Raw genomic sequence first — 56,122 nt, 5'->3', positions numbered from 1 at the left:
AGCCGAGCCAGGGTTTCGCGATCCGCGCGTAGGTGCCGTCGTTGAGCGCGAGATGCAGCCACTGGTCGGCCCACTCCTTGAACACGATGTCGCGCGGCATCAGGTACGCCTTCTCCGAAAAGGTGAACGGCTCGTCGGGATGCACCGCGCACAGCCGCGGGTTCTGCTTTGCCTGCCAACGGGTTTCGGTCGCGTCGGTGATCATCAGATCGGCCCGGCCCGCCAGGATCTCGGCGAAGATCGTGTTGTTGTCCGGATGCCGCACGATGGTCGCGCGCTTGAGATTGGCGTCGGCGAACTGTTCGTTGGTACCACCCGGATTCACGATCGCCCGGACGCCCGGCTGGTCGATCTGCTCCAGCGTCTGGAACCGTTTTTCGTTCTCGCACAAGGTGATCGGTGTCTTGCCGTCACGAAGATAGGGAACGGTGTAGAACCCCTTCTTCGCGCGGTCCAGCGTCACCGACACCCCGCCCATCGCCAGATCGCATTTCCGCCCGACATCGTCGGCGATCGCCTTCCAGGTGGTCTGGACCAGCTGGAGCCGGACGCCGAGCCGCTTCGCGAGGTCGCCCGCGAGGTCGATGTCGATCCCGCTCCACGCGCCCGCCGCGTCGCGATGGGTGAACGGGCGATAGTCGCCCGTCGAACACACGCGGATCTCGCCGCGAGCCTGGACGAGGTCGAGCCTGTTCTGCGCGCCATGACCTTCGGGCGCGGCGCCGGCCGTGCCGATTCCCAGCACGGTCAGCACCGCGACCCCGAACGTGAGCACTTTCGCTTTGATCGTCATCAAGGCATTTTCCACGCCCGGAGGTAGGCCTGCACGAGCCAAGCGTCGACCCAGGCGGTGTCGGGCTCCTCCGGCAGCGGCGACGCCCCGCGCACGAGTTCGCCGAGACGGCTCTCGAGGGACTCGGCCGCTTCCAAGGCTTCCTCGCGGGTTTTCTCGCCCTGCCTCAGATCGCGGAGCCAGCCGAGCCACGGTTCGGGGACCGGCAACGTGATCCGCCCGGTCTCCAGCAGCTCCACGCCCTGGACGCCGAGGCGCACCATGTGCATGGCGAACTTCGTGTCGAAGCCGTACTTCTCGATCAGCTCCGGCCGCCCGGCCTTGCCACGCAGCCCCAGCATCCGCTCGCGCTGCGCACGGGAGTAGCCGAGGAACCGCAGGCCCGCACGGCGCGAGACGATCCGGTGCGCGTTCTCGCGCAGTTGGGCACCGAGCTCGTCGATCGCCACGATCTCGGCCTCGGGCGCGAACAGCGGCAGCAGCACGGTCGGGTTCCCGTTGAGCACGAGCCGCAGCCATTTGCGCAACGAGTAGACGATCAGGTCGAGATCGCCGGGACCGGACCGGACGCCTTCGGGCTGCGTGCGGAAGATGTACTGCTCGAACCGCTTCAGGCCGATGATGTGGTCCGGCGGCTCGACGCAGATGCCGAGTTCGTCGCGGTCGTCCTGGCCGAGCACGGCGGTGCCGTGCAGACCGGAACCGACCTGGCACCGCAGGATGGTGCCCTGCTCGGCGATGGCGGCGAATTCGGGGCTGTCGTGTTTCACCGGAGAAGTCGTACCAGCGCGAACGTTCCCGGGGCATCCGGTTTTCGGCCCCTCAGGGTCGGATTCCAGGGTCGGCTCGGGGCTGTTCCCCGATGCGCCGGGGCCCGTTCCGGAGCGAACATTGAGCCATGACCAACAGCGTGTACACCCCCCAGGCCACCAAGAAGCTCTACCGCAGCCGCACCGACAAGATGGTCGCGGGCGTCGCCGGCGGCTGGGCCGCCTACCTCGGCGTCGACGCCGCGATCCTGCGCATCGCGCTCGTGGCGGGCGTCTTCTTCACCGCCGGCTTCGCGATCCCGCTCTACGCCGCCGCTTGGCTCTTGACCCCGGAACAGCCGGGCGAATCCTGACGGGGCGGACGCCGCGCGCAGGGGGCGCGGCGTCCGTAGGGGCAGGGGGACAGAGGAAAGGCCCGGGCATGGGGATGCCCGGGCCTTTCCTTTCGCCGTATCACGCGTGTCTGAAGCCGTAACTCGCGTGACTGGGGCCGTAACTCGCGTGTCCAGAGGCGTAACTCGCGTGATCGGAGCCGTATCACGCCCGGTTGGCGAGTTACGTCCCCGATCACGCGAGTTACGGTTTCAATCACGCGAGTTACGGCCACAAACACGCGAGTTACGGGAACGAGGCAAAGGAAAAGCCCGGACGCGCGAGGCGCGTCCGGGCTTTCCGGTGGTGCTACAGGCTCGAACTCAGAAGTCCATGCCGCCCATGCCACCGGACGGGTCGGCGGGAGCGGCCGAGGCCTTCTCCGGCTTGTCCGCCACGACGGCTTCGGTGGTCAGGAACAGCGCCGCGATGGAAGCGGCGTTCTGGAGCGCGGAGCGGGTGACCTTCGTGGGGTCCGGCACGCCGGCGGCGAGCAGGTCCTCGTAGACACCGGTGGCGGCGTTGAGGCCGTGACCCTGCGGGAGGGACTTGACCTTCTCCGCCACGACGCCGCCTTCGAGGCCGGCGTTGATCGCGATCTGCTTGAGCGGCGCCTCGACGGCGACCTTGACGATGTTGGCACCAGTGGCCTCGTCGCCCTCGAGCTTCAGACCGGCGAAGGCGGCCTCGGCGGCCTGGATGAGAGCGACGCCACCACCGGCGACGATGCCCTCTTCGACGGCGGCCTTGGCGTTGCGCACCGCGTCCTCGATGCGGTGCTTGCGCTCCTTCAGCTCGACCTCGGTGGCGGCACCGGCCTTGATGACGGCCACGCCGCCGGCCAGCTTCGCCAGCCGCTCCTGCAGCTTCTCGCGGTCGTAGTCCGAGTCCGAGTTGTCGATCTCGGCGCGGATCTGGTTGACGCGACCCTGGATCTGGTCGGCGTCGCCCGCACCCTCGACGATGGTGGTCTCGTCCTTGGTGATGACGGCCTTGCGCGCCTTGCCCAGCAGGGAAAGGTCCGCGTTCTCCAGCTTGAGGCCGACGTCCTCGGAGATGACCTGGCCACCGGTCAGGATCGCGATGTCCTGCAGGATCGCCTTGCGGCGGTCACCGAAGCCCGGGGCCTTGACGGCGACGGACTTGAAGGTGCCACGCATCTTGTTGACGATGAGGGTGGCCAGGGCCTCGCCCTCGACGTCCTCGGCGATGATCAGCAGCGGCTTGCCGGACTGGATGACCTTCTCCAGCAGCGGCAGGACGTCCTTGACGGTGGAGATCTTGGAGCCGAAGAGGAGGACGTACGGGTCCTCGAGCTCGGCTTCCTGACGCTCCGGGTCGGTCACGAAGTAACCGGAGATGTAGCCCTTGTCGAAGCGCATACCCTCGGTGAGCTCGAGCTCGAGCCCGAAGGTGTTGCTCTCCTCGACGGTGACGACGCCTTCCTTGCCGACCTTGTCCAGCGCCTCGGCGATGAGCTCACCGATGGTGCGGTCCGCGGCGGAGATCGACGCGGTGGCGGCGATCTGCTCCTTGGTCTCGATCTGGACGGCGGCCTTGTGCAGCTGCTCGGTGATGGCCTCGACGGCCGCCTCGATGCCGCGCTTCAGGCTGATGGGGTCGGCCCCGGCGGCGACGTTGCGCAGACCCTCGCGGACGAGAGCCTGGGCGAGCACGGTGGCGGTGGTGGTGCCGTCACCCGCGACGTCGTCGGTCTTCTTGGCAACTTCCTTGACGAGCTCGGCCCCGATCTTCTCCCACGGGTCCTCGAGCTCGATCTCCTTGGCGATGGAGACACCGTCGTTGGTGATCGTCGGCGCGCCCCACTTCTTTTCGAGCACGACGTTCCGGCCCCGCGGGCCGAGGGTCACCTTGACGGCTTCGGCGAGGGTGTTCAAGCCGCGCTCAAGACCGCGGCGGGCGTCCTCGTCGAACGCGATCAGTTTGGCCATTGCGGTGTGGTCCTCCGGTATTGGGCGCCGCCGCACGCCTACTACAGCGCGGCGGCAGGACTCTTCCTCGGCCAGGCTCGGTGCCCGCGACGGACGACCCACCCGATCAAGGGTGCGGCCTCACCGTCCCGACCTTCAGGCGAGCGATCGGTGACCGCTCTGCCTGGCACTCGACGGCGTCGAGTGCCAATGTCGTGTTTAGCACTCTCCAGGGGAGAGTGCAAGAACCGCAGGTCAGCGCGGTGGTATTCAGTTGCTCGGCTTGATCGAGATCGACGACGGTGGCGGCTTCAGGGACGAGCCGGGGGCCTGCGACTGCGAGCCGCCGGGGCCGACCGGGATGTTCGGCGCGGTGGTCTGCGGGCCGTTGCCGCCGCTCGAGTCACCGAAGACGAAGATCGCGGCGACGATCGCGCCCGCGACCACGAGGGCACCGACGACGATCCAGATCCACTTGGCGCCGCCGCCCTTCTTGGGCTGCTGCTGGAAACCGCCCTGCTGCTGCGGCGGGCCGTAGCCGGGCGGCGGCCCCTGCTGGAAGCCACCCTGCTGGAAACCGCCTTGCTGCGGGGGCGGGCCGTAACCCGGAGGCGGCCCCTGCTGGAAACCGCCCTGCTGGTAGCCACCCTGCTGCGGGGGCGGGCCGTACCCGGGCGGCGGGCCCTGCTGGGGCGGGGGACCCTGCGGTCCCGGTCCCTGCTGGCCGTAGCCGGGCTGCTGTCCTCCGTACGGGTGCACGGGGCCCCCCTCTCCCTGTGGCGGCGTGTTCTGCCTTGGCGCCTGCTGGGGCGCGGTCTGCTGGACCGGCGCCGCGGCCCCGGGCGGGCCGGGAGGCTCGTTCGAAGTCGCGAGCGGACCGAGCGCGCGCCTGGCGGCCGCGATCATCTCAACACAGTTGGGGTAGCGCTCGGCGGGATTCTTCGCCATTCCCTTCCGGACGACCTCGTCGATCCCGGCCGGCAGGCCGACGATCCGCGAGATGGCCGGGGGCTCGCCGTTCAGGTGCCCCTTGATGACCGTCTGCACGTCGCCCTTGAAGGGCGGGCTGCCGGTCAGGCAGGCATAGAGGACGCAGGTGAGCGCGTACTGGTCGGTGCGGCCGTCGAGCGGCTCGCCGCGCAGGTGCTCGGGGGCCGCGTACGTCGGCGAACCGAGGAAGTCGCCGCCGCGGGTCCGGTGCCCGGTGGCGCCGCGGCGCGTCAGGCCGAAGTCGGCGACGTAGACGTGCTCGCGCGAGGTCTCCTTGCTGGTGACCAGGACGTTCGCCGGTTTGACGTCGAGGTGCACGAGACCCCGGTTGTGCAGGGTGTCGAGCGCGTCGGCGACCTGGTCGAGCATGTTGAGCGCGCGGGCGGGCGCGATCGGGCCGCCGGAGATCAGGCCGGCGAGGTCGCCGCCGTCGACCATCCGCATGGCGATGTAGAGCATGCCTTCGAGCTCGCCGAAGTCGTACAAGGGCACGACGTTGGCATGGTCGATCGCGGACGTGTTCCGCGCCTCGTCGACGAAGCGCTCGCGGAACTCGGCGTCGGCGCCCAGGTGATCACCGATGACCTTCAGTGCCACCTTGCGTCCGAGCCGCACGTCCGTGGCCTTGTAGGTCACGCTCATGCCGCCCTTGCCGAGCACTCCGTCGATGCGGTAGTTGCCCAGCCGGCGACCGGTCAGGTCCCCCGACTCATCGCCTGTCACGCAGCGCAGCCTAACGCGCCAGTTCCGGAGGCCGCCGGGGGTCGGCCGAAGTCCTCTTAAGAGACCTTGCGGACGTCCGCCGCCTGACTCCGCCCATCACGGCCGGACTGGACTTCGAATTCCACGCGATCACCCTCGTCGAGCGTCCGGAATCCGTCGGCCTGAATGGCCGAGTAGTGGACGAAGACATCGGGCCCTTCGGTGGATTCGATGAATCCGTAGCCCTTTTCCGAGTTGAACCACTTGACGGTGCCGACTGCCACGGCGCACTCCCTCAGCACAGGATCCGACGGCCTTCTCTGCCCCGGCCGGCGGTTTCGAGTGCAGTTCACGCTACCCGAATTACCGGCGTCGGCAATGCTCAATTCGTCCGAAGGTCATCCGCGGGAAAGCCGCCTATTGCGCGCTTGCACAAGGACGCGTCCTGGTCCCGCGAAGTCCAGCGCGAGCCCTTCGCCGGTGCGGACCGACTGCGGGCCGGACGGGTCGACCGCGCGGAGACGGCACTGCACGGTGTCCGGGTAGGCCAGCAGGAAGTCCGGCCGGACGGTGACGAGCTCGCCCGCGGTGAGTTCGAAGGCGTCGACCGGGCCCTGCGCCGCCAGTACGAGCGGCCCGGTTCCGCTGTAGTGCTCCAGGAAGCCGGAGTCGGCCCCGAAGAGCGTCCGCAGCGGCGCCCAGCCGGTGTCGTGCCGGACGGTCGCCGGCCGGGCGAGGATCGCCTCCCGGTTCACACACCAGCCCTCCCCGCCGGTGAATTCCAGCGGATAGACGTCGCCGGCCGTCAGCGGCGCGAAGTCGATCCAACCGCCGCCCTCGGGCGCGTTGAACACCGACGGCGCGCCCTTGCCCGCCCGCGAACCGCCGCGGGAGGGAGCGGTTTCGGTGATGCCGAAACTGCTGGCCAGCATGGTGTCCCCGGCGGCCTGGACGGCCTCGCCGGGGGACAACAGCACTCGTGCGACCCCGAAGTTCGGGGTGTGCCTCGTCTGGACCCGCATGCGCTCAGCGGGAGGGGACCTGGGCGATCACCCAGGCGGACAGCGCCGACGGGTTGCGGGTCTGGGTGAGCAGCTGGCCGGGACCGGCGAAGTCGAAGACGAGGCCTTCACCGCTCTTCATCGACTGGATGACGCCGGTGGCGACCTTGCGGATCTGGTACTGCAGGGTGTCGGCGAACGCGACGACGTGCCCGGTGTCGATGGTGATCACCTCGCCCTGCTGCAGGGTCACCGTCTCCAGCGCGCCGTAGCAGGCCACGACCAGCGGGCCCTGTCCCGTCGCGTGGGTCAGGAAGCCGCCCTCGCCGCCGACGAGGTTCTTGAGCCCGCCCCATTTGGTCTCGGTCTGCACGCCGTGCGACGACGCGAGCCACGAGCCGCGGGTGACGCACCAGCCGGTGCGGCCGTCGAGGTTGATGATCTGCATGTCGCCCGGCAGGTTCGCGGCGACGTCGACCCAGCCGCCGTTCTGCGGGGCGGTGTAGGTGGAGATGAAGAACGACTCGCCGGAGAGGAAGGCACGGCCGAGCCCCTTCATGATCCCGCCCTGCGCCTGGGACTGGACCTGCACGCCGTAGCTCGTCGCCATCATCGCGCCCGACTCGACCTGCGCCGGCTCACCCGGGGCGAGCATGAGCCTCGCCACCGCGAACGAGGGCTGGTGACGGATCTGAACCTGCATGTCTTCTTCTCCCCGGTGGTGGTTGTGACGCGCAGAGTCTTGCATGCGACCCCCGACCGAGGAGGATGGTCCGGTGATCTCCGTCGACGCCCACCGGGAGACCGTCACCGGCCTGCTCGGAAACGCCCCTGTCATCCGCCTTCCGCTCGCCTCCGCCGCCGGGCTCGTCCTGGCCGAGGACGTGCGCGCGGGGGTTTCGCTGCCGCCGTTCGACAACTCGGCGATGGACGGTTACGCCGTCCGCGCCGAAGATGTCGCCGAGGCACCGGTGACGCTGCCGGTCGCCGAAGACATCCCCGCGGGCCGGGTCGACATCACGAAGCTGGAGCCGGGCACCGCGCACCGCATCATGACCGGTGCCCCGTTGCCGCCCGGCGCCGACGCGGTGGTGATGGTGGAGCACACGGACGGCGGTGTGACGGACGTCCGGATTCTCCGGACAGTCGTCCCGGGCACGCATATCCGGCGCCGGGGCGAAGACGTCGTCGAGGGCACCGTGGCGCTTTCGGCCGGGACCCTGCTCGGCCCGGCGCAACTGGGCCTCGCGGCGGCCGTCGGGCTCGCCGAGGTTCCCGTGTACCGGCCGCTGAAGGTGCTCGTCGTGTCCACCGGCACCGAACTCGTCGACGCGCCGGAACCGTTGCGGCACGGGCAGATCTACGAGTCGAACAGCATCATGCTGGCGTCGGCGATCCGCGCGCTCGGCTGCGAGGCCGAGGTCGTGCGCAGTGTGGTCGACGACGTGGACGAGTTCCGTTCGGTGATCGAGCCGCGGCTGGCGGACGCGGATCTGCTGGTGACTTCGGGCGGGGTCAGCGCGGGCGCGTACGAAGTGGTGAAGGACGCGCTGACCGGGCAGGGCGTGGAGTTCCGGAAGGTCGCGATGCAGCCGGGCGGGCCGCAGGGTTGCGGACGCTGGGACGGAGTGCCGGTGGTGACGCTGCCGGGCAATCCGGTGAGCGTGCTCGTCTCCTTCGAAGCGTTCCTGCGGCCCGCGCTGCTCTCTGCGATGGGGCACACGGGGGTCGACCGGCAGCAGGTGCGGGCCCGGCTGACCGAGGCGATGACCTCCCCCGCCGGGCGGCGCCAGTTCCGGCGGGGCTTCTACACGCATTCCGAGGGCGAGGTCACCGGGATCGTCGGTCCGCGCGGCGGGCCGGGTTCGCATCTGCTGGCGTCGTTCACGCAGGCGAACTGCCTGATCGTGCTGCCGGAGGACGTGGACTCGGTCGAGCAGGGCGACGAGGTGACCGTCCTCCTGCTCTGACCTGCGTTTAGCGGGCTAAACGCGATCCGGCGGGAAGTCGCGGCACCGGCCGATCGGCGTGAACAGCAGGGCGAAGACGGCGATCACCTCCAGCCCGGCCATCAGGCCCAGCGTCTGCCGCACACCGGCGATCTCCCCGAGGAGCCCGCCGAGCAGGCCGCCGAGCGCGATCGCGCCGAAGCTGAGCACGGACATGCTCGCGGTGACCCTGCCGAACATCGCCGCCGGGACGTACCGCTGTTTGAAGGTGGCGTTGAGGACGTTCGAACCGACGACGCCGGCGCTGAGCGAGAACCCGGCGGCGACGAAGAACGCGAGTCCCCAGCCGCCGTTCGCGAGCGGGCCGAGCAGCATCATCAACGCGCCGAAGGCTTCGCACAGCACGAAGGCACGCGCCGTGCCGATCCGCGCGGCGAGTCTTCCCGACAGCGCGGCACCGAAGACGCCGCCCGCGCCGGCGAGCGCGAGCACGAGCCCGGCGGTGCCCTCCCCGACGCCGAGGTCGCGGACGAGGAAGACGACCTCGATCGACTGGTAGCCCATCAGCGCGACGTTCGAGATCGCGCCGAAGACCGCCAGGACACGCAGATACGGGTCGCGGACGACGAAATCGAGCCCGTCGCGGATATCGTCCCGCAGCCGCGAACGCGTCTTCGCCGGGCGCTCGGGCTCGCGGTGGCGGATGGATCGCAGGCACAGCACGGAGATCCCGAAGCTGATCGCGTCGGCGAGCACTCCGGAGACGGCACCGAACCAGTGCGCGAGCAGGCCGGCGAGCCCCGGTCCGCCGATCTGGGCGGCGGATTCACTGCCCTGCAGCTTTTCATTGGCTTCCTGGAGTTGGCCCTTCTCGACCAGCGAAGGCAAATACGCGCGGTACGCGACGTTGAAGAACACCTTCGCGACGCCGCCGGCCAGGGCGACGACGATGAGCTGGGTCATCGTGAGCAGGCCGAACCAGGCCGCGACCGGGACGCTCAGGAACACCAGCATGGAAATGCCGTTGCACACCAGCATGATCGGGCGTTTCGGCCGTCGGTCGACCCAGGCGCCGGCGGGCAGGCCGATCAGCAGCCACGGCAGCCAGGCGGCCGCGGTCAGCAGCCCGACGGCGAACGTGCTGGCCTGCAGGGTGACCACCGCGACGAGCGGCAACGCGACGACGGCGATGGAACTGCCGAGCACGCTGGTCGTCTCGCCCGTCCACAGCAGCCGGAAATCCCTCGAGCGCAGCAATCCGCCGCGTTCGCGGGTGGTCACGGGCGGGCCGGGACGGCGCGGGTGGCGATGAAGACGGGGCGGCGTTCCTGGCCGTCGTCCGGGATCTCACGGCCGCTGTAGGACTTGATCAGCTCGTGGACCTTTTGTTCGAGTTCGGCCAGTTCGGCGACCGACATCTTCGCCCAGCTGTCGGTGGCGAAGGCGGCGCGATGCCACTCCTCCGGATAGGTCTCACGCTCGGCGAACCATTGGCGCGCCATGGAAACCTGGCGTTCGAGGGCGAGGGATTCGGCGGCGGCCGCGACCGGGTCGTCGGGGAAGTCCGACGGTGACCAGGAAACCGCGTAGCCGACGCGGCGCCACCAGCGCTCACGGCGGTCGCGGGCGAGCTCCGGCGCTTCCTCGACCAGGTCGCTGGCGGCCAGCACCTTCAGGTGGTGGCTGACGTTCCCGACCGCCTGCCCGGTCCGCTCGGCGAGCACGGACGCGGTGCACGGGCCGTCGAGGCGGAGGACGTCGAGCAGGCGGCGCCGCAGCGGATGCGACATCGCGGCGAGAACCTTCGAATCGTGGACTTCGTGGACTTCGTGGACTTCACGGTCGGCCATGACGCACAACAGTAGTTGTACAAGACTTCTTGTACAAGTCTGCTTGTGCAACTGCGGGAAAGGCGTGGGTCGGGGTGGTCGTGAGTGGCGATTCGGGTTCTAAGCCGAATCGCCACTCACGACCACCCCGGGCGACGGCGCCACCGGGGCAGGCCCGGGCAGCCCACGTAACCTCGATGGCATGGGTTTCTTCTCGTGGATCGTGTTCGGCGCCATCGCCGGGTGGCTGGCCAACGTCGTGGTCGGCGGCCCGGACCGGAGGGGCGGCTGCCTGTTCAGCATCCTGATCGGCGTGCTGGGCGCGGCACTCGGCGGCTTCATCTACCGCCTCGCCACCGGCACCGAGAGGACCTTCGAGTTCGACTTCCCCAGCTTCGGCGTCGCCATCCTCGGTTCGATCGTGCTGCTCGCCCTGCTGCGATTGGTGCGTGGCTCGGGGCGGAGCGGCTCTTATCGCCGATGACCGTTGGTAACGGTTTTCTCGCGACCGGTGATCAAGAGCGTCCGGCGAACTACAGTGGGAGTTTCGCTCAGTTCCAGCGGCCGCGTCCGGTCGCATGTGCCGTCGGGGGGCATATGCGCCCGGACGCGCGTGCTTCGGCGATGACCGAGACGGCGCGGACGGGATCGACGAGCGGAGGCATCGGCGCCGCCGAAATGTCCCTCTTCCAGGCGCGGAACAGCTCGGCGAGTCGCTCGCCTGCGGGGTCCGGACTGGCGGGCATTCGAGGGTCCTCTAGGTCGGTGATCGGCATCAACTACCTAGAGTTATCGCTTATTTCCACCTACCGTTACCGGGATGTGGCCCCGCCCACCCGGGCCGGGGAAACCCTTCCGGGGGAGGCCACGGCCCGGCTCCGGACAGGGCGGTAGCGTGGTGGCTCTTCCTGTCCCGACCCCCCGACACGAACTGCGGTGAACCCGACCAATGAGCGGCAACCGGCCGGAAGCCACTGGTAACCCCCTCGCGCACGCCGTGAAACTCGCCCGCGAGACCGTCCCGCCGATGCACCCGGCCGGCAGGCCGTTCGTGTTCGGCGGTCTCGCCGCGACGCTGGTGCTGCGGAGGTTCTCCAAGCGCCTCGGCGTCGTCGGCGCGCTCGCGACGGCCGCCACGGCCGCGTTCTTCCGTGAGCCGAAGCGCGTCCCGCCCGCCCAGTCCGGCCTCGCGGTCGCGTCGGCGGACGGGCTGGTCTCGTTGATCGAGGAGGCCGTGCCGCCGCCCGAGCTGGGGCTGCCCGCCGAACCGCGCATGCGGGTGAGCGTGTTCCTGTCGGTGTTCGACGTGCACGTCCAGCGTGTCCCGGCGTCGGGCGTGATCGAGCGGGTCGCGTACCGGCCCGGGAAGTTCCTGTCCGCGGACCTGGACAAGGCGAGCGAGGACAACGAGCGCAACTCCGTGCTCATGCGCACCGACGACGGTCACGAGCTCGTCGTGGTGCAGATCGCGGGCCTGGTGGCCCGGCGCATCCTCTGTGAGATCCGCGAGGGTGACAAGGTCGGCGTCGGCGCGACGTACGGCATCATCCGCTTCGGCTCGCGAGTCGACCTGTACCTGCCGCCGGGCAGCAAGGTCCTCGTCTCGAAGGGCCAGCGCACGATCGGCGGCGAGACGCCGATCGCCGAGCTGCCCACGGCGCCGCACCCGGAAGGCTGATCCATGGTCCGCGTGACCACTCCCGGCGTGCGGCTGCTGCCGAACGCCATCACGGTGCTCGCCCTGTGCGCCGGTCTGTCGTCGGTGCAGTTCGCGCTGATCGGCAATTACCCGATGGCGATCGCGTCGATCGGGATCGCCGCGGTGCTCGACAGTCTCGACGGCCGGATCGCGCGGCTGCTGGACGCGACGTCGAAGATGGGGCAGGAGCTCGACTCGCTGTCGGACGGGATCTCGTTCGGTGTCGCGCCCGCGCTGGTGCTGTACGTCTGGCACGCGGAGGGCGAGCGGATCGGCTGGGTGGCGTCGCTGATCTTCGCGGTCTGCATGATCCTGCGGCTGGCGCGGTTCAACACGCTGATCGAGGACACCGAGCAGCCGCCGTACGCGGGCGAGTTCTTCGTCGGTGTGCCCGCGCCCGCCGGTGGTCTGCTGGCGATGCTGCCGCTGATCCTGGAGCTGCAGTTCGGGCAGGGCTGGTGGTCGCACCAGTACGTGGTGTGGGTGTGGACGATCGCCGTGGCCGCGTTGCTGATCAGCCGGATCCCGACGCTGTCGCTGAAGACGGTGAAGGCGCCGCCCAAGGCGATCGCGCCGCTGCTGGTCGGGGTGGGCCTGCTGGCCGCCGCGATCATCCAGTTCCCGCTGGTGGCGCTGGCGATCGCGTTGATCCTGTACCTGGCGCACATCCCGTACTCGGTGTACCGGCAACGGTGGCTGGCGAACCACCCGGAGGCGTGGATGGCGCCGCCGCGGGAACGGCGCGCGATCCGGCGGCGTTCGAGCCGCCGCCGTCTCGGCCTGCGGCCGCCGCTGCGGCGGGTGGTGGCCGGCGCCGCTCAGCGGGTCCGGCTCCAGCGGGGTGAACAGCACGTCGCGCGGACTCCGCGCACCATCAGCACCGACAAGGACCGGGACAACGGCCGGGGCCCGCGACGCCGCTCGTGGCGCCGGATCGGCCTCCGGAAACGCTGAGCCTGCCAGAACCTCGAGGCAGGCGCGCCTCGGTCACGACCCGAACTGGAAACGGGATCAGAGGTCCGGGTTGTCCACAAGTGGGTGAAGCTGTGGACAACTTGGGGATCGCCGGGAACGCAGGGTGTCGCGAAAGCCACTTTCGAGACGTCTCGTGTCCCGAAAGTGGCTTTCGCGACACCCCCCGGCCGACCTGGGCGCGACGTCTCCCCCGCCGCCCGGCGACCTGCCGGGGAGATCCTGTCCTTCGACCGCTGGGCACGGTCCGCGTAGATAGGGTGGCGGGGTGAGCGCACCCCAGATCACGCTGACCGTCCGGCACACCCCGTCCGCACTGGACTCCCGCCGCGGTGTCGTCCGGCTGCACCCCGAAGTCCTCGACGCGCTCGGCCTGATGGCCTGGGACGCCGTCCGCGTCACCGGCGCGCGCGTCAGCTCGGCGCTGGCCGCCCCGTCCGACGCGGAGGGGATCCCGGGGGTGATCCTCCTCGACGACGTCACCATGTCGAACCTCGGCGTGACCGAGGGGTCGGAGGTCGTCGTCGCGCCGGCGGAGGTGTCGGCCGCGAAGACGGTCACCGTGGCGGGTTCGCGTATCGCGAGCGTGTCGCTCTCCCCGCACACCCTGCGGCTCGCCCTGATCGGCAAGGTCCTGACCGTCGGCGACGCCGTTTCCCTGCTGCCCCAGGATCTCGCGCCCGCACCGGGCTCGGACGTCTCCGCGGTCCGCGGCCAGCTCTCCCGCGCCATCGGGATGACGTGGACCAACGAGCTGCTCACCGTCACGGCCACCGAGCCGTCGGGGCCGGTCGCCGTCGGACCGTCCACTGTGGTCAGCTGGCGGGATGGCGCCCGCACCGGCGAGGCCGCGCCCGCCGCCGCCCCGGCCCGCGCCGGGACGACGCTGGTGCGCAGCACGCCCTCCACGCCACACGAGGACTTCATCGACGCCGAGATCGTCGAAGACGAGCGGATCGACGAGGCCGCCGAGGAGACCGTGCCGCCGTTGTCGGACCTCGCCGGTTCCGAAGCGGCCGCGCGCAAGCTCGCCGAATGGTTCGACCTGGCCTTCCATCGCCCGGAGCTGCTGGCGAAACTCGGGACGTCGGCGCATCTCGGCGTCTTGTTGTCCGGGCCCGAAGGCGTCGGGAAGGCGACCCTGGTCCGCGCCGTGGCCCAGGCCGAGAAGGTGCGGGTGGTGTCGCTCGCGGCGCCGAACATCGCCGTCCTCGAACCGAACGTCGCGGCGGCGCGCCTGCGGGAGGCGATCGAGCAGGCCACCCGTGACGAAGACCCCGCTGTCCTGCTGATCACCGACATCGACGCCCTGCTGCCCGCGTCGCAGCCGCCGCCACTCGCAACGGTGGTCCTCGATGACCTGCGAAAAGCCTTGCGCCACAAGGGATTCGCCGTCGTCGCCACCACCGGGCGGGCCGAGTCCACCGATCCGCGGCTGCGCGCCGCCGACCTGCTCGACCGCGAACTCGGCCTGCCGCTCCCGGACTCGAAGACCCGCACGGAACTGCTGCGCGTGCTCCTGCGCGAAGCCCCGCTGGAGTCCGGCGTCGACGTCGGCCCGATCGCCGAGCGCACCCCCGGTTTCGTGGCCGCGGACCTCATCGCGCTCCGCCGCGACGCCGCCCTCCGCGCCGCGCTGCGGCAACGCGAGGCCGACGAACCCCGGATCTCCCAGCAGGATCTGCTCGACGCGCTGACCACCGTCCGTCCCATTTCGATGTCCACTTCGGACAATCTGGCCACCGGCGGGCTGACGCTGGACGATGTCGGCAACATGACCGACGTCAAGCAGTCGCTCACCGAGGCGGTGCTGTGGCCGCTGCGCTACCCGGACTCGTTCGCCCGCCTCGGCGTCGACCCGCCGCGCGGCGTGCTCCTGTACGGGCCGCCCGGCGGCGGCAAGACGTTCCTGGTCCGCGCGCTCGCGGGCACCGGCGCGCTGAACGTCTTCGCGGTCAAGGGCGCCGAACTGATGGACAAATGGGTCGGCGAGTCCGAGCGTGCCGTGCGGGAACTCTTCCGCCGCGCCGCCGAAGCCGCGCCGTCGCTGATCTTCCTCGACGAGATCGACGCGCTCGCCCCGCGCCGCGGCCAGTCTTCGGACTCCGGCGTGTCGGACCGCGTGGTCGCGGCCCTGCTGACCGAATTGGACGGTGTCGAGCCGATGCGCGAGGTCGTCGTCCTCGGTGCGACGAACCGGCCGGAACTGGTCGACCCGGCCCTGCTGCGGCCGGGACGGCTGGAGCGCCGCGTCTACGTCCCGCCGCCGGACGCGCACGCCCGCGAGGCGATTTTGGCCGCCAGCGCCAAGAACACGCCGCTCGCGTCCGATGTGGACCTCGCGGCGTATGCGGCCACTTTGGACGGTTACTCGGCGGCGGACTGCGCGGCGCTGATCCGGGAGGCCGCGCTGACCGCGATGCGCGAGTCGCTGGAGGCCAAGGAGGTCACCGCCGAGCATCTGACGAAGGCGGCGCAGGCCGTGCGTCCGTCGCTCGACCCGGCCCAGCTCGCGGCGCTGGAGGCCTACGCGCAGACCCAGGTCTGAGAATGTGAAAAGGGCCCGCTTCCTCGTGAGGAAGCGGGCCTTTTCGCGTACGGGCTAGGAGCCGTCCTTGTCGTTGGTCTTGTAGTCCTTGGTGAGGATGACGATCACGCCGGGACCGATGTTCTTGATCTCCTCGAACCTCGGCTCGGCACGGAAACCGAACTCCAGCGCCAGCGCCTTCGCCGCCGCTTCCTCGTCGGTGCCCGGCCGGTAGTAGGCCACCGTCTCGGGCAGCCTGCCCGGATAGCCCTTGACCTCGGAGACGTTCCAGCCCGAGGCGCGGAAGTCCTTCGCGGCCTGCTCGGCGAGGCCCTGGATCGTGCTGTTGTTGTAGACGCGCACCGTCACCCACTTGTGCGACGCCTGCTGATCACCGCCGGGCTGACCCGGACCGGGCTGGCCTGGCTGCCCCGTCTGCCCAGGCTGGCTCGCCGGCGGTGCGGAACTCGCGGGCGCGCTCGACGGCGGCGCCGACGACGCGGGCGGCGTGCTGGCGGAGGGCGAACCCGGCGCCGGAGACGAAGGCTGCGTCGCGCCGTCCGAGCTGGTGGGCGTGCTGCCGGGCGGCGTCGCGGTGTCCGAGTCACCGCCGCCACTGGTCAGGGTGATACCGCCGATCACGGCGGCGATCACGGCGACACCGACCAAGGCCAGTCCGGCGGCCTTCATCGGCCGGGACAGACCCGAAAACAGACTCATGAGAGATCGATCCCCAGTCGCCGGGCCGCGCGATTGCGCTGCCGGGCCGCTCGCGTCTTTCGCAGGCGCTTCACCAGCATCGGATCGGCCTGCATGGCTTCGGTCTTCTCGAGCAGCCGGTTCAGCAACTGGTAGTAGCGCGTCGACGACATAGAGAAGCGTTCGCGGATGGCCTGTTCCTTCGCGCCGGCGTACTTCCACCACTGACGTTCGAACGCGAGCATGTCGAGCTCGCGCTCGCTGAGGCCGTTCACGGTCTCCGACGGGGACGGCTGGTCGGGCTCAGCCATCGACTCCGCGGCGTCCATCCGACTCCTCGCAATCAGGTCAGTGCTCGGCGGGCGTGAAACCACAGGCTTGTCATTCCGCGGCGCCATTAGACCACGGATGCGGCGCCCGGCCTCGGTAACGACGTCGGCGCGTCATGGGTAAGGGTGTACCAGAAGGGTCCGACTAAACTGCGCGCGTGACCGTCCATCCCATCGTGATCGCCGGCGAGCCCGTGCTGCACAACCCGACTCGGGAGATCACCGAGTTCGACGACAAGCTGCGCACGCTCATCGACGACATGTTCGAGACCATGTACGCCGCCGAAGGGGTGGGCCTCGCGGCCAACCAGATCGGCCTCGACCTGCGCGTGTTCGTCTACGACTGCCCCGACGACGAGGGCACGCGCCACAAGGGCGTCGTGGTCAACCCGAAGCTCGAGACGTCGGAGATCCCGGAGACGATGCCGGATCCGGACGACGACTGGGAAGGCTGTCTCTCGGCGCCCGGCGAGTCGTACCCGACCGGACGCGCTTCGTGGGCGAAGGTGACCGGTTTCGACGTCGACGGTAATCCGATCGAGGTCGAAGGAACCGGTTACTTCGCGCGCTGCCTGCAGCACGAGACCGATCACCTGGACGGCTTCATCTACCTCGACCGGCTGGTCGGGCGGCACGCCCGCGCGGCGAAGAAGATGCTCAAGGCGAACAAATGGGGCGTTCCGGGCAATTCGTGGCTGCCGGAGGCGCGGCCCTCCGACGACTGACCTCGTGAGTGGTAAGGACGGTTAGAACCGTCCTTACCACTCACGAGACGTGAGGGTCAGCAGCCCAGGAAGTGGCACCGCACGACCCGCGGCTGCTCGATCACCTTCCCCGCCTCCACCGACCACGCGAGCCGGAGGTACTGGGCGTGCGTCCAGGCCAGCGGAGTGGCGGACGCGGTCGGAGTGCCGGCCGGGAAGCCCGGCTGCCCCGAAGGCGCGTTCTCGTCCCAGACCTGCTCCGGCATCGTGTCCCCCGAGCTGCTGACGCGCCCGAGGTCTCGAAGGCGCTTCGCGGCCGTCCCCCGGTCCCCGTTGGCGAGGTCGTACTCGCCTCGTTCACCCGCCAGCAGCGGCCACAGTCGCCCGAAAGTGGTCCGGCTTTCCGCCGGGAATGTGTAGTCCCACGGTGAGCCGTCGGCCTTCTCGCCGTAGCCGTCCTTCGTGTAGCGGTGCCAGAACTGACCCGTCGGGGTGGTGAAGGCGATGTCGGCGTCGGTGACCTCGACGCTGTTGCGGATCACCGGATCGTCGGCGCGGTAGATGCCCAGCCTCACCAGTTCGAGGAATCCCGCGTCGGTCACGGCACGCTGGTCCATGGTCACGCTGGAGTTGCCCAGGTTGTACTTCGTGCCGTTGTTCGGGTTGCCGTCCTTGGTCAGCCGGACGAAGTACGGATCCTTCGACAGCGGACCGTTCGTGGTCACCGTCCACTGGGCGAGTTTCGCTTTGAACGCGTCGGCGGTGTCCAGGTAGCGCTTCGCGTCCGCGGCGGCGCCGTTCGCCTTGGCGATGTCGGCCGCGCAGACCAGCCCGGCGATCACCGCGGCGATCGTCGAGGGCGAGTAGCCGTCCTGTTCCTCCCAGCGTTCCTGCTGGCTGTACGGCGACGCGTGCCCGTTGTCCGCCTTGTAGGACAAGAGGAATTCCGCCGCCTTGCGCACACCCGTCCAGGTCTTGGCGTCGGTGCGGCCGAGCTGCTGGGCGAGCACGATCGGCAGCGCGGTCTCGTCGAGCTGGATGGACGTCCAGTACGGCGTGCCGTCGACGTGGCTGTTCTGCGGCAGATGCCCGTCCGGCAGCTGCTGCGTCCCGAACATGTAGTCGATCGACCGGTTCGCGGCGTCGCGGTCGCCGGCGGCGAGCAGGCCGGTCGCGATCTGGTAGAGGTCCCGCGGCCAGACCAGGTGATAGGTGCCCGACGGCGACCATTCCGGGTCGTTGTTCCCGAACCGCCACGGCATGCTCGGCGACGCGATGAGCGCGCCCTGGTGGATCTTGTCCTCGCTCGCCGCGAGCATGAGCACGGACGCCTGGTAGAGGTCCCGTTCCCGCTCGGTCTTGAGCGACGACGGCGCGTCCTTCAGCCGGCTGAGGTAGTGCTTCCAGCCCCGGTCGTACGTGCGGGCGGCATCGGCGAAACCGCGCCGCAGTGAGGCTTTCGCGTTGGCGAGCGCGTCGGAGTCCTTCGCGCCCATGCCCAGCGAAAGCGTGAAGTCCCGCGAGCGGACACCGTCGGCGGACGTCTGCCCGGTGATCAGCACGTTGCCCTTGGCCGCGGTCGCGTAATCCTTGAGAGTGAAGGACTTCGTCAGCTGCGTGATGCCGTCGGAGGCGCCCGCGTAACCCACGGAAGTACGCGAGAACGCCGGTTCCGCCGCCAGCGCGGCCGAGGTCTTCGCGTCGGACGCGACCGCGTTCACCCCATCGGTGCGTGCGGAGTCGTCGGAGCCCTCGTTCGTGAGATCGGGATCCGCGACCGCGTACACCTGGTAGGGGCGGCCGGTCAGCGAAACGAAGTCGACGTCGATCAGCACGCTCGCGCGCGCCGGGTCGGTGACGTAGGTCTTGCGGAGCTTCCAGCGACGCCGGTCGTCGGTGATCGTCTGTTCGTAGGTGAGGCCGCCGGTGCGGCGCACCTGTTGCGCCTTGGCCGACGAATCGACGGTGGCGAAGCTCGTCCCGTCGGTGACGACGAGGTCGAGCGCCCGGACGCTCGGCGTGGACAGGTCCGGGTAGTAGACCTCGGACATCCGGCCGCCCTGGAGGGTGAACCAGACGTTGCTCGCCCGTTCGCGGGCGGTGCCGAAGCCGGTCTTGTCCGCCGGGAGCCAGCTCGGATGGGCGCCGGGCGCACCGGGCGCCTCACCGCCCTGTGCCGCAGCCACCGCCGGGACCAGCCCCGCGATCAGCACGCCTGCCAGTGCCGGGAGCACGAGTTTTCGCATATCCACCCCAGACTTCTGTAACGGTGCAGAACCTCCGGGATTCTGTCGTGAATCCCCAGCGAGCACATGCTCCAAACCGGTGAACCGCTAACGCTGTCGACATGTCGGCCCGGAAATCGCGTTGCTCACGGCGGCCCCCGTCCCCGACGATCGGGGAATGCCGAACCTGCTGGCGTTCATCCCCGCCGCGTTCCTCATGGCGATGGTCCCCGGCCCGGCGACGGTGATGCTGATCAAGCAGTCGGCGAAGGGCTCGCGCCGGAACGCGTTCGCCACCGTCGCGGGGATCGAGGCGGGTGTCGCGTTCTGGGGGCTCGCCGCGGTGTTCGGTCTCACCGCGCTCCTCATCGCCTCGCAGGTCGCCTACGACGTCTTGCGCATCGCGGGCGCGGTCTTCCTGATCTACCTCGGCGTCAAGGCGCTCTTCTTCCGCAAGCGCGACGGCGAGGTCGCCGAACCCGCCGGGCGCGGCTTCCGCTCCGGCTTCCTGATCAACGTGAGCAACCCGAAGGCGGGCGTGTTCGCGATCTCGTTCCTCCCCCAGTTCGTTCCCGCCGACGGCGGGCCGTGGTCGCTGCTGCTGTGCGTCGCGGTGTGGATCGCCGTCGACATCGTCTGGTATTCGTCGCTCGCCCTGCTGGTCACACGCCTGGGCGAGTGGTTGCGCCGCGATCGCGTCAAGCTGTGGCTGGAGCGCACGTCCGGCGGCGTCCTGGTCGGCTTCGGAGTGACCGTCGCCTTGGAGGGTTGATTGTCCGAGGCCCGGCGTGGCATGGTCGGGGCACAACCAAACAACCGCGGGAGCTCGCGCCATGGCGGGCTGAGAGGGCGGCTGGTGTCTTTCCAGGGACCCGGCGCCGCCGACCGCATGAACCTGACCGGGTAATGCCGGCGTAGGGAGTGAACGTCGTTGACGACGCTTGAGAATGCCCAGGGCATCACACCGACCGTGACCACCGGGCCGATCACCGGTTCCCGCAAGGTCTATCACCAGACGGAATCCGGTCTCCGGGTCCCCGCGCGGCGGATCGATCTTTCGAACGGCGAGCATTTCGACGTTTACGACACCTCCGGCCCGTACACCGACGACGACGCGCAGATCGATGTCCACAGTGGACTGCATCGGCTGCGCGCCGGCTGGGCCGACGGTCGTGAGCACAACACCCAGCTCGGCTGGGCGAAACAGGGCGTCATCACCCGCGAGATGGAGTACGTCGCGGCACGCGAGCGCTGCTCGCCGGAATTCGTGCGGGACGAGGTCGCGCGCGGCCGCGCGGTGATCCCCGCCAACCGCAAGCACCCGGAGACCGAGCCGATGATCATCGGCAAGAACTTCCTGGTGAAGATCAACGCCAACATGGGCAACTCGGCCGTCTGGTCCTCCGTGGAGGAGGAGGTCGACAAGATGGTGTGGGCCACCCGCTGGGGCGCCGACACGATCATGGATCTCTCCACCGGCAAGCGGATCCACGAGACGCGCGAGTGGATCATCCGCAACTCGCCGGTGCCGGTCGGCACCGTGCCGATCTACCAGGCGCTCGAAAAGGTCAACGGGGAGCCGGAAAAGCTGTCGTGGGAGGTCTACCGCGACACCATCATCGAGCAGTGCGAGCAGGGCGTCGACTACGTCACCGTGCACGCCGGGGTGCTGCTGCGCTACATCCCGCTGACCGCGCGCCGCGTCACCGGCATCGTCTCGCGCGGCGGCTCGATCATGGCGGCGTGGTGCCTCGCGCACCACAAGGAATCGTTCCTGTACACCAATTTCGCCGAGCTCTGCGAGATCCTGCGCGAGTACGACGTCACGTTCTCGCTCGGTGACGGCCTGCGGCCCGGTTCGATCGCCGACGCCAACGACCGCGCGCAGTTCGCCGAACTGGAGACGCTGGGCGAGCTCACGCATATCGCCCGCGAGCACGACGTCCAGGTGATGATCGAGGGTCCCGGCCACGTGCCGATGCACAAGATCAAGGAGAACGTCGAACTCGAGGAGAAGCTGACCGGCGAGGCACCGTTCTACACCCTCGGCCCGCTCGCGACCGACATCGCGCCGGCGTACGACCACATCACTTCGGCCATCGGCGCGGCGCAGATCGGCTGGTACGGCACGGCGATGCTCTGCTACGTCACGCCGAAGGAGCACCTCGGCCTGCCGAACCGAGACGACGTCAAGACCGGCGTGATCACGTACAAGATCGCCGCGCATGCCGCCGACCTCGCCAAGGGGCACCAGTACGCGCAGGAGTGGGACGACGAGCTTTCCAAGGCCCGCTTCGAATTCCGCTGGAACGACCAGTTCAACCTGTCGCTGGACCCCGACACCGCCCGCGCGTACCACGACGAGACGCTGCCCGCGGAGCCGGCGAAGACGGCGCACTTCTGCTCGATGTGCGGGCCGAAGTTCTGCTCGATGCGCATCACGCAGGACGTCCGCAAGTACGCCGAGGAACACGGACTGTCCACTGTGGAGGCCATCGAGGCCGGCATGGAGGAGAAGTCGAACGAATTCGCCGAGCAGGGCAACAAGGTGTACCTGCCGGTGGTCAATCAGTGACACGCGCCGACGTACTCCCTCCCGCGGAGGCGCCGTGAACACAGCACCCAGGACGGCCCTCACCATCGCCGGATCGGATTCCGGTGGTGGTGCGGGCATCCAGGCCGATCTGCGCACCTTCTTCGCCAACGGGGTGCACGGGATGGTCGCGCTCACCGCGGTCACCGTGCAGAACTCGCTGGGCGTGCAGGGGTTCAGCGAGATCCCGGTCGACGTCGTCACCGGCCAGATCAAGGCCGTCGCCACGGACATGGGCGTCGACGCGGCGAAGACCGGCATGCTCGCGACGGCCGAGATCATCAACGCCGTCGCGAAGACGCTCGACGAAGTCCACATCGGACGCTCGTCGGACACGCCGTTCGTCGTGGACCCGGTCGCCGCTTCGATGACCGGGCACGCGTTGCTGCGAGAAGAGGCACTGGAGGCGATCCGCACCGAGCTTTTCCCGCGGGCCACGCTGATCACGCCGAACCTGGACGAGGTCCGGCTGCTGACCGGCGTGGAGGTGACCGGGCCGTCGACTCAGCGGGAGGCGGCGGAGGCGTTGCTGGAGTTCGGGTCCGAGTGGGTGCTGGTGAAGGGCGGGCACCTCGACGCCGCTCAGGACTGCGTGGACCTGTTGTCGGACGGCGAATCCTGGGTCGAGCTGAGCGGCCCGCGCTTCGACACCAGGAATACCCACGGCGGCGGGGACACGATGGCTTCGGCGATCACGTCTTCGCTGGCGAAGGGGGCGGACGTGCCGACGGCCGTCGCCGAGGGGAAGCGGTTCATCGAGCGATGCGTGGCGGAGTCGTATCCGCTGGGGGCCGGGGTGGGTCCCGTTTCGCCGTTCTGGCGGCTGCGGTAACCATCCGGCCAGTGCCGGAGGTCCGTGAAGCCCCTTGCCAAGTACATGAAGGCCCCCTTCCTGTACCTAGGCGCAAGGAAGGGGGCCTTCATGTTCTGCGGGGTCCTGCTGGGCGAAGCGCCCTACCGGGAGGTTGCGAAGGCCACCTTCGCAACCTTCAACGTTGTGAAAGTGGCTTTCGCAACGTCGGCCGGGTCCGGTGACATCCGTTAGCGGGCGCTGAGGCGAGGAGCGTCCACCGCCCAATACCAGTTGTTCCCCGCCGCGTAGAGCCGCCAGGTCAGCTTCACCGATCGGGCCCCGGCGGGCACCTTGACCGAAGCCGCCGTCGGCACCGAAAGCACGTCACCGCCCTTGTTCGCCGTACCCGATTCCGGCCCGTAGGCCAGCACGTTCTGCTCGGGGCCGCCGTCGAACGACGCGGTCAGCGCGCCCCGCTGCGTGCCGTCCTGCCGGTAGTGCGACACGAAAGAGACGTCCACAGTGGACCTTCCGGAGACGTCGAGCGAAGGCGAAACCAGGGAAGAGTCGAAGGTGCCGCGCGAAGAGGGCGAGCCCTTGTCGTCCCATTCATCCGGGTCCGCGACCGCGAAGACGCCACGCGCGCGGGCGTTCGCCTCGCGCTGCTGACCAGGGGCGGTGCGAGTCCAGAAGTCGTCGGTGGTGAACGACCAGCCCTGCCACTCCGTCACGCCGGCGGGCATGCCGGACGCGTTGCGCACGCTCCAGCCGCCGGGAGCGTCGTGCGTCCAGCCGAGAACCCCCGCCGGGACACCGGTTTCGTCCTGCCGCGCCTTCAAGACGGCCGTGTCGAAGACGTCCGAAGGCGCGGCGCCGAGCGCGTAGCCGTCGTAGACAGCCGGAGCCGCGATGCCGAGGTGCCGCAGCACCGTCGGCGCGATGTCGACGATCTTCGGTGCCACCGCGGGGGTTCCGGCCGGGACCGCGCCACCGGCGGCGATCACGAACGTCATCCGTTCTTCAGGGGTGTCGCCGCCGTGCCCGCCCGACGGCGTGTGGCCGTGGTCCGAGGAGATCATGATCAGCCAGTCTTCGTTCGCACGGTTCGCGCGGGCGTCGACGGCGGCGAGCAGACGGCCGATCAGCGCGTCGTCGGTGCGCAGGCTGGCTTCGTACTGCGGAGAATCCGCGCCGTGGTCGTGCCCAGCGATGTCCGTCTGTCCGAAGTAGACGAACGACGCGTCGGCCTTGTCCTGCTTGAGATGCTTCTCCGCGTCGACGGCGACCTGCTCGTCGGTCTTCTCGTAGCCGGCACTGTCACCGTTCAGGACGAACTTGCGGTCTTGGCCGGTGCGCAGGATCCGGTCGCTGATCGGCGTCCAGTCGACCGCCGCGTAGGTGTCGAGCGCAGGGTTCGCGGTTTCGGCGCGGGCGAGCCAGCTCGGATGCGGGGCGAGATCGTTGCCCGAGAAGGAGTTGTCCTTCACCTTGTGCTTGTCCGGCCAGACGCCGGTGAGGATCGTGGACCATCCGGGACCGCTCACCGTCGGCGCCATCCCGCTGCCGTACAAGGAACTGCGCGACGCGTAGCCACGCTCCGCCAGCGCGTGGACGTTGGGGGTGTCGGCGGCCATCAGCTTGTCGAAGCGGGCGCCGTCCAGGCCGATGACCAGCACTTTTGGTGTCTTGGCCGCGGCGACGGCGACACCGGACGTCAGTCCGGCGACGGCCACCAAGACCGACAGGAGGGAAAGCGTTCTGCGCACGAAAGCCTCCAGGTAACTTGTTCGAACCAATTGTTCGTCAAGTTAGTGCGCCGAACTGACTTCCCGATGAAGTCCGCGTGCCGCCACGGAGGACTTCAGCCGACGGGCTCCATCACCCGCGAGTCGTACTCCTTCCGCGATTCGAGGATCCCGTCGAAGTTGGCGACCGACCATTCGCTGACCGCCATGAGCAGCGTGCCCGCGCTCGCCCCGCGTTCGGTCAGCGCGTACTCGACGGTCGGCGGCGTGGTCGGGAAGACCGTGCGCGTGACCAGGCCGTCGCGTTCGAAGGCGCGCAGGTTCTGCGTCAGCATCTTCTGGCTGATCCCGCCGACGGCGCGGCGCAGCTCACCGAACCGGTGCGGCCGCCGCGACAGCGCGCCGAGCACGAGCGCGGTCCACTTGTTGGCGAGGAGGTCGAGGACGTCTCGGCACGGGCAGTTCCGCAGGTAGATGTCCCACGGGGATTCCGGCACTTCACAGGTGGTTTCCATCAGGTACCTAGTTTACCTATAAGTGCCTTCTAGCGAAAAGAGACCATGCGGCCGAGCATGGACAGCACCAACAACGAAGGAGCTTTCGATGCGCGTCGTGACCCAGCAGCGGCTTGGTGGCCCGGAAGTGCTGGAGGTGACCGAAACCGATCGGCCGTCCCCCGCCCCGACGGAGGTGCTCGTGCGCGTGCGCGCGGCCGGGATCAACCCGGTCGACTGGAAGACCCGGGCCTACGGCGTCTTCATGGGCGAGCCGCCGTTCGTCCTCGGCTGGGACGTCTCCGGGGTGGTGGAGGAGCTCGGTGTCGGCACCACGCGGTTCGCCGTCGGCGACGAGGTCCTCGGCTTCCCGTGGTTTCCCCGGCAGGCAGGCGGCTACGGCGAGTACGTGACGGCGCCCGCCCGCCAGTTCGTGCGCAAACCCGCGAACCTCACCCACGAGCAGGCCGCCGGGCTGCCGCTCGCCGGGCTCACCGCGTGGCAGGGCCTCGTGGACATCGCCGACGTCCAGCCTGGCCAGCGTGTGCTGATCGACGCGGCCGCGGGCGGGGTCGGGCACCTCGCCGTGCAGGTGGCGAAGGCGCGCGGCGCGTACGTCCTCGGCACGGCGAGCGCCGGGAAGCACGACTTCCTCCGCGAACTCGGTGTCGACGAGCCGATCGACTACCGCGACCAGGCCGCGACCGCGTCCGGGGTGGACGTCGTGTTCGGGCTGGTCGGCGAGCAGAGCGACCTGCGCTGGCTGGACGCGGTGAAACCGGGCGGCCTGCTGATCGCGGTCCCCGGAGGCCCGAGCGAAGCTGTCGTGGCGAAGGCGGAGAAGCTCGGCGTGCGGACGTCGGGAATGCTCGCCGAACCCGACGAGATCGGTCTCCTGGCGTTGACCGGCCTGATCGAGAAGGGTGAACTGCGCGTCCACGTCGACCAGACCTTCCCTCTCGAAGACGTCGCGAAGGCGCACGAAGTCGGCGAAGGCGGCAGGGTGACCGGGAAGCTCGTCCTGACCCTCTGAGAACGCGCGTGGAAAATGAACCCATGAGCGAGAACCCGAGCCCGCCGTCGGCGCTGACCATCGCGGGGTCCGACTCCGGCGGCGCCGCCGGCCTTCAGGCGGATCTGCGCACGTTCCTCACCTGTGGCGTGCACGGCCTGGTCGCGGTCACCGCCGTGACCGTCCAGAACACGCTCGGCGTGCACGACCGCACCGACATCCCGGCGAGCATCGTCGCCGGGCAGATCGAGGCGGTCGCGGCCGACATGGGCGTCAACGCGGCGAAGACCGGCATGCTCGCTTCGGCCGAGATCATCCACGCCGTCGCCGCCGCGTGCGACAAGGCCGAGATCGGCCGCGACAGCAAGGTGCCGTTCGTGGTCGACCCGGTCGCGGCGTCGATGCACGGGCATCCGCTGTTCGACGAGGCCGGGCTGGTGGCGCTGCGCGACGAGCTCCTGCCGCGCGCGACCGTCCTCACGCCGAACCTCGACGAGGTCCGCCTGCTCACCGGGATGACCGTGACCACCCGCGAGCAGATGCACCAGGCGGCCGTCGTGCTGCACCGGCTCGGGCCGAAGTACGTGCTCGTCAAGAGCGGCCACCTCGTCTCCGACCCGGAATGCGTCGACGTGCTCTTCGACGGCTCCACGTTCGTCGAGCTGCCGGGCGAGCGGTTCGCGACGCAGCACACGCACGGCGCCGGGGACACGATGGCGTCGGCGCTGACGGCGGGGCTCGCTAAGGGCATGTCCGTCGTGGAGGCCGCGCGCTACGGCAAGTGGTTCGTTTCACACGCGGTCGAAAACGCCTACCCGATGGGCGCGAAGGTCGGTCCGGTTTCGGCGTTCTGGCGGCTTGCGCCCGAGCACTGAGCACCCGTCCGGTTACGATCTGCGCCGTGACGGGACGCGAGACGGTGGCCAGGGTCGTCGAAGACCGCCGCTTCCAGAACTTCATCATCGCGGTGATCGTCTTCAACGCCGTCACGCTCGGCCTGGAGACCTCGACCAGGATGGTCGCGGACCACGGGACGCTGCTGCACACGGTCGACTACATCGCGCTCGGGATCTTCGTCCTCGAACTCGGCGCGAAGCTCTACGCCTATCGCGGAACGTTCTTCCGTGACCCGTGGAACATCTTCGATCTGGTCGTCGTCGGGATCGCGGTGATCCCCACGACCGGCCCGTTCGCGGTGCTGCGGGCGTTGCGGGTCCTGCGGGTGCTGCGGCTGATCTCGGTCGTGCCGTCGATGCGGAAGGTCGTCACCGGCCTGCTCGCGGCGATCCCCGGAATGGCTTCGATCGCCGCGCTCCTCGCGCTGATCATCTTCGTCGCGGGGGTGATGGCGACGAAGCTGTTCGGCGCGATCTCGCCGGAGAACTTCGGCGACCTCGGCACTTCGCTGTTCACGCTGTTCCAGGTGATGACCGGCGAGGCCTGGCCGGACATCGCCAAGGAGGTCATGAGGGAAGCGCCCATGGCCTGGGTGTTCTTCGTGGTCTACATCCTCGTGTCCAGCTTCGCGGTGCTGAACCTCTTCATCGCCGTGGTGGTCAGCGGGATGGAGGACGAGCTTCGCCAGGACATCCGCGAGGAAGAGGCGAAGCAGGCCGAAACGCAGGCTCTGGCGAACAAGGAGATCCTCGACGAGCTTCGCGCTCTTCGCGAGGAAGTCAGCGCTCTTCGTCGGCAATGAGCGCTTCGAGCGCGGGCAGAGCCGCCGCCAGCGCCGCTTGATGCTCCGGCGTCAGCCGTTCGAGGCGTTTGCTCAGCTCGTTCACCCGGGTCGACCGGACGCCGGAAACCAGCCTCGCCCCCTCTTCGGTGGCCTCCGCGAGCCAGGCACGCCTGTCGATCGGGTCCGATTCACGGCTGACGTAGCCCGCTTCGACCAGCGAAGCGACGATCCTCGACATGGTGGCCGCGGCGACGCCTTCCTTCGCCGCGAGATCACCCAGGCGGAGCTGGCCGTAGTGCACGAGCGTGGCGAGCGCCGAGATCGCGCCGTGGCCCGGCCCGGGCACACCGGCCTGGCGCAGCGACCGGGACAGCCTGCCCACCGCCAGGAACAACCTGCCCGAAACGTCCTGGACCGCTGACGTGGTCACCACTGGCTCCTCTGGGTACACGGCGGCGGGTGCGCCTCCGGAAAGGTGCCGTCAACCATACGGGCTCCGGGTGCGAACTCGCCGTGAAGGCCGTGAACCGTACAAAAGGGTTACCGGGGCGGGCTCGACGCGTGCGCCCAGAACCGCTGCGGGATCCGCCCCGCGCCGGCCGCCAGCCGCCCCGCGGTGACGGCGGCCCGCATCGCCGACGCCATCCGTTCGGGGTCCGCGGCCCTGGTCACGGCGGTGGAAAGCAGGACCGCGTCGCAGCCGAGCTCCATCGCCAGTGTCGCGTCGGAAGCCGTGCCGATCCCGGCGTCGAGGATCACCGGCACCCCAGCGCGGGACACGATCAGCTCGATGTTGTGCGGGTTCCGGATGCCGAGACCGGTGCCGATGGGCGCGCCGAGCGGCATCACCGCCGCGCAGCCCGCCTCCTCCAGCCGCAGCGCCAGCACCGGATCGTCGTTGGTGTACACGAGCACGGTGAAGCCGTCCGCGGCGAGCCGTTCGGCCGCTTCGAGGGTCTCGAACGGATCCGGCAGCAGGGTGCGGTCGTCGGCGTGGACCTCCAGCTTGACGAGGTCGGTCTCGAGCGCTTCGCGGGCGAGCTGCGCGGTGAGGACCGCTTCGGCGGCCGTCCGGCAGCCGGCGGTGTTGGGCAGCAGGCGGATGCCGAGGCGGCGAAGCAGTTCGAGGACGCCGGAGCCGCCTTCGGCGTCAGCCTTGCGCATCGCGACGGTGGTCAGTTCCGTCCCGGACGCGACCAGCGCGCGTTCCAGCACGGCGAGGTTGCCCGCGCCGCCGGTGCCGATGATCAACCGCGACGAGAGCTTGTGCTCGCCGATGACGAGGTGGTCGCCGTCCATTTCAGCCTCCTTGCACAGCGGTGAGGATGTCGACGCTGGCGCCCTTGCGCACCACCGCTTCCGGCCATTCGCCGCGCCGGACGACCACGCCGTCCACCGCGACCGCGACGCCCTGTGTCGCCGTGCCCAGCGCCTCCAGCACGCCCTCGACGGTGGTGCCGTCGGGGAATTCGCGCCACTGGCCGTTGACCTGGATCTCCATCACACCCGCTCCTCGCTTCGCCGCGACGGTGTTGCCGCCGCGACCTCGTCCGGCAACGGCACTCCGTCCAGCCAGGCGACCGCGGCGTCCGCGGTGACCGGGGCCATCAGGAGGCCGTTGCGATGGTGACCTGTCGCGGCGAAGACGCCTTCGCCCAGCTCACCGATGAAGGGCATCGTGTCGACACTCGCCGCGCGAAGCCCGGCGGCGGTCTCGACGAGTTCGTACTCGGTGAGGCCTGGGAAGACGCGCTCCGCGCCTTCGAGCAGCTCACGAACGCCTCGGACGGTGACGGTCTCGTCGAAACCGGCCTCGTACTGGGTCGCGCCGAGTACGAGCTGACCGTCGTCGCGAGGGACGAGGTAGATCGGGCGTCCTTCGACCATCGCGCGGACGGTGCGTTTCGGGGGCGGCAGGCAACCCCGTCGCGGCCGGAGGCGGAGGATCTCGCCCTTGAGCGGGCGGACGGCGCCGTCGAGCGCGGGATGCAGCCGTCCGGTCCAGGCGCCGGCGGCGAGGACGACGTCACCCAATCCGTTGAGCTCGGTGACCGTCTCGTGGCGGAACTCGACGCCGCGCACTCGACAGGCGTGTTCGAGCGCGCGCAACAGCCTTCTGTTGTCCACGGCCAGATCCCCGGGCACCAGGAGTCCACTTCGGACGGATCCGGCGAGGCCGGCTTCGGCGCGGCGGGCCTCACGGCCGGTCAGCCGCTCGACCTCGCGGCCGAGCTCGGCGAGGTACGCGGCCAGCATTTCGAGGTTGCCCGCGTCCGCGCTGTCCAGCGCGACGACGAGCGTGCCGTGCGGTGAAAGTCCCGGGTCGACGCCCTCTTCCGCCAGCTCACGGGCGAAATCCGGCCAGCGCCGCAGGGACGCTTCGCCGAGCGCGAGGACGTCCTCCTCGCCCGGCCAGGCCTCGGTGACCGGCGCGAGCATGCCGCCCGCGAGCCACGACGCGCCGCGCCCCGGATCGGGGTCGTACACGGTGACGCGATGACCGCGCGCGGACGCGCGCCAAGCGACCGAGAGGCCGATGACCCCGCCGCCGACAACCGAAAGTTCCTTCATGGAATCACGCTCCCTGCGCCGGCATGACCCGGATCAGGTTCCACGGTCGGAGCGGTCCCGGCTCCCTCTCAGCCCGTCCTCGGGCTCCCGTGCGGACCACCCCACCGTAGCGCGCGAGTACCGTCGCCGCCATGCCCACCCTGTCTGGTTCGCTGATCCGCGCCCGGCTCGCGGACGCCCGCCTGTACCTCTGCACCGACGCCCGGTCCGGCCGCGGCGATCTCGCCGAATTCGCCGACGCCGCGCTGGCCGGCGGGGTCGACATCATCCAGCTGAGGGACAAGACCGGCGGTGCCCCGATCGAGGCGAAACACGAGATCGCCGCCTTGGAAGTGCTGGCCGAGGCGTGCGAGAAGCACGACAAGCTGCTGGCGGTGAACGACCGCGCGGACGTCGCGCTCGGCGTCGGCGCGCACGTGCTGCACCTCGGCCAGGACGACATCCCGGTGTCGCTGGCGCGCCGGGTGCTCGGGGACGACGTGGTGATCGGCCGGTCCACCCATTCGGCCGAACAGGCCGCGGCCGCCGCCGAAGAACCCGGCGTGGACTACTTCTGCACCGGCCCGTGCTGGCCGACCCCGACGAAGCCCGGCCGGTCCGCCCCGGGGCTCGACCTGGTGCGCTCGACGGCCGCGTCCGGGACGGCGCGGCCATGGTTCGCGATCGGCGGGATCGACGTCGAGCGGCTGCCCGAGGTGCTGGACGCGGGGGCGTCGCGGATCGTCGTCGTCCGCGCGATCACCGAGGCCGAAGACCCCGAAGCGGCCGCCCGCACGCTTCGCTCCGCCCTCTCCTGACCCCATGCGTTTCGTCCTCTGAACGCGGTAGTTGGCAACTCGAACTACCGCATCCAGAGGACGAAACGCGGGAAAGGGATCAGGGCACGGGGGTGTTCGAGGCAGGCGGAGCCGAGGCGGTCGTCGAAGGCGCCTGGGAGGTCGACGGCGCCGTGGACTGCGTCGTCGGGGGTGCCTGCGTCGTGGTGGTGGGCGTCGTCGAGGGGGTCGGCGTGGTCGACGGCGTCTTCTCGGGCTGGTCACCCGGAGTCTCCGTCGGGGTCGTCGCAGGCGGGGTGTCGTGCTTGTCCTGCCGCTCCTGGGCCTGTCCGCCGCCGATGATCTTCCCTATGGTGGTCCCGGTTCCGCCGCCGAAGGTCTTCCCGGTCGCCCCCTCGAAACCGGTGATCGCGACGAGCGCCACCGCGAACGCCACCACGCTGACACCGGCGATCACCGCCCAGCGCGGCTTGAACTTCCGCCCGGACGGCTCTTCGTCCTCCGCCTGGGTGATGCGGACGGTCTCCTGCTCCGCCGGGTCGAGCACCTTGCGGCGCCCGGGAACGGTCAGCACCACTCGCGCCTTCAGCGCCGCGTCCTTCGTCCGCTGCAGTGAACGCAGGTACAGCTCGCCGCCGAGCGTCGTGATCACACTCGCCAGCCCGGCGCCCGCCACCGTGCCGGCCACGCCGAGGGTGGAACCCAGCAGCGCCGCCGTGATCGCGGCCATCGCGGCCGCCGTCACCTGGATGATCCGGCCCTGCTTTTCGGTCTTTTCGGTTTTCTCCGTGCTCTCCTTGGTCATGATCCCGTTCTGCTGCTAGTCGGTCCTCACCGGTCCTAACGACTAAGGCGCACGGGATGCTCCCCGCGTTGTCCGCACGTGAGGAGCGCCACCCTCTCTGTCCAAAAAGGACTGTCCATGGCTCACAACTCCTTGACATAATCGGACGTATGAACCTGGTCTCGATCGAGGAAATCCGCGACGCGGCGAGCCGTGTCAAAGGCGTCGCGGTGCGCACCCCGCTGCTGGAACAAGGGTGGGCGCCGTTGTGGCTCAAGCCGGAAAGCCTCCAGCCGATCGGTGCTTTCAAGGTGCGCGGGGCCTACAACGCGATCGCCGCGCTGACCGAAGATCAGCGTGCCCGCGGCGTCGTCGCGTTTTCCAGTGGCAACCACGCGCAAGCGGTCGCGTACTCGGCGAAGCGATTCGGGATTCCCGCGGTGATCCTCATTCCGGACGTCGCCCCGCGCGCCAAGGTCGAAGCCACCAAGGCGCTCGGCGCCGAAGTCATCGAGGTCCCCATCGACGCGCAGGAGTCCTCCGCGCTCGCCGTCGCCGAGGAACGCGGGCTCACCATGATCCCGCCGTTCGACCACCGCGACGTCATCGCCGGGCAGGGCACCGTCGGCCTGGAGATCGCCGAAGACCTGCCGGACGCCGGCGTCGTCCTCGTGCCGCTCAGCGGCGGCGGGCTGGCCTCGGGCGTCGGCACGGCGATCAAGGAACTGCTGCCGGACGCGAAGGTCATCGGCGTCGAGCCGGAACTGGCGGGCGACACCGCCGAGGGCCTGCGCGCGGGCAGGCGGATCGAGTGGCCGATGGAGCTGCGGGCGCGCACCAGCGCCGACGGCCTGCGCGCCCAGCCGTCGGACCTGACCTTCGCCCACCTCCAGGCGGTGCTCGACGACGTCATCACCGTTTCGGAGGAGGAGATCCGGGAGGCCGTCCGGACGCTGGCGCACCGGGCCCGTCTGGTCGCCGAGCCGAGCGGCGCCACCGCGACCGCCGCGTTCCTCTCCCACCGGGACGCGCTACCGCCGGGCAAGGTCGTTTCCGTCGTTTCGGGCGGCAACCTGGACCCGGCGACCCTGGCCGGCCTATTGGCGTAACTCGCGTGACTGGGGCCGTATCTCGCGTGATTGGAGGCGTAACTCACGAGTTACGGCTCCAATCACGTGAGTTACGCCTTCAATCACGCGTGTGACGCCCGGGGTGGACGTGCGTCGGGGGCGAGTCGACGCCGCAGTGGAGGCATTCACCCGGATGCGGCGACTCGTCGGTGTCGTCGGTGTCGTCGGAAGGTGTGTCGAGGACGCCGTTGTGGATGCCGAGCGCGATCAGCCCGCCGCCGATCGCCAGCGCCGCGCAGACGAGCAACGCCGTCCGCCAGCCCGCGGTCAGGGCCACCGGATCGGCGTAGGCGGCACCGGACAGCCCGGCGACGGCGGGCAGCACGGCGATCGCGAGCAGGCCACCCGACCGGGCGATGGCGTTGTTGACCCCGGAGGCGACGCCGGCGTACCGGTCCGGCGCGGCGGCCAGCACAGTCGCCGTCACCGGCGCGACGACCGTCGCCAGCCCGGCACCGAACACGACGACGGCGGGCAGCACCGACCCCAGATACGAGGACCCCGGCCCGACCCGCATCAGCAGGAGCATGCCGACGCCGACCAGGATCGGGCCGACGACGAGTTGCGTGCGCGGCCCGATCTTCTGCGCGAGCGCGCCGGACCGGCCGGAGAACAGCAGCATGATGACGGTGATCGGCAGCCCGGCGAGCCCGGCGGCGGTCGGCGAGTAGCCCAGCGACACCTGAAGCTGCATGACCATCAGCATCATCACGCCGCCGAGCGCGGCGTAGACGACGAAGGTCAGCGCGTTGGCGAGGCTGAACGTCCGGTCCCGGAACAGTTTCGGCGGTACCAGCGGGTCGGCCGAGCGGTGCTGCATCACCAGGAACGCCCCCAGCCCCGCGACGCCGAGCACGATGGCGATCAGGACGACGACGTCACCGATACCCCGCCCGGGCGCTTCGACCAGCGCACCGGTCAGCCCGGCCAGCCCGATCGCGCCGACGGCGGCCGCGAGGAAGTCGGGATGCCCGGTCGCCTCCTCGTCGCGGGACTCGGGCACGTAGCGCCGGGCGAGCAGGACGCAGACCGCGGCGAGCGGCAGGTTGATCAGGAACGCCAGCCGCCATGACCACACCTGCACGAGGACGCCGCCGAGCAGCGGGCCGATCGCCGCCGCGATACCGCCGAGCCCGGACCAGGCGCCGATCGCGCGGGCCCGGTCCTCATGGGTGAACGACGCCTGGAGGATCGCCAGCGAGCCGGGCGTGAGCAAAGCTCCCCCGATCCCCTGGAGGATCCGGGTCACGACGAGCAGCTCGGTGGTCGTCGCGGCGGCGCACAGCCCGGACGCGACCCCGAACCAGACGACGCCGACGACGAACATGCGGCGGCGGCCGTAGCGGTCGCCGAGCGATCCGGCGACGAGGATCAGCGCGGCGAGCGCGAGCAGGTAGCCGTCGAGGATCCATTGCAGGCCCGCGACGGACGCGTCGAGCTCGTCGCCGATCCTCGGGAGCGCGACGTTGATGATCGTCCCGTCGAGCATCGCCATGCCCGAGCCCACGATCGTGGTGGCGAGCACGCCCCGCGCCACCGGCGTCCCCCACCGGATCCCCGCCGCCGTGTCAGTCATGGGACGACTGAATCACGACGGCCGGGGCCGGGCCACCGCGAAACAGGGATGAATTCCGGGAAAGCGATCTTTCCCGGAATTACCTGACTCGTCAGGGAAGTAGCGTGGTGACGAATTTGTAACGGTCACCCCGGTAGATCGCACGCGCGAACTCGACCGGTTTTCCATCGGTGGCGAAGGAATGCCTCGAAAGGAGCAACATCGGCATTCCGACGTCGGCGCCGAGCATCTCCGCCTCGTGCGGTCCGGCGAGGGCGGTCTCGATCGTTTCCTCGGCCCTTTCAAGCTCGACGCCGTAGTGCTCCCTCAGCACGGCGTACAGCGAACCACCTGCGGAAACGTGTTTGCGCAAACCGCGGAAGCGACCGAGCGGGAGATGCGTGGTCTCCAGTGCCATCGGCTGCGAATCGGCCAGCCTGAGACGGCGAAGGCGAAGGATCTTCGCGCCGACGCGGATTCCGAGCAGCTTCGCCAGATCGGCCTCGACGGGCAGTTCGTCGATCTCCAGCAGCTTGGACGACGGCTTGAGCCCCTGCTTGCGCATGTCCTCGGTGTAGGACGACAACTGCAGGCGCTGCGCGAGTTTCGGCTCGGCGGCGAAGGTGCCCTTGCCCTGAACGCGGTGAAGCCTGCCCTCGGCGGTGAGATCGGCGAGGGCCTGCCGGACGGTGGTGCGCGAAACGGTGAATTCCCCCGCCAGTGCCCGTTCCGTCGGAATCGGCGAGCCGGGCGGCAACGCGTCGAGCAGATCGAGCAGATGCTGTTTCAGCGCCCAGTACTTCGGTTCGCGCTGCCCGCGCATCCCTGCCGTAGCGCCCGCCTCACCCGCGGTGGTTGTCTCCAACATGACCGACTCCCTAAGCCTTCCCACTCAAACGCGCACCGTCCCCGCTAGGAAACGTACCCTTCACCACAAACGTCCATTCGGGCTAGCATTGGTCTAGACCTACTCGGGGGACGAAGTACGTCCCGGTGGAAGGGAACGAGATGACCGAACAGCGCCCCGGCGAGCACATGGCCGCGGAGATCTCCCAGCAACCCGCCATTCTGGCAGGAATCGTGGAGCGACAGGCCGAAATCGCCGAGGTGGCCGAAGCCATCTCCAAGCGCCCGCCCAGGTTCGCACTCCTCGCCGCCCGGGGCTCCAGCGACCACGCCGCCCTGTATGCGAAGTACCTGATCGAAGTACTCCTCGGTCTCCCCTGCGGTCTCGTCTCACCGTCCACCGCGACTCTGTACGGCGCCCGTCCCGATCTGCGGGACGTTCTCTTCATCACAGTAAGCCAAAGCGGTGGTTCCCCGGATCTCATCGAGGTCACCGAAACCGCGCGTCGCCAGGGAGCGCTGACCGTTTCGGTCACCAACACCCCGGAGTCGCCGCTTCGCGCCGCCGCCGAACTCGGTGTCGACATCGGCGCGGGACTGGAAAAGGCCGTGGCCGCCACCAAGACCTACTCGGCCACCTTGCTTTCGCTTTACCTTCTGATCGACGCGGTCCGCGGTGGCAAGGGCGAGGACGCGGAGAAACTGGGCGAGCTCGCACAGCAGACCCTCGACGGCTCCGAAGAAGGCGTCCAGCGCGCGGTGGACCGCTACCGCTTCGTCGACCGGGTGCTCACCACGGGCCGCGGTTACTCGTACGCCACGGCGCTGGAAGGTTCCTTGAAGCTGGCCGAAACCAGCTATCTCGCCGCCCGCGCGTACAGCGGCGCGGACCTGTTGCACGGTCCGGTCGCCGCGGTCGACGGTGAGACCGCCGTGCTCGCCGTGACGAGCCAGGGACACGGTGTGGGCGCGATGCAGGAGGTCCTGGAGGCCGTCGGCAAACGCGGCGCGGACGTGCTCGCGGTCGGCTCCGCTTCGGCCGACGTCCCCGCGGCGTTGCGGATCGGTGTCGCGCCGTCCGCCGAAGAGGTCGCCCCGATCCTGGAGATCCTGCCGATCCAGCGGATCGCGCTCGGTCTCTCGCTCGCGCGCGGCGGTGACCCGGACAGCCCGCGCGGGCTGCTCAAGGTGACCAAGACCCGGTGACCCACGTCATCGGTGTGGACGCCGGAGGCACGTCGACGCGAGCGATCGCCGTCGACGCCTCCGGCGCCGTCCTCGGCACGGGCCGCGCGGGCGGGGCGAATCCCAATTCCCATCCGCCGTCGGAAGCCGCCGCGCGGATCGCGAGCGCGATCACCGGCGCGCTCGGCGGGCTGGATCCGGCCGCGACGGCGGCGTGCGTCGTCGGCATGGCCGGCGTCAGCAAGCTGAGCGATCCGGCGATCGCGGAGATCTTCGAAGCCGCGTGGAAGGACGTGGGGATCAGTCCGGTGCGGACGGTCCCCGACCCCGAAGTCGCCTACGCGTCGGCGACTTCCGCGCCGGACGGTTCGGTGCTCGTGGCGGGCACCGGGTCGATCGCGGGGCGGATCCGCGGCAGGCGGATGGTGTCCACGGTCGGCGGTTACGGCTGGCTGCTCGGTGACGAAGGTTCGGCCTACTGGCTCGGTCGCGAAGCCGTTCGCTCCACTTTGGATGTTCTCGGCCGCGGCGGCGAGCCCGGTCCGCTCGCGCGCGCCGTGCTCGCCGAAGCGCTCGGACCGTCCGCAGTGGACCCGGCGAGCGACCGGGCACCGCTCTGGCGCGCACTCATCACGAGCGCCAACGCCGAAGCCCCGATCCGGCTCGCCAGGTTCGCCCCGTTCGTCAGCGACGCCTACCGCGAAGGCGATCCGGCGGCGGACGAGATCACCACCCGCGCGGCCGCCCTGCTGGTGACGAACGTCATGGCCGCCCGCGACCCCGGCGAGGACACGCCGGTCGTCCTCGTGGGCGGCGTGCTGTCGCCGGAGGGGCCGGTGGGGGCGAAGGTCCGTGCCGCGCTCGCCGGTATCGAGGTCCTGACCAGCACCGACGGGGTGCTCGGCGCCGCCTGGCTGGCCGCCGTCGACGCCTACGGGGAGAGCGCCCCGCGGCCGGTGTCATCCTGAAAAAACACCCGGACCGAGCCCGAAAAGACCAAACCATCGACTCCGGGGCCGAACTCCGGGTACCGTAGGACCCGGCCCCCGGACCCTCCCCCCTCGCCGGGGGCCGCCTTATGTCCTTGGCAGCCCATCGGGCGCGGAATCCGAGGGATCCCCGTTCTCCTCCACCACCCGCAGGCCGGGATGTTCCGGCGGCAGCGTGCGGTACAGCACCCAGCCGCTCACGGCGACCGTCACCGCGACCAGCGGCCAGGACAGCACCGTCCGCGCGATGCCGAGCGCGACCACCTGCCCGCTCCACCACAGCGAGCCGTACACGGCGACCCGCAGCGTGTACTGGAGGAAGACCCACACCCAGCTCGCCCGCGAATACGCGCGCAGCAGCGCGGGATCACGGCGCCACCGGGTCTTCTGCCCGATGACGAGCCCCACCACGACGCCGAGCAACGGCCACCGGACCACGATGCTGGCCGCCCACAGCAGCGCGCTGGCCACATTGGACAACAGCTGGATGAGGAAGAAGTCCTCGGCGCGGCCGGTGTGCAGGGCGATCAGCGCGGCGGCGATCACCGCGGCGAGGCTCACCACGACCGCGCGGGCCTTGTCGCCGCGCGCGACCCGGTACCCGCCGAGCAGCACCGCCACCCCGATGGCCACCCCGGCGCCCCAGGCGATCGACCGGCCGGCGATCAGCCAGCCGAGGACGAAGGCCGCGGGCGGGATGCTCGCGTCGATGGCGCCTCGCCGCCCGCCGAGGATCTGGGCGAGCGACTCGCGCGAGGGTCGTGAGGTCACCCTTACAGCCTGCCGGATCTATGAGCCGGAACACCCGGGCGGGGAGATGTTCGCCACACGAGGTGTCCGGTTTACGTCCACTTGAGGGGAATCTACGCAGCCCAGGAGTGTACATCCCGGTAATGGAGATGCATGGACGTCCGACAAAATAAGAGACTGTGTCAACGGGCTGAACCACGGGTTTCGGCCGGGTGGGATTGCAGGGGCGCTCTCAGCTGTTAGTTGTGGTGTACAAGTACCACCGGGGGCACACGGACGGAAGGGGACCCAACGTGTACGGATTCGACAGCTACGTGGCGATCGGTGACAGCTTCACCGAAGGACTCAACGACAGCTTGCCCGACGGCAGCTTCAGGGGCTGGGCGGACAGGCTGGCGGAGATCCTCGCCGAAGGCAGGCCCGACTTCCAGTACGCGAACCTCGCCCTCCGCGGGAAGATGCTCGACGAGATCCTCGAAGAGCAGCTCCCGATCGCCCTCGCGGTGAAGCCCGACCTGGTCACCCTGTGCGCGGGCGGCAACGACATCATCGTGCCCGGCGCGGACGTGGACGCCGTCGCCGCGCGGCTGGAGGCGGGGGTCGCCAAGCTGCGCGAGGCCGGGATCCCGGTGCTCATCTTCAACGGGCCGGACACCAAGTACCTGTCGGTGATGCACGTCCTGCGGGGGAAGGTCGGCATCTACAACGCGCATCTGTGGGCGATCGCCGACCGGCACGGCGCCAAGATGGTCGACATGTGGGCGATGGCCCCGCTGCACGACCGCCGCGCCTGGAGCGACGACCGGCTGCACTTCACCCCCGAGGCCCACCGGCGGATCGCGCTGCGCGCGGCCGAGGTCCTCGGCGTCCCGGTCGCCGACGACTGGCGCGAGCCGTGGCCGGCGTCCGAGGAGCCGAGCACCTGGATCACGTCGCGCCGCTCGGACCTCGAGTGGACGAAGGCGCATCTGCTGCCGTGGATCCGCCGTCAGCTCAAGGGCGAGTCCATGGGCGACGGCCTGTCCCCGAAGCGCCCCGAGCTCGCGCCGCTGCTCCCGCTGGAGCAGATCGAGACGACGGGCGTCACCCTCCCGGCCAAGGAGCTGCGGGAGATCCACCACCACGCGAGCTGAGCCGCGCGTGAAGGCCCCCTTCCCTCGGCTGAGCCGAGGGAAGGGGGCCTTCACGCGCATCAGGGCCATCGATCGATGTCACCCAGAAGGGTCATGTGCCGACCCCGTCCGGGCCGAGGCGAGGTCCGGGCCGCGGTCGACGTCGCAGGCCAGACCAGGTACGCGGCACTTCGCGGAGAGCGCCGGGCAGGGGGAAAGCCGGTTCGCTAACCGGACGTACGCGGCTTACAGTCCCTTCATGCCCGGTACACGCTGGAGCCGCTTGCTGCCTACAGCGCTGCTGGTCACGCTCGCCTTGACGGCGATCACCGTCTGGTCGGCCTCGGACGACATCGAGGCCGAGCTGACCGCGCGCGCGAAGAACGCGCTCGCCGACGTCGGCGTCTCCGGCGGCCAGGTGAGCTTCTCCGGCCGCGACGCGAACCTCACCGGCTTCCCGCCGGACAAGGCCGCGCAGGCGATGGACGCCATCCAGCGGATCGACGGGGTCCGGACAGTCGAGATCTCCGGCGACACCGCCCCGCCCGCGGGCCCGGTGACGACCAGCGGCGAGCCGCCGAGCCAGCCCGCGCCCAGCCCGCCGCCGAGTCCCGCGCCGACGCCGGCCAAGCCGACGGACAAGGCGGGCTTCCAGGCCGAGCTCGACCGGCTGCTGGCGGCCACGCCGATCACGTTCGAACCGGACACCACCGACCTCACCGCGGACGGCGAACGCGGCGCGCTGGAGGTCGCGAAGCTGCTCACCGACGCGCCCCGCGAGCTGCGGTTCCGGATCACCGGGTCGGTCGCGACCGGTTCGGACCGCAAGCTCGCGCTGAACCGGGCACTGACGGTCGAGCGGTTGCTGGAGCGCAACGGGGTCAAACGCGACCAGGCGTACTCCACCCAGCGCAGGAACTCCGACGGCGCGAGCGGCGAGGGCCGCCGCGTCGACATCACGGCGGAACAGAGGTGATGGCCTGATGCTCTGGCTCTTCGGGCAGATCTGGCTGTGGCTGCTCATCTCGTTCGCCCTCGGCTGCGGTGTCACCTGGCTGCTGATGCGCGGCGAACGGCGTGACCGTCCCGCCGCGGAACCGGCGGTCCACGAGCCGGCGCGCGCCGCGGTCCCGGTCCAGCACGACCCGGATCCCGAACCCGTGCCCGAACTGCTGTCCACCGAACGGACGCAGTTCCTGCCGCCCGCGCGGGTGCAGGACGACGACGAGCCGTACGACCAGGAGGCCGAAGGCCACCGCGAGGGCCAGCTGGCACCGGAAGCGGTGCGGGCCTACCAGCCGGGGGCGCCGGAAGCGGCCGCCCGCAACGGCGAGGGCGGCCACGAACCCGAACCCGTCTGGCCGAGCGACGAGGACTGGCCACCCGCCGGGCACCGGCCGGGGCAGGGCGGCTGACACTCGCCTGGTAAATTCGGCTACGCACTGTGAGCGGGACGCCGGGTACGTTTCTTCGATCGGGAGCTCCGGCACACGAAGGAGGCTCCGATTGGCGCTCCCCTATTGGACGCCGCACAACCTGCTGCCTCCTGGCCGCCATCCCGCCGATCTGGCCGACGTCTACGAGCGGCTGGTCTTCGACGCGCCGCACCAGAACGACCGTGAAATCCTGTTCAGCGCGCTGAACAGTTACCTCGGTGTCGCCCGGCGGATCATGCCGACCGGCCGCGCGTGGATCGGCGGGGATCTGACCGCCAGGACCCCGCACGCGCCGCGCGGGCTCGACGTGGTGCTGATCCCGGACGAATGGGGCGCGCTCAAACGGCTCGACGACGCGGGCCGCTCGGCGCTGTACGGGCTGCTGACCTTGCGCGGGGTCATCGTCGGCCAGCCCGCCATGTACCTGGACCAGGTCCAGCCGGTCGGCGGCATGCTCGACGGTTTCCTCTGCCGCCCCGGCGACGAGGAGATCTGGGAAGAAGTGTGGGCATCGGGTGGCAGGGGAATTCCGGAAGTGATCTGGTGAGGAACGAATTCCGGCGTATCGCCGACGAGATCCCCGGCGGCACCTGGCTCGACGACCTCGCCCGCGCGTCGGCGATGGCCGCGTACGCCAAGTTCGAGCGGACGTCGCGTTCGCCGCTGCTTCGCGTCTCCGTGCTCGGCGAGTCGCATCTGGACGCGTACACCTTCTCCGACATCAGCCGCGCGCTGCAGGACGCGACGGCGAAGATCGGGCACATCATCCGGAACCCGTCGGGCGAGGTGACCTTCGTCCAGCCCGCGGACCGCGAGAAGGCCCCGCTGATCCAGCGCGGGCAGGCGGGCAACGCGATCTTCTTCGGCTTCCCGGAGCCGGCGCTCGACGACGCGCTCATCCACGACGGGATCGAGTCGCTGTCCGAACGCGCGGTCAAGGAGCTGTGCGACTTCCTGCCCGCCAACGGTTCCGACGACGGCGCGCTGGACGCGGTGCTGCTGCAGCGTGACACCGTCCGCAACGCGGTCAGCGACATCGTCAACGCGGTCAGCAAGCACGCCGGGATCGGCATGGCGCTGACCCCGACGTCCGGCGACGAACTGACCCGCAGCATGACCACCGAGCAGGCGAGGATCCTGTCCGGGAGCCTGCGCGAGTCGCGGGAAGCGGTCGGCTACGAGACGGTCAGCGGCAGGCTGGACGGCGTCCGCACGCGGCGCCGGATCTTCTATCTCGAACGCGAGTCGGGCGGCACGATCCAGGGCGCGGTCGCGCCGGATCTGCTCGACGAGATCAAGGAGAACCTGGACCGGCCGGTGACCGCGCGGCTGCGCGTCGTGCGCACCACGACCATCGACGGCCGCCGCGGCCGCCCGGTGCACGAACTGCTGGAGATCACCCCGGAAGTCAGCCTGTTCGATCAGTGATCGGGTTTCCGACATTCGGCGATGCCACAATTCTCGTCAGAAAATGTCGGTGACCGCTTGATCATCGTTGAATGATGACTTTTTCCGGCAGGTAACAATTTCGGCCATTGCCCCGAACGATGGGTTAACGTCTTCGGACGGAAGCCTCCGAAAGGGCATGTATGCCGACCGATCCACCTCTCCCGCACCCGCCTGCCACCCGCTACGGCCCTGGGTTCGCCGCGCACGGAACCCGGCACCGCAAACCCAAGAACGGCGTGGTCATCGCGGGTTTCCTGGTCGGCTTGGCGGCGCTCGGGGTCGCCTTCGTCCCGGTCGCCGGGATCGCCGCCTGGCCGCTCGCCGTGATCGGAGTGATTCTTTCCGTGATCGGTTTGACCAAAATCAAGAAGGGTGAAGCGGACAAGAAGGGAATGGGGATCGCGGGGCTCGCGCTTTCGATCACCGGACTGCTGGCCGCGGGCGGGTTACTGGTCTACACCAGTTTCTTCGCGACCGGCGAGTCGGGGCTGCACGTCCCGGCGGTCGCCGGGGACAAGAACACCGTCGAGTTCGTCGTCAGCGCTTCCGGCGGCGCGACCATCCGGTACGGCTCGCTCAACGACCAGCGGACCGAGACGACCCCGGCCAGCACCGACGAATGGCGCGGCACGGCGTCCTTCAACTCGGGCGACTACCTGCTCACCGTCACCGCGGACACCCGGAACTCGACGGTCAGCAACCAGATCGCCTGCACGATCCTGGTGAACGGCAAGAAGGTGGCGGAGAACAAGGGCCAGACCATCGCCCTGTGCACCGCCGGCACCGGCTGACCCCCTGCGGGGGTGCCGCCTGGCGGCCGGCCGGTATCGCCCCCACCTCCACCGGCCGGACCGCCACGAGCCGCTCCTGGCGGCTCTTCGGACGGGACCCGCGAAGGGCCCGCCCGAGCGCCGATCACTACCGCGTGCCCCTCCCCTAGGGCTCGATCGACACTGAACCGGACCCTACGCGCGTGCGCGGCGAGGCCACTAAGAATCCGCTAAGGATCACTCACGGACTTTCGCCGAGGTCCGTGAGTTCCGCACGGACCAGCGCGGCGAGCTTGGGATTGGCGTCCGCGAGGATCTTCAGCGCGAGCGCGAATTGCTCGCGGGCACCGTCCACATCCGACCCGGCCCGCAGCACCCTGCCCAGCGTCAGCCGCAGGACGCCCTCCTGCAGGACGAACCGTCTGCTGATCGTCAGGTCCACCGCTTCCCACACGTACCGCTCGGCCGCGGCGAGCTCGCCGATCCGCAGGCTCAGTTCGGCCAGGTTGTTCAGCGAGACGACGACGTAGCTCTCGTCCCCGAGCGTGCGGTCGATCTCCAACGACGCGACCTGATGCCCGATCGCCTCGATGAACCGTCCCGCCCGTTTTTCCGCCTCGGCGCAGTTGTTGAGCGCCTGCCCGCGCAATTCGAGATCGCCGGTCCGCTCGGTCTCCTCGACCACGCGCCGCAGTGTCCTGATCGCCTCGTCGTGCCGCCCCAGCAAGGTGAGCGCGGAGCCGAGGTGGATGTTCGCGGAGATCGTCAGCCGGTCGTCGCCGATCGCGGTCGCGAGTTCCAGTGCTCGTTCGGCGTCGGCGAGGCAGCCCTGCGGCAGCTCGAAGGTGAGGGCGATGGCGCAGCGGGAGATCAGCATCCAGCACCGGCCGAGGACGTCGCCGGATCGCTCAGCGGCCTCCAGCCCGATCTCGACCAGCCGCGTCCACTCGTCCAGCAACGGGTACACCGCGCGATAGGTGTGCGCGACCCTGGCCAGCCGCCAGACGTCGTCGTGGCGTCCGGCGGCGCGGGCGGCTTCGAGTACCTCGATCAGGTTCTCCCATTCCGCGGTGAACCAGTCCTGCGCCTCGTCGAAGGAACCGATCGGCGGCGTCTGCGCGTCGGTCAGCTCCCCGGTGAAGTCGAGCGGGTCGACGATCCGCAGCATCTTCCGCCGGGCCCGGTCGGCGACGGCCTGATAGAACCGCACCGAACGCGACAGGACGTCTTCGCGGTCGGCTTCGTCGAGTTCGTTCTCCGCCAGCTCGCGGAGGAACAGGCGGACGAGATCGTGCGGGACGAAGGAATCGCGGCCGGTTTCGGCGAGCAGGTTGTGCGCGGCGAGCACCCGCAGATGCCGCCGCGCCTCGGCGACGGTGATCCCGCCGATCGCCGCCGTCAGATGCGAACCGGCCGAAACGCATTGGACCACGCCGAGCCGCAGGAACGTGTCCGCGACCTCGGGCGGCAGCCCCCGGAACGAGACGTCGAACGCCGCGCGGACACCGTCGTCCGGGCCCTCGACGTCGAGCGCGGCCAGCCTCGTCCGTTCGTTGCCGAGTTCGTCGACCAGATCCTGCGCGGTCCACTGCGCGCTCGCGGCGAGCCGGGCACCCGCGATCCGCAGTGCCAGCGGGAGATAGCCGCAGAGCCGGGCGAGCGCGTGGTTGAGGTCGAAACCGGCGGGCCCGGCGAGCTCCTCGATCAGCCGGACGGCGTCGCCGGGCGCGAGGGTGCCGAGCACTCGCAGTTTGGCCGCGTTGGACACGGCGAGCCCGTCGAGGCGGGAACGGCTGGTCACCAGCGTCATCGACCGCGAACCGGGCGGCAGCAACGGCCGGACCTGCTCGGCGCTCCGGGCGTTGTCGAGGATGACCAGCATCCGGCGCCCGGCGATCATCGAGCGGTAGAGGGCGACGCGTTCGTGGACCTGTTCCGGGACGCCCTCCGCCGGGACGCCGAGCCCGAGCAGGAACTGGGTGAGCAGGTCGGCGGGCTCCAGCGGCGGATGATGCGGGTCGAAACCCCGCAGCGAGGCGAAAAGGATGCCGTCGGGGAAGCGTCGGCCGGCACGATGCGCCCACCACACCACCAGGCTGCTCTTACCGATCCCGGCCGTCCCGGTGACCACGCCGACCGCGGTCTCGCCCGCTTCGGCGCGTTCGGCGAGTTCGTCGAGCCAGGCCAGGTCGGCCTCGCGCCCGGCGAGGTTCGGCACCGCGGGCGGCAGCTGCTGGACGGGCGCCGCCTCGGCCTTCGGTTCCGCGACGACCTTGACCGGCAGGTCGTCGTTGAGGACGCGTTCGTGCAGCCAGCGCAGGTCCGCGCCGGGTTCGACGCCGAGGGTGCGCAGGGTCGCCCGGGACACCGTGCGGTAGAGCTCGAGCGCGTCTCCGCGGCGGCCGGCGTGGTAGAGCGCGCGCATCAGCTGACCCGCCGTGCGCTCGGCGAGCGGATTCGCCCGGACGAGCGGGCTGAGCTCGACGATGAGTTCCGCGTGCCTGCCCAGTTCGAGGTCCGCGTCGACCCTGGCGCCGTGGACGGCGAGCCGCAGATCCTCCAGTTCGGGCGCACGGACCGACCCCGGCACCCCGGCGAGCGCGGGCCCCTGCCAGAGGGCGAGGGCCTCGGTGAGCAGCGCGGACGCCTTCTCCGGCTCTTCCGCCGATGCCCGCTCCAGCAGGGATCGGGCGCGATGGACGTCGATCCGCTCGGGATCCACGGTCAGCTGATAGCCGGGCGGCGCGGTCAGGATCCGGGCGCCGTCCGGGTGGTCGCCCTGGATGCCCCGGAGCACGCGGCGCAGATGCGAGACGTTGCCGTGGACGATCGTGCGGGCCGTGGCCGGCGGGTCGTGCCCCCACAGCGCGTCGATGATCTCGTCGAGCGCGACGACCTTGTTGACCTTCAGCGCCAGCAGCGCGAGCAGGCCGCGGACGCCGGGACCGCCGACGGGGACCGGCCGATCGCCGTCGAGGAGGCGCACGGGACCGAGGAGCTGGAAGCGGGCAGGGGAACCGCTTTCGGCCATGACAAGCCCCCCTCCCTCCGATCTCTCCCCTTACCGGAACAGCCAACCTACCGCGCGGAGAGCCCGCCAACCAGGACACTCGAGGCCGTGAAGGCCTCCTTCCCTACTTTCAGGGTAGGGAGGGAGGCCTTCACGACCAGACCGATCCGGACAAAGGCACCTAAGCGGGCACCTTTCGTCCACTGTGGACTCCAACGGCGGGTAGCGCGTGAAGGCCCCCTTCCCTCGGCTGAGCCGAGGGAAGGGGGCCTTCACGCGCTTCAGGAACACACAGCATTCACTCACGAAAAAGAAAAGGCTCCGTGCCATCAGTCCCGATCTGATGGCACGGAGCCGGGGGATGTCCGACTTGGGCCGCCTGGGGGCGCGACCCACATCGGACATCGGCGTCCACGTCCGTCCGGGTGGGCTCACCCCGAGCGAAGAACCCGTTCGGTCGTCGACAACACCTACGTGAGCGAGCCCACTGGCCCGCTCACGTGGCGACAACGTAACAGGGCGCACACCGACGGCTACAAGCGCCCCATCATGGCCTTCGCTACCTGCGGTTCCGTCAGCGCGACAGCGGGGTCGAGTCGCGGCCGGCGATGAACGCCGGACGCGGTTCGATCGCGGCGTACGGCTCCCGCAGCGCGTTTTCGACGCTGTTGAACACGAGGAAGATGTTCGACCTCGGGTACGGCGTGATGTTGTTCGAGGAACCGTGCATCACGTTCGAATCGAACCAGAGCGCGGAGCCGGCCTGGCCGGTGAACTGGTCGATCCCGTACTCGGCGGCGAGCGCGGTGATGTCCGCCTCGCTCGGGACGCCGACCCGCTGCTCTTTCAGCGAACTCTTGTAGTTGTCCTCCGGGGTTTCCCCGGCGCACTGGACGAAGGTCCGCTGCGAACCCGGCATCACCATAAGCCCGCCGTTGAACGGGTAGTTGTCGGTGAGCGCGATGGAGCAGCTGACCGCGCGCGGCACCGGCATGCCGTCCTCGGCGTGCCAGGTCTCGAAGTCGGAGTGCCAGTAGAACCCGGTGCCCTTGAAGCCGGGCATGTAGTTCACGCGGCTCTGGTGGATGTAGACCTCGGAGCCGAGGATCTGCCGGGCCCGGTCGAGCACACGCGGGTCGCGGACGAGTTCCGCGATCAGCTCGCTGGTCTCGTGGACGTCGAAGATCGAGCGGACCTCACCGGTCTTGGCCTCGGTGATCACGCGTTCGTCGCCGCTGTGGTCCCCCGACGACATCCTGACGAGTTCCTGCCAGTAGGTCTGGACCTCGCCCGGCGACAGCAACTGGTCGACGACGGTGTAACCACGCGTTTCGTGGTTGGCGAGCGTGGCCGCGTCCAAGGGACCGTCGGCCTCGGTGCCCCAGACGGTGGGGTGCGTCCTGGGCAGGTGTTCGGGCTTACCCGTGATGCGGGTCGGGTAACTGTCGTCGACTCGGGTGTCGGTCAGCGTCAATGCAGTCGCCTCCTCGAGCGATTTCTAGGGTTCGGTGACGAGCGGGTACACGCCGTTTTCGTCGTGGACCTCACGGCCGGTGATGGGCGGGTTGAACACGCAGACGCACTTGATCTCGGTCTTGGGCCGGACCTGGTGCTTGTCGTGGTCGTTGAGCAGGTACAACGTGCCCGGCTTCAGCTGGAAGACCTCGCCGGTCGCGGTGTTTTCGAGCTCACCCTCACCAGAGGTGATGAACACCGCTTCGATGTGGTTCGCGTACCAGAAGTCGTTGACCGTCCCGGCGTACAGCGTGGTCTCGTGCACCGAGAAGCCGACGCCCTCCTTGGCCAGCACGATGCGCTTGCTGCGCCAGTTCGGGGTCTTGATGTCGGCGTCGGTGTCGGTGACCTCGTCGAGTGTTCTGACAAGCAACGGAAAACTCCTTCTCGTTCCTGGTTGAGGGCGGTCAGTTCAGGACTGTGGCGACGGCTTCGTCGATGATCGCGAGCCCCTTCGTGAGCTCGTCGTCCGTCAGGGTGAGCGGCGGGAGGACCTTCATGACCTCGCCGTCGGGGCCGGAGGTCTCCATCAGCAGCCCGCGTTCGAACGCGGCGGCGCAGACCTTGCCCGCGAGGTCGCCGTTGGCGAACTCGATGCCCCGGGCCAGGCCGCGGCCCTTCGCGAACAGGTTCGCGTCCGGGTACGCCTCGACGATGCCCTGGAAGGCGGCGGCGATGCGCTCGCCCTTGGCCTTGGTCGACTTCTCCAGCTCGTCGTCGCTCCAGTAGACGCGCAGCGCCTCGGTCGCGGTGACGAACGCCGGGCTGATGCCGCGGAAGGTGCCGTTGTGCTCACCCGGCTCCCAGACGTCGAGGTCCGGGCGGATCAGCGTCAGCGCCATCGGGATGCCGTAGCCGCCGATGGACTTCGAGAGGCAGACGATGTCGGGTTTGATGCCCGCGTCCTCGAAGCTGAAGAACGGGCCGGTGCGGCCGCAGCCCATCTGGACGTCGTCGAGGATCAGCAGGATGCCGTGCTTCTTGCACAGGTCGTCCAGCGCCTTGAGCCACTCGACGCGCGCGGCGTTGATCCCGCCCTCGCCCTGCACGCCCTCGACGATCACGGCGGCGGGCTCGTTCAGGCCGCTGCCGGAGTCTTCGAGCAGCTTCTCGAAGTAGAGGAAGTCCGGGATGGAGCCGTCGAAGTAGTTGTCGTACGGCATCGGGGTGGCGTGCACCAGCGGGACACCCGCGCCACCGCGCTTCATCGAGTTACCGGTCACCGAGAGGGCGCCCAGCGTCATCCCGTGGAAGGCGTTGGTGAAGTTGATGACCGATTCCTTGCCGGTCACCTTGCGGGCGAGCTTCAGCGCGGCCTCGACCGCGTTGGCGCCACCGGGGCCGGGGAAGACGACCTTGTAGTCCAGATCCCGCGGCCGGAGGATCTTCTCCTGCAGGGTCTGGAGGAAGTCCCGCTTGGCGACGGTGAACATGTCGAGCGCGTGCGTCACGCCGTCGCGCGCGATGTAGTCGATCAGTGCCCGCTTGAGCGCCGGGTTGTTGTGCCCGTAGTTGAGCGCGCCGGCGCCGGCGAAGAAGTCGAGATAGGGCTTGCCGTCCTCGTCGTAGAGGTAGCTCCCCTGCGCCCTGTCGAACACGACGGGCCAGCCGCGGCTGTAGCTGCGCACCTCGGATTCGAGTTCCTCGAAAATGCTCATGACGTTTTCTTTCTCCCTGAGATCCCCGGATTTACGTTCTATTGACTGCTGAGCGGACCGATTCGGTACAGGTCCTCCCGCTCATGCGTTCCTTCCTCGGCCGGGAAATCCGTCGCGGAGAACAGATCCTGGCGTTCAACGGTGGCGTTCCACCGCTTGGCGAACGAGGCGAACAACCGGATCGAAGCCTCGTTGTCCGGGGTGATCGTCGTTTCGAGGTACCGGACGCCCTGGGCGGTCAGCCGGCCGAACAGCTCGTCGAGCAGAGCTCCGGCCAGGCCTTTTCCTCGCTGGGACGCGTCGACCGCGACCTGCCAGACGAAGCCGACGTCCTGCTTGCGGTACCCGATCACGAAGCCGACCGGCGTGCCGTCGACTTTCGCGACCACCGACGTGTCGGCGAAATCATGGCACCACAGCAAATAGGCGTAAGGCGTGTTGAGATCGAGCTTCTTCGAATCGCGGGCGATTCTCCAGAGCGCGGCACCGTCTGCCTTGGTCGGATTTTCGATCAAGTGCTTTCCGGACATGTCCAAGAAACGTACCGGAGGATTCGGGCGCGGTCAGATCAGCGCGGCGGCGGCAACGCGGCTACCTGCAACAACCCTGAAACACACGTGACAAAGGTAACGGTAACGTTTGAAGCGCAGCACTTGTGGGTAAGGCCGCTCCGCTGCGGTCTCACTGCATGTGACGATACCAACCGTTACCGCTTCGTCGCAGGCTCAGGGCACCATTCGGCATCCGATTCCGCTATTCACGACGCCGCTTGCGACCCACGAGCGAACCGAGCGGCGTCCAGATGGCGGGCAGGACGAGCAACAGGCAGACGACCAGCCACCAGACCGGCGCCTCGCCGCGCCGCCAGCCCGCGACGACGCCGCCGAGCCAGCCGAACAGCGGGTCGCGCACCGGTGGCAGGAACGCGGCGAACAGCAGGGCCGCCACCACCAGCACACCCAGCACCGTGAGCACCATCCGCCACGTCTTGCGCAACGTCATCAGGCTCACCGCCAGGAACACGACGGCGCCCGCGGCGACCGGCACGCCGACCCACTGCAGGACCGGGCCGCCCTGTCCACCGAGGACGAACCCGGCCAGCACGGTGATCAGCGCGGCGAGCACGTTCCACGGCGACGGCAGGGTGGCCGCCCCGCGCGTGATCCACCACGCGCTGCGCCCGGCGGCCTTGGCGAAGGTGGCCGCGGGCTGGACCGATTTCGGCACCCTGGTCGCCCCGGCGGCCGCGTTGAGCCCGGCGGCACCGGCCTTGACCAGCGTCTTCGTCAGGAGCATCGTCCCGCGTTCGTGTTCGAACCGCTCGCCGGAGACCTGGCACGCCTGGAACGCGCGCTGGGTCTGCTCGTCGGTTTCGGGCTCGTTCTCGACGAGTCGCCTGAACCGTTCCGACGGTTTTCCGTTCCCCTTGGCCGTTTTCGCGTCGTGTCCGCAGTGGAGGCCGACACACGGCAGCTCCTCGCGCGCGATCTCCAGCTGCCGCACCCTGGCGAGCACCATCGCCGTCACCGGCATGCTGACCGGGAGGCCGGCTTCTCCCTCCACATCGGCCAGTTCGCCGTCCAGGCCGAGGAAAGCCAGCTCTCCGGCCAATTGCGCGCGCAGGGCGTCCGCTTCCTCTTGCGACAGCCCGTCTTCCGTGCCGGGCTGCCGCCAGCCGATCTCCTTGAAGGTGTCCCGCACCTGCGTCCGGAACGCCTCACGTCCGACGACGTCGCGCAGCAGGCGCAACCGTTTCGGGTCCAGCAGGCACTGCACGAGCCAGCCCGCGCCGTCGACGCGGCCCCACATCCAGTCGTTCGCACGCCAGGACGCCTTGTAGAACGCGCCGAAGTAGTCGGCCTGCATCCCGGTGAGCTTGTCCCACGAACGGCGCCGCTTCATGTCCAGCAGCGTCCGCGAATCCGCGCTGACCTGGACGAGATCGACCCGTTGGTCGACCGAGGGCGGCTGCGCGAGCAGCCCCCGGGTCGCGATGTGCAGGCGCACGAGCCGCGAGGTGACAATGGGATCGCCGGCGCTCGTGTCGTCGGAGGTGAGCCCGGTCCAGGCCAGCAGCGTGCTGACCGTGTCGGCGGCTTCGGTGTCGGGTTTCGCTTGTGCCAGCGGCAAAAGGATCGGTGTGGCCTGCCGGAGGGCGGCGACGACGAGCGGCCACGCCTCCTTCAGCGTGTCCGAACGGCCGAGCGCGGCCCATTCCTTGGCGAGGCCTTCGATCCAGGCAGCCAGCGTGACGTCGGAGGCGGGCGGCTCCTGTTCGGTGACCCAGCCCGCGAGCCGTTTGCCCCGCGCGGCCTTGTGCCGCGCTTCGTGCAGCAGCACGCGGCAACGGTTGAGCTGCACCGCCTGCTCCGGCGCCGGATCGAGCCGGAAGCCCGCGTTCACCAGTTGCAGCCCGGTGGCCACCGAATCGTCGAGCGCGGTGGTGCGGAAGGCGACCAGGTCCGCGAGTTCGCAGCTGTCCTTCGGCGGCTCGGTGGGCAGGCCGTCCCGCAGCCCGGCCGCCGCGGCCGCGCGCAGTTGCGCCGCCGTGCCGGACGCCCACTGACGGCCCTGATCCTCCACATCGGACAGTGAGAGCCTGCGGGTGGCCTCGCGGACCAGCGCGGTGGCGTCCTCCTGCACCCGCCGGTCGCGGTAGTCGTTCATCAGCCGCTGGTCGACCAGCGAGTCCGGGCCGCCGCGAACCCCCATCGCGGCAAGGGAAACGCGGGTGCCCCTGGTCCGGACGACGGCGTCGTTGTGCCTGGTCAGGTCCTCCAGCTCGGCGCTGATCGTCTGGCTCAGCACGGTGCCGACGACCTTGCTCAGCGCGCTGCCCAGCAGCGGGGGCCGCTCCGGATCGACCGCGACCCGCTCGGCTTCGCGTTCCGCCGTCGGCACCACGTACAGCAGCAGCCGCCGGACGTCCGAATGCGACTGCCGCTCGAAGATCTCCCGCAACGCCGGTCGCAGCGGCTTGTTCAGCAGCACCCCGCCGTCGGTGAGCCAATGCGAACGGGTGACGTCGGTGTATTTGGTCATGTCCGGATGCAGCGGGCCGGTCTTCTCGCCGATCGGCATCCGGGAGAGCTCGAACGCGCCGGGGAACGACGCGGTGGACCGCGCCGCGAGCGCGAGCGGGCCGACCACGTCGTCCGTCCACAAAGGAGCGTCGAAGCGGAACAGGAGGCGATGTTCGGTGTCCCGCACCAGGTTTCCGAGCGCGTCGTCGAACCTGGTCGTCTCGCCGTCGATCATCGTGCCGGTGAGCAGCACGGTGATGTCGGGACAGTCGGGTTTCACCGTCGCGTTGTCGGTGATCCGGTGCAGCGCGTCCTTGAGATCGCCGAGCAGCACCTTGTCGCCGTCGAGCAGCGAACGCGGCTCCTTCTCGCCGGGGTCGCGGATCAGGTTGTCGAGCGAGCCCGTGCTGATCCACGTGTCGCGCAGCACCTGCGGACTCGACCGGAACGCCTCGGCCAGCCCGAGGCACGCCGCGTTGATCCCGCCGGCGCTCGTGCCGGTGAGCACGTCGAGCGAGACGGTGGCGTTGAGCAGATCGAGCAGGGCCCGGTACGGGCTTTTCGATTCCGGCGTTCTCGACGCCTGCAACAGATGCGAGGTCTCGGTGGCGACCCCGCCCATCCAGACCGCGAGGCTCGCCCCGCCCACCATGGTCATCGCCAGCCGGATCTCCTGCGGCCACGGGCTCCCCGCGTCGGCCATGTGCGCCCTCCCCAAGGCTTTGTGCAGGGGGCACTCTAGACCGGACGGCGGACCCCGGGTACCGCCGATGGTGCGCCCGGAAGGGCGAGGTCCCCGCGGCCGCGCGGTTTCGCGTGCTTGGACGGACGACACACGTGATCAGACGGACGACACGCGTGTCCAGCGGGACGGCACACGTGCCGTCCGTTCAATCACGCGTGTCGTTCGTCTGATCACACGTGCCGTCCCCGCAGTCACGCGAAACTCCCGGTTCGGTTCGCGAGTGGAGTGTTGCGAAAGCCACTTTCGCAACGTTCAAGGTTGGGAAAGTGGCTTTCGCAACGTCGGCGGCCTGCCCAGGCGACGCAGCCGACGGTGACGGGGAGCCCTGTTCGCTGCGCGAGGTCCTCGGGCTCGTCGGTGACAAGTGGACGATGCAGATCCTGGTCCGGCTGACCGACGGGCCGCGGCGGTTCAGCGAACTCGAGCACGGCATCGAGGGGATCAGCCGCCGGATGCTCGCGCTGACGTTGCGGAACCTGGAACGCAACGGCCTCGTGACGCGGACCGTCTACGCGGAGGTCCCGCCGCGCGTCGAGTACGCGATCACGCCTCACGCCGCCGAACTCGACGAGCCGCTGCACGCGCTTTCCGCCTGGGCGTCGAAGCACCGGGCGATCGTGGGCGAAGCGCGCCGGGCCTACGACGCCACGAAGGCCTCGTAACCGCACGCATTCCGTCCTCTGAATGCGGGGTGTCAGGCGGCGAAGTGCTCCAGCAACAAGACCTGCGCCTCGCCGACGGCGAAACCCAGGACGGCACCGGTCGCGATCAGGATCCATTCGTCCTGCTGGAAAGCCGGCCGCAGCAGACCCTCGAACTCGCGCGGCGACAGCTCCTTCATCTTCGTCACCAGCACGTTCCGGATGTCCATCGCGTCGGTCGCGTAGTCCTCGATGTACCGCATGGTCTCCGGCAGTTTGTCCATGATCTTCTCGGCGATGTTCAGCTTCATGTCCTGATATCGCTTGCTGCCGACCGCGAACACCACGAGCGGTTTCCCGACGCCGACGCGGCGCCCGAGCTGTTCGTCGAGCTGGCGCTGGATCAGCCCGAGCACGCGGTCAGACAGCGGGCCGCGCAGCACCGCTTCGATCACGTTGTGCGGGGTGATGATCTCCTGCGCGATCAGCGCGCCGTACGCCTCCGCGACCTCACCGCGCCGTTTCAGGAACAGGCCCTGCCAGCGCACGCCGAAGTACCGGCGTTCCTCGATCGGGTAGAAGATCATCCGCAGCGCGAGCCAGTCGGTGAACCAGCCGGTGAAGAGCCCGAACAGCGGCATGATCAGCGGGAACTTGAACAGCACCCACGCCACCATCTGGATGATCCCGATGAGCCCGCCGAAGAAGATGCCGGAGCGGGCGATGAACTTGAACTCCTTGTCGCCCGCCTCCTGGAAGATCCGGTTCAGCAGCCGTTTGTCCTTGACCAGTGCGGTGACCACCATGCCCTTGAGGTCGAACACACTGTCCACATCGGACTTGATCAGCTCCAGGACGGCCGCGACCATCCGCGGCGTCTCGGCCTGGACACGCTGGATCACCAGCCGCTGCATGCCCACCGGCAGGGATTCCCAAAGCCCCGGCTGGTAGTGGGCGGCGACGTCGCGCACGATGTCCTCGACGGCCGCCTGGAGCGGTTTTTCGATCTCCTTGGCGATTCTCTGCGGATCGAGCCGGGCGACGACCTCCGCCGGTTTGATCAGCTGCTCGGTCATCGTGTCGCAGGCGATGCTCGCCATCCGGGCGGCACGTTTGGGCACGATGCCCTGCCAGCCGAGGAAGGGTTTGACACCGACGAACTCGACCGGCTGGAACATCATCCGGATCGCGACGAGTTTGGTGGTGTAGCCGATCAGGGCGGCGACGATCGGGATGGAGACGTAGATCGGCCAGTGCTCGCCGAAATCGGCGAGGATCCCGTCGAGGAACGCACCCATGCCGAAGTCAGCCGGCGCTCGGGTCGCAGGCCTGCCAGAACTGGGCGCCGAGGCGGGAAATATGGACCGTGCGCTTCACGAACTTCGCCCGTTTGACCGACTTCTCCGCCTCGCGGACGGTCTCGTCGGTCAACAGGATCTCGTACTGCGTCTCCAGCGCGGGCACCTCTTCGTCCAGCTCGACCAGGCCGAGCCCGATCAGCCTGGTGAGGTAGCCGGGCACCTGGTCCGGCAGCGACACCCCGGCGGCCTTGCCGACGGTGGAGGCGTTGCGGAGCACGAACCGCCCGGCCGCACCGAGGCTGGTCCGCTCGGCGACGTCGACGGCCGGGAACGGCGAGCCGTCGGAGAGCGCGGAGAGGATACGGGCCTCGTCCGGCGTGAGCTGCCGCAGGATGATCGCGTAGAGGTACTCGCGGGCCCGCTCGCGGCCGAAGCCGATGGAGTGGTTCAGGAGCTCCGCCATCGCGGCGCGGAGCGGTTCGAGCTGAGCGCGGGTGTGCACAAGGGTGACGGTCGCCTCGACCGGCCGCGAACCGTTGGTGTCGGGGCGGTTCATCGCGGACGCGGCGGTGAGCGCGGCGTGGTACGGGTCGTCGACCTCGTCGAGGCGGCGGCGCAGCTCCGAAAGCAGCTGCCGCTCGCCCTGTTTGACGATCTGTTCGGCGATCTCGACGCCGGGGAGTTTGCGGGTGAACTCGAAGCCCGTGCGCGCGGCCCAGCCCGCCAGCTGTCCCGCTCGTTTGGCGAAAGCGGCCAGGTCTTCACCGGCGGGTCGATCGTTGCTCACGGGCACTCCCCTCGCGTTCGCGCTGATGCTACCTGCGAGTAGGCCGAATGGCCGAAAATGTGATGGACCTGGGTGTTTGGATGGTGACCATGAGCTTCACGCGCTGGGGTCCGCCGATCGACGTCCTCCCGCTGTTCGCACGGGAGGAGCAAGCCCTGCTCGACGTGCTGACGGGACTCGACGCGGATCAGTGGGCCGCGCCGACGGTGTGCACGGGCTGGACGGTGCACGATCTGGCCGCCCACATCCTCGGCGACAAACTCGGCAGGCTGTCCCGCG

The 56,122-nt window shown here is 69.4% G+C and carries 55 protein-coding genes and 1 riboswitch (2 of these 56 only partly in view); of the genes, 25 read left to right on the top strand and 30 right to left on the bottom strand.

Annotated elements, in window-relative coordinates:
• Together NQK81_RS28920 and NQK81_RS28915 are read right to left on the bottom strand one after the other, a co-directional pair.
• A protein-coding gene (locus NQK81_RS28920) for a transporter substrate-binding domain-containing protein (protein WP_257484027.1) crosses the window boundary here: on the bottom strand, positions 1-793 show its 5' portion. Its footprint begins 2 nt before the window's first position; only the first 793 of its 795 coding nucleotides appear in the window; it begins with the start codon at positions 791-793; only part of the stop codon is in view: it crosses the left edge, with 1 base visible at position 1.
• Complete coding sequence (locus NQK81_RS28915) at positions 793-1,563, bottom strand: nucleotidyltransferase domain-containing protein (RefSeq protein WP_257484026.1); 771 nt, start codon at positions 1,561-1,563, stop codon at positions 793-795. The genes NQK81_RS28920 and NQK81_RS28915 overlap by 1 nt, the downstream gene beginning before the upstream one ends.
• 128 nt (positions 1,564-1,691) lie before the next feature.
• On the opposite strand from NQK81_RS28915, the gene NQK81_RS28910 reads away from it, so the two are divergent.
• Positions 1,692-1,916: a PspC domain-containing protein gene (locus NQK81_RS28910; protein WP_126730366.1), complete on the top strand. Its 225-nt coding sequence runs from the start codon at positions 1,692-1,694 to the stop codon at positions 1,914-1,916.
• Between the two features lie 342 nt (positions 1,917-2,258).
• On the opposite strand, the gene groL is transcribed toward NQK81_RS28910, so the two are convergent.
• The 5 genes from groL to NQK81_RS28885 form a co-directional block, all read right to left on the bottom strand.
• Positions 2,259-3,887 (bottom strand): chaperonin GroEL, encoded by a 1,629-nt coding sequence (gene groL / locus NQK81_RS28905; protein WP_005164277.1) that lies wholly within the window; start codon positions 3,885-3,887, stop codon positions 2,259-2,261.
• Positions 3,888-4,136: 249 nt separating this feature from the next.
• Entirely contained in the window at positions 4,137-5,579 is a 1,443-nt protein-coding gene (locus NQK81_RS28900; protein WP_257484025.1) for a serine/threonine-protein kinase, read from the bottom strand.
• A 56-nt stretch (positions 5,580-5,635) separates the two neighbouring features.
• On the bottom strand, positions 5,636-5,842 hold the full coding sequence (locus NQK81_RS28895) for a cold-shock protein (RefSeq protein WP_005164266.1): 207 nt from the start codon (positions 5,840-5,842) through the stop codon (positions 5,636-5,638).
• Between the two features lie 114 nt (positions 5,843-5,956).
• Entirely contained in the window at positions 5,957-6,580 is a 624-nt protein-coding gene (locus tag NQK81_RS28890; protein ID WP_257484024.1) for an AIM24 family protein, read from the bottom strand.
• A gap of 4 nt (positions 6,581-6,584) precedes the next feature.
• Positions 6,585-7,262 (bottom strand): TIGR00266 family protein, encoded by a 678-nt coding sequence (locus NQK81_RS28885; protein ID WP_034308282.1) that lies wholly within the window; start codon positions 7,260-7,262, stop codon positions 6,585-6,587.
• 73 nt (positions 7,263-7,335) lie between these two features.
• On the opposite strand from NQK81_RS28885, the gene moeA reads away from it, so the two are divergent.
• A complete protein-coding gene (gene moeA / locus NQK81_RS28880) occupies positions 7,336-8,529 on the top strand; it encodes a molybdopterin molybdotransferase MoeA (protein ID WP_257484023.1) in 1,194 nt (397 codons plus the stop codon).
• A gap of 15 nt (positions 8,530-8,544) precedes the next feature.
• Here the strand turns inward: moeA and NQK81_RS28875 are convergent, their stop codons facing one another.
• Together NQK81_RS28875 and NQK81_RS28870 are read right to left on the bottom strand one after the other, a co-directional pair.
• Positions 8,545-9,789, bottom strand: a complete 1,245-nt coding sequence (locus NQK81_RS28875; protein ID WP_257484022.1) for an MFS transporter — start codon at positions 9,787-9,789, stop codon at positions 8,545-8,547.
• A complete protein-coding gene (locus NQK81_RS28870; protein ID WP_257484021.1) occupies positions 9,786-10,358 on the bottom strand; it encodes an ArsR/SmtB family transcription factor in 573 nt (190 codons plus the stop codon). Before NQK81_RS28870 ends, NQK81_RS28875 begins: the two co-directional genes overlap by 4 nt.
• Before the next feature lie 181 nt (positions 10,359-10,539).
• On the opposite strand from NQK81_RS28870, the gene NQK81_RS28865 reads away from it, so the two are divergent.
• From NQK81_RS28865 to NQK81_RS28850, 4 genes are all read left to right on the top strand, one after another.
• A complete protein-coding gene (locus NQK81_RS28865) occupies positions 10,540-10,821 on the top strand; it encodes a GlsB/YeaQ/YmgE family stress response membrane protein (RefSeq protein ID WP_257484020.1) in 282 nt (93 codons plus the stop codon).
• Positions 10,822-11,286: 465 nt separating this feature from the next.
• Positions 11,287-12,015, top strand: coding sequence for a phosphatidylserine decarboxylase (locus NQK81_RS28860; protein ID WP_126730354.1), 729 nt, complete (start codon positions 11,287-11,289; stop codon positions 12,013-12,015).
• A gap of 3 nt (positions 12,016-12,018) precedes the next feature.
• Entirely contained in the window at positions 12,019-12,990 is a 972-nt protein-coding gene (pssA, locus tag NQK81_RS28855; protein ID WP_125683793.1) for a CDP-diacylglycerol--serine O-phosphatidyltransferase, read from the top strand.
• Positions 12,991-13,276: 286 nt separating this feature from the next.
• Positions 13,277-15,556 carry an AAA family ATPase gene (locus NQK81_RS28850; protein WP_257484019.1) on the top strand — a complete coding sequence of 760 codons (2,280 nt, stop codon included), beginning with the start codon at positions 13,277-13,279 and terminating at the stop codon, positions 15,554-15,556.
• 54 nt (positions 15,557-15,610) lie between these two features.
• Here NQK81_RS28850 and NQK81_RS28845 read toward each other — a convergent pair whose 3' ends face one another.
• Together NQK81_RS28845 and NQK81_RS28840 are read right to left on the bottom strand one after the other, a co-directional pair.
• The gene (locus NQK81_RS28845; RefSeq protein WP_257484018.1) at positions 15,611-16,255 is read right to left on the bottom strand and encodes a LytR C-terminal domain-containing protein; all 645 of its coding nucleotides are present in this window, start codon (positions 16,253-16,255) and stop codon (positions 15,611-15,613) included.
• The gene (locus tag NQK81_RS28840; protein ID WP_005160574.1) at positions 16,252-16,563 is read right to left on the bottom strand and encodes a DUF3263 domain-containing protein; all 312 of its coding nucleotides are present in this window, start codon (positions 16,561-16,563) and stop codon (positions 16,252-16,254) included. Before NQK81_RS28840 ends, NQK81_RS28845 begins: the two co-directional genes overlap by 4 nt.
• A 158-nt stretch (positions 16,564-16,721) precedes the next feature.
• Between NQK81_RS28840 and NQK81_RS28835 the strand changes: the two genes are divergently transcribed.
• On the top strand, positions 16,722-17,288 hold the full coding sequence (locus tag NQK81_RS28835; protein ID WP_126730344.1) for a peptide deformylase: 567 nt from the start codon (positions 16,722-16,724) through the stop codon (positions 17,286-17,288).
• Positions 17,289-17,344: 56 nt separating this feature from the next.
• On the opposite strand, the gene NQK81_RS28830 is transcribed toward NQK81_RS28835, so the two are convergent.
• A complete protein-coding gene (locus tag NQK81_RS28830) occupies positions 17,345-19,513 on the bottom strand; it encodes a glycoside hydrolase family 15 protein (protein WP_257484017.1) in 2,169 nt (722 codons plus the stop codon).
• A gap of 157 nt (positions 19,514-19,670) precedes the next feature.
• On the opposite strand from NQK81_RS28830, the gene NQK81_RS28825 reads away from it, so the two are divergent.
• The 3 genes from NQK81_RS28825 (at position 19,671) to thiD (NQK81_RS28815) (ending at position 22,917) form a co-directional block, all read left to right on the top strand.
• Complete coding sequence (locus NQK81_RS28825) at positions 19,671-20,264, top strand: LysE family translocator (protein ID WP_257484016.1); 594 nt, start codon at positions 19,671-19,673, stop codon at positions 20,262-20,264.
• A gap of 159 nt (positions 20,265-20,423) precedes the next feature.
• The gene (gene thiC / locus NQK81_RS28820) at positions 20,424-22,067 is read left to right on the top strand and encodes a phosphomethylpyrimidine synthase ThiC (protein WP_192743836.1); all 1,644 of its coding nucleotides are present in this window, start codon (positions 20,424-20,426) and stop codon (positions 22,065-22,067) included.
• A 34-nt stretch (positions 22,068-22,101) separates the two neighbouring features.
• A complete protein-coding gene (gene thiD / locus NQK81_RS28815; RefSeq protein ID WP_257484015.1) occupies positions 22,102-22,917 on the top strand; it encodes a bifunctional hydroxymethylpyrimidine kinase/phosphomethylpyrimidine kinase in 816 nt (271 codons plus the stop codon).
• 209 nt (positions 22,918-23,126) lie between these two features.
• Here the strand turns inward: thiD (NQK81_RS28815) and NQK81_RS28810 are convergent, their stop codons facing one another.
• The gene (locus NQK81_RS28810; protein ID WP_257484014.1) at positions 23,127-24,644 is read right to left on the bottom strand and encodes an alkaline phosphatase family protein; all 1,518 of its coding nucleotides are present in this window, start codon (positions 24,642-24,644) and stop codon (positions 23,127-23,129) included.
• A gap of 95 nt (positions 24,645-24,739) precedes the next feature.
• The gene (locus tag NQK81_RS28805; RefSeq protein WP_172843557.1) at positions 24,740-25,138 is read right to left on the bottom strand and encodes a winged helix-turn-helix transcriptional regulator; all 399 of its coding nucleotides are present in this window, start codon (positions 25,136-25,138) and stop codon (positions 24,740-24,742) included.
• Between the two features lie 88 nt (positions 25,139-25,226).
• Between NQK81_RS28805 and NQK81_RS28800 the strand changes: the two genes are divergently transcribed.
• From NQK81_RS28800 to NQK81_RS28790, 3 genes are read left to right on the top strand one after another with little or no spacing between them, the layout of a single operon-like run.
• Positions 25,227-26,150, top strand: a complete 924-nt coding sequence (locus tag NQK81_RS28800) for an NADP-dependent oxidoreductase (protein WP_257484013.1) — start codon at positions 25,227-25,229, stop codon at positions 26,148-26,150.
• A gap of 23 nt (positions 26,151-26,173) precedes the next feature.
• Entirely contained in the window at positions 26,174-27,004 is an 831-nt protein-coding gene (gene thiD / locus NQK81_RS28795) for a bifunctional hydroxymethylpyrimidine kinase/phosphomethylpyrimidine kinase (RefSeq protein WP_034308254.1), read from the top strand.
• Between the two features lie 26 nt (positions 27,005-27,030).
• Complete coding sequence (locus tag NQK81_RS28790) at positions 27,031-27,828, top strand: ion transporter (protein ID WP_257484012.1); 798 nt, start codon at positions 27,031-27,033, stop codon at positions 27,826-27,828.
• Here NQK81_RS28790 and NQK81_RS28785 read toward each other — a convergent pair.
• From NQK81_RS28785 to thiO, 4 genes are all read right to left on the bottom strand, one after another.
• Entirely contained in the window at positions 27,806-28,240 is a 435-nt protein-coding gene (locus NQK81_RS28785; protein WP_126730334.1) for a MarR family winged helix-turn-helix transcriptional regulator, read from the bottom strand. The genes NQK81_RS28790 and NQK81_RS28785 overlap by 23 nt on opposite strands.
• Before the next feature lie 110 nt (positions 28,241-28,350).
• The gene (locus tag NQK81_RS28780) at positions 28,351-29,109 is read right to left on the bottom strand and encodes a thiazole synthase (RefSeq protein ID WP_126730661.1); all 759 of its coding nucleotides are present in this window, start codon (positions 29,107-29,109) and stop codon (positions 28,351-28,353) included.
• Between the two features lies 1 nt (position 29,110).
• A complete protein-coding gene (gene thiS / locus NQK81_RS28775; RefSeq protein ID WP_007033436.1) occupies positions 29,111-29,311 on the bottom strand; it encodes a sulfur carrier protein ThiS in 201 nt (66 codons plus the stop codon).
• A complete protein-coding gene (gene thiO, locus NQK81_RS28770) occupies positions 29,311-30,381 on the bottom strand; it encodes a glycine oxidase ThiO (RefSeq protein WP_257484011.1) in 1,071 nt (356 codons plus the stop codon). The genes thiS and thiO overlap by 1 nt, the downstream gene beginning before the upstream one ends.
• A riboswitch (TPP riboswitch) is annotated at positions 30,375-30,482 on the bottom strand. Its footprint overlaps the gene before it by 7 nt.
• Before the next feature lie 30 nt (positions 30,483-30,512).
• On the opposite strand from thiO, the gene thiE reads away from it, so the two are divergent.
• Positions 30,513-31,178 carry a thiamine phosphate synthase gene (gene thiE / locus NQK81_RS28765; RefSeq protein ID WP_257484010.1) on the top strand — a complete coding sequence of 222 codons (666 nt, stop codon included), beginning with the start codon at positions 30,513-30,515 and terminating at the stop codon, positions 31,176-31,178.
• 79 nt (positions 31,179-31,257) lie between these two features.
• Here the strand turns inward: thiE and NQK81_RS28760 are convergent, their stop codons facing one another.
• Complete coding sequence (locus NQK81_RS28760; protein WP_257484009.1) at positions 31,258-31,962, bottom strand: hypothetical protein; 705 nt, start codon at positions 31,960-31,962, stop codon at positions 31,258-31,260.
• Between the two features lie 149 nt (positions 31,963-32,111).
• On the opposite strand from NQK81_RS28760, the gene NQK81_RS28755 reads away from it, so the two are divergent.
• Positions 32,112-33,050, top strand: a complete 939-nt coding sequence (locus NQK81_RS28755) for a threonine ammonia-lyase (RefSeq protein WP_257484008.1) — start codon at positions 32,112-32,114, stop codon at positions 33,048-33,050.
• Positions 33,051-33,129: 79 nt separating this feature from the next.
• On the opposite strand, the gene NQK81_RS28750 is transcribed toward NQK81_RS28755, so the two are convergent.
• A complete protein-coding gene (locus tag NQK81_RS28750; protein ID WP_257484007.1) occupies positions 33,130-34,647 on the bottom strand; it encodes an MFS transporter in 1,518 nt (505 codons plus the stop codon).
• Positions 34,648-34,738: 91 nt separating this feature from the next.
• Complete coding sequence (locus NQK81_RS28745; protein ID WP_181772244.1) at positions 34,739-35,494, bottom strand: GntR family transcriptional regulator; 756 nt, start codon at positions 35,492-35,494, stop codon at positions 34,739-34,741.
• Between the two features lie 140 nt (positions 35,495-35,634).
• On the opposite strand from NQK81_RS28745, the gene NQK81_RS28740 reads away from it, so the two are divergent.
• A complete protein-coding gene (locus tag NQK81_RS28740) occupies positions 35,635-36,678 on the top strand; it encodes an SIS domain-containing protein (protein WP_192743849.1) in 1,044 nt (347 codons plus the stop codon).
• Positions 36,675-37,625 carry an N-acetylglucosamine kinase gene (locus NQK81_RS28735; RefSeq protein WP_257484006.1) on the top strand — a complete coding sequence of 317 codons (951 nt, stop codon included), beginning with the start codon at positions 36,675-36,677 and terminating at the stop codon, positions 37,623-37,625. Before NQK81_RS28740 ends, NQK81_RS28735 begins: the two co-directional genes overlap by 4 nt.
• A gap of 108 nt (positions 37,626-37,733) precedes the next feature.
• Here the strand turns inward: NQK81_RS28735 and NQK81_RS28730 are convergent, their stop codons facing one another.
• Complete coding sequence (locus NQK81_RS28730; protein ID WP_126730322.1) at positions 37,734-38,417, bottom strand: DUF3159 domain-containing protein; 684 nt, start codon at positions 38,415-38,417, stop codon at positions 37,734-37,736.
• Positions 38,418-38,689: 272 nt separating this feature from the next.
• On the opposite strand from NQK81_RS28730, the gene NQK81_RS28725 reads away from it, so the two are divergent.
• The 6 genes from NQK81_RS28725 (at position 38,690) to NQK81_RS28700 (ending at position 43,184) form a co-directional block, all read left to right on the top strand.
• The gene (locus NQK81_RS28725) at positions 38,690-39,529 is read left to right on the top strand and encodes an SGNH/GDSL hydrolase family protein (protein ID WP_257484005.1); all 840 of its coding nucleotides are present in this window, start codon (positions 38,690-38,692) and stop codon (positions 39,527-39,529) included.
• A 238-nt stretch (positions 39,530-39,767) separates the two neighbouring features.
• On the top strand, positions 39,768-40,484 hold the full coding sequence (locus NQK81_RS28720) for an OmpA family protein (RefSeq protein WP_257484004.1): 717 nt from the start codon (positions 39,768-39,770) through the stop codon (positions 40,482-40,484).
• Positions 40,485-40,491: 7 nt separating this feature from the next.
• A complete protein-coding gene (locus NQK81_RS28715; protein WP_257484003.1) occupies positions 40,492-40,923 on the top strand; it encodes a hypothetical protein in 432 nt (143 codons plus the stop codon).
• Between the two features lie 91 nt (positions 40,924-41,014).
• Positions 41,015-41,491, top strand: a complete 477-nt coding sequence (locus NQK81_RS28710) for a DUF6932 family protein (RefSeq protein ID WP_126730318.1) — start codon at positions 41,015-41,017, stop codon at positions 41,489-41,491.
• Positions 41,488-42,372 (top strand): hypothetical protein, encoded by an 885-nt coding sequence (locus NQK81_RS28705; RefSeq protein WP_192743853.1) that lies wholly within the window; start codon positions 41,488-41,490, stop codon positions 42,370-42,372. Before NQK81_RS28710 ends, NQK81_RS28705 begins: the two co-directional genes overlap by 4 nt.
• A 161-nt stretch (positions 42,373-42,533) precedes the next feature.
• On the top strand, positions 42,534-43,184 hold the full coding sequence (locus tag NQK81_RS28700; RefSeq protein ID WP_257484002.1) for a DUF4190 domain-containing protein: 651 nt from the start codon (positions 42,534-42,536) through the stop codon (positions 43,182-43,184).
• Between the two features lie 220 nt (positions 43,185-43,404).
• On the opposite strand, the gene NQK81_RS28695 is transcribed toward NQK81_RS28700, so the two are convergent.
• The 6 genes from NQK81_RS28695 to NQK81_RS28670 form a co-directional block, all read right to left on the bottom strand.
• Positions 43,405-46,194 carry an AfsR/SARP family transcriptional regulator gene (locus NQK81_RS28695; RefSeq protein WP_257484001.1) on the bottom strand — a complete coding sequence of 930 codons (2,790 nt, stop codon included), beginning with the start codon at positions 46,192-46,194 and terminating at the stop codon, positions 43,405-43,407.
• Positions 46,195-46,747: 553 nt separating this feature from the next.
• The gene (gene thpD / locus NQK81_RS28690) at positions 46,748-47,647 is read right to left on the bottom strand and encodes an ectoine hydroxylase (RefSeq protein WP_126730310.1); all 900 of its coding nucleotides are present in this window, start codon (positions 47,645-47,647) and stop codon (positions 46,748-46,750) included.
• A 24-nt stretch (positions 47,648-47,671) separates the two neighbouring features.
• Positions 47,672-48,061, bottom strand: a complete 390-nt coding sequence (locus NQK81_RS28685; RefSeq protein WP_007033454.1) for an ectoine synthase — start codon at positions 48,059-48,061, stop codon at positions 47,672-47,674.
• 34 nt (positions 48,062-48,095) lie between these two features.
• Positions 48,096-49,346: a diaminobutyrate--2-oxoglutarate transaminase gene (gene ectB / locus NQK81_RS28680; RefSeq protein WP_126730308.1), complete on the bottom strand. Its 1,251-nt coding sequence runs from the start codon at positions 49,344-49,346 to the stop codon at positions 48,096-48,098.
• 38 nt (positions 49,347-49,384) lie between these two features.
• Complete coding sequence (ectA, locus tag NQK81_RS28675) at positions 49,385-49,876, bottom strand: diaminobutyrate acetyltransferase (RefSeq protein ID WP_257484000.1); 492 nt, start codon at positions 49,874-49,876, stop codon at positions 49,385-49,387.
• A 223-nt stretch (positions 49,877-50,099) separates the two neighbouring features.
• Positions 50,100-53,072: a patatin-like protein gene (locus NQK81_RS28670; protein WP_257483999.1), complete on the bottom strand. Its 2,973-nt coding sequence runs from the start codon at positions 53,070-53,072 to the stop codon at positions 50,100-50,102.
• 308 nt (positions 53,073-53,380) lie between these two features.
• On the opposite strand from NQK81_RS28670, the gene NQK81_RS28665 reads away from it, so the two are divergent.
• On the top strand, positions 53,381-53,776 hold the full coding sequence (locus tag NQK81_RS28665; protein WP_257483998.1) for a winged helix-turn-helix transcriptional regulator: 396 nt from the start codon (positions 53,381-53,383) through the stop codon (positions 53,774-53,776).
• A 32-nt stretch (positions 53,777-53,808) separates the two neighbouring features.
• Here the strand turns inward: NQK81_RS28665 and NQK81_RS28660 are convergent, their stop codons facing one another.
• Entirely contained in the window at positions 53,809-55,053 is a 1,245-nt protein-coding gene (locus tag NQK81_RS28660; protein WP_257483997.1) for a DUF445 domain-containing protein, read from the bottom strand.
• Between the two features lie 7 nt (positions 55,054-55,060).
• Complete coding sequence (locus NQK81_RS28655) at positions 55,061-55,843, bottom strand: Abi-alpha family protein (protein ID WP_126730302.1); 783 nt, start codon at positions 55,841-55,843, stop codon at positions 55,061-55,063.
• A gap of 80 nt (positions 55,844-55,923) precedes the next feature.
• Between NQK81_RS28655 and NQK81_RS28650 the strand changes: the two genes are divergently transcribed.
• A protein-coding gene (locus NQK81_RS28650) for a maleylpyruvate isomerase family mycothiol-dependent enzyme (RefSeq protein ID WP_257483996.1) crosses the window boundary here: on the top strand, positions 55,924-56,122 show its start. It continues 653 nt past the right edge of the window; the window shows 199 of its 852 coding nt (coding positions 1-199); its start codon is at positions 55,924-55,926; its stop codon lies beyond the right edge, outside the window.

This window comes from Amycolatopsis roodepoortensis (assembly GCF_024628825.1).
GTDB lineage: Bacteria > Actinomycetota > Actinomycetes > Mycobacteriales > Pseudonocardiaceae > Amycolatopsis > Amycolatopsis roodepoortensis.
This window is presented reverse-complemented; position numbering and strand designations above follow the sequence as displayed.

What these genes read in the sequence shown, in the direction of transcription:
- NQK81_RS28910 (WP_126730366.1), top strand. Translation starts at nt 1,692, where the DNA reads ATGACCAACAGCGTGTACACCCCCCAGGCCACCAAGAAGCTCTACCGC.
- groL (WP_005164277.1), bottom strand. Translation starts at nt 3,887, where the DNA reads ATGGCCAAACTGATCGCGTTCGACGAGGACGCCCGCCGCGGTCTTGAG.
- NQK81_RS28890 (WP_257484024.1), bottom strand. Translation starts at nt 6,580, where the DNA reads ATGCGGGTCCAGACGAGGCACACCCCGAACTTCGGGGTCGCACGAGTG.
- NQK81_RS28885 (WP_034308282.1), bottom strand. Translation starts at nt 7,262, where the DNA reads ATGCAGGTTCAGATCCGTCACCAGCCCTCGTTCGCGGTGGCGAGGCTC.
- NQK81_RS28870 (WP_257484021.1), bottom strand. Translation starts at nt 10,358, where the DNA reads ATGGCCGACCGTGAAGTCCACGAAGTCCACGAAGTCCACGATTCGAAG.
- NQK81_RS28865 (WP_257484020.1), top strand. Translation starts at nt 10,540, where the DNA reads ATGGGTTTCTTCTCGTGGATCGTGTTCGGCGCCATCGCCGGGTGGCTG.
- NQK81_RS28860 (WP_126730354.1), top strand. Translation starts at nt 11,287, where the DNA reads ATGAGCGGCAACCGGCCGGAAGCCACTGGTAACCCCCTCGCGCACGCC.
- pssA (WP_125683793.1), top strand. Translation starts at nt 12,019, where the DNA reads ATGGTCCGCGTGACCACTCCCGGCGTGCGGCTGCTGCCGAACGCCATC.
- NQK81_RS28845 (WP_257484018.1), bottom strand. Translation starts at nt 16,255, where the DNA reads ATGAGTCTGTTTTCGGGTCTGTCCCGGCCGATGAAGGCCGCCGGACTG.
- NQK81_RS28840 (WP_005160574.1), bottom strand. Translation starts at nt 16,563, where the DNA reads ATGGACGCCGCGGAGTCGATGGCTGAGCCCGACCAGCCGTCCCCGTCG.
- NQK81_RS28830 (WP_257484017.1), bottom strand. Translation starts at nt 19,513, where the DNA reads ATGCGAAAACTCGTGCTCCCGGCACTGGCAGGCGTGCTGATCGCGGGG.
- NQK81_RS28825 (WP_257484016.1), top strand. Translation starts at nt 19,671, where the DNA reads ATGCCGAACCTGCTGGCGTTCATCCCCGCCGCGTTCCTCATGGCGATG.
- NQK81_RS28805 (WP_172843557.1), bottom strand. Translation starts at nt 25,138, where the DNA reads ATGGAAACCACCTGTGAAGTGCCGGAATCCCCGTGGGACATCTACCTG.
- NQK81_RS28800 (WP_257484013.1), top strand. Translation starts at nt 25,227, where the DNA reads ATGCGCGTCGTGACCCAGCAGCGGCTTGGTGGCCCGGAAGTGCTGGAG.
- thiD (WP_034308254.1), top strand. Translation starts at nt 26,174, where the DNA reads ATGAGCGAGAACCCGAGCCCGCCGTCGGCGCTGACCATCGCGGGGTCC.
- NQK81_RS28780 (WP_126730661.1), bottom strand. Translation starts at nt 29,109, where the DNA reads ATGGACGGCGACCACCTCGTCATCGGCGAGCACAAGCTCTCGTCGCGG.
- thiS (WP_007033436.1), bottom strand. Translation starts at nt 29,311, where the DNA reads ATGGAGATCCAGGTCAACGGCCAGTGGCGCGAATTCCCCGACGGCACC.
- thiO (WP_257484011.1), bottom strand. Translation starts at nt 30,381, where the DNA reads ATGAAGGAACTTTCGGTTGTCGGCGGCGGGGTCATCGGCCTCTCGGTC.
- thiE (WP_257484010.1), top strand. Translation starts at nt 30,513, where the DNA reads ATGCCCACCCTGTCTGGTTCGCTGATCCGCGCCCGGCTCGCGGACGCC.
- NQK81_RS28760 (WP_257484009.1), bottom strand. Translation starts at nt 31,962, where the DNA reads ATGACCAAGGAGAGCACGGAGAAAACCGAAAAGACCGAAAAGCAGGGC.
- NQK81_RS28755 (WP_257484008.1), top strand. Translation starts at nt 32,112, where the DNA reads ATGAACCTGGTCTCGATCGAGGAAATCCGCGACGCGGCGAGCCGTGTC.
- NQK81_RS28750 (WP_257484007.1), bottom strand. Translation starts at nt 34,647, where the DNA reads ATGACTGACACGGCGGCGGGGATCCGGTGGGGGACGCCGGTGGCGCGG.
- NQK81_RS28745 (WP_181772244.1), bottom strand. Translation starts at nt 35,494, where the DNA reads ATGTTGGAGACAACCACCGCGGGTGAGGCGGGCGCTACGGCAGGGATG.
- NQK81_RS28740 (WP_192743849.1), top strand. Translation starts at nt 35,635, where the DNA reads ATGACCGAACAGCGCCCCGGCGAGCACATGGCCGCGGAGATCTCCCAG.
- NQK81_RS28720 (WP_257484004.1), top strand. Translation starts at nt 39,768, where the DNA reads ATGCCCGGTACACGCTGGAGCCGCTTGCTGCCTACAGCGCTGCTGGTC.
- NQK81_RS28715 (WP_257484003.1), top strand. Translation starts at nt 40,492, where the DNA reads ATGCTCTGGCTCTTCGGGCAGATCTGGCTGTGGCTGCTCATCTCGTTC.
- NQK81_RS28700 (WP_257484002.1), top strand. Translation starts at nt 42,534, where the DNA reads ATGCCGACCGATCCACCTCTCCCGCACCCGCCTGCCACCCGCTACGGC.
- NQK81_RS28695 (WP_257484001.1), bottom strand. Translation starts at nt 46,194, where the DNA reads ATGGCCGAAAGCGGTTCCCCTGCCCGCTTCCAGCTCCTCGGTCCCGTG.
- ectB (WP_126730308.1), bottom strand. Translation starts at nt 49,346, where the DNA reads ATGAGCATTTTCGAGGAACTCGAATCCGAGGTGCGCAGCTACAGCCGC.
- ectA (WP_257484000.1), bottom strand. Translation starts at nt 49,876, where the DNA reads ATGTCCGGAAAGCACTTGATCGAAAATCCGACCAAGGCAGACGGTGCC.
- NQK81_RS28670 (WP_257483999.1), bottom strand. Translation starts at nt 53,072, where the DNA reads ATGGCCGACGCGGGGAGCCCGTGGCCGCAGGAGATCCGGCTGGCGATG.
- NQK81_RS28660 (WP_257483997.1), bottom strand. Translation starts at nt 55,053, where the DNA reads ATGGGTGCGTTCCTCGACGGGATCCTCGCCGATTTCGGCGAGCACTGG.